Origin of the sequence: Reichenbachiella ulvae (assembly GCF_025833875.1) — a bacterium.
Lineage (GTDB): Bacteria > Bacteroidota > Bacteroidia > Cytophagales > Cyclobacteriaceae > Reichenbachiella > Reichenbachiella ulvae.
In genome coordinates this window covers 4,888,530-4,946,200 of sequence record NZ_JAOYOD010000001.1, presented here as the reverse complement: position 1 = coordinate 4,946,200, position 57,671 = coordinate 4,888,530, and the positions used below count along the sequence as shown (strand labels likewise).

At 40.0% G+C, this 57,671-nt stretch carries 60 protein-coding genes and 4 tRNA genes (2 of these 64 cut by a window edge); 6 read left to right on the top strand and 58 right to left on the bottom strand.

Going from position 1 to position 57,671, the window contains the following annotated elements:
- The 8 genes from N7U62_RS20345 to lepA all read right to left on the bottom strand — a co-directional run.
- A protein-coding gene (locus N7U62_RS20345; protein ID WP_264139939.1) for a SusC/RagA family TonB-linked outer membrane protein crosses the window boundary here: on the bottom strand, positions 1-2,929 show its 5' portion. The gene continues 341 nt to the left of window position 1, outside the view; 2,929 of the gene's 3,270 nt are visible here — the first part of the coding sequence; the start codon lies at positions 2,927-2,929; its stop codon lies beyond the left edge, outside the window.
- Between the two features lie 413 nt (positions 2,930-3,342).
- Positions 3,343-4,221, bottom strand: coding sequence for a hypothetical protein (locus tag N7U62_RS20340; RefSeq protein ID WP_264139938.1), 879 nt, complete (start codon positions 4,219-4,221; stop codon positions 3,343-3,345).
- 13 nt (positions 4,222-4,234) lie between these two features.
- Positions 4,235-5,713: a SusD/RagB family nutrient-binding outer membrane lipoprotein gene (locus N7U62_RS20335; RefSeq protein ID WP_264139936.1), complete on the bottom strand. Its 1,479-nt coding sequence runs from the start codon at positions 5,711-5,713 to the stop codon at positions 4,235-4,237.
- A 17-nt stretch (positions 5,714-5,730) separates the two neighbouring features.
- The gene (locus N7U62_RS20330; protein ID WP_264139934.1) at positions 5,731-8,832 is read right to left on the bottom strand and encodes a SusC/RagA family TonB-linked outer membrane protein; all 3,102 of its coding nucleotides are present in this window, start codon (positions 8,830-8,832) and stop codon (positions 5,731-5,733) included.
- Between the two features lie 257 nt (positions 8,833-9,089).
- Positions 9,090-11,024, bottom strand: coding sequence for an OmpA family protein (locus N7U62_RS20325; RefSeq protein ID WP_264139933.1), 1,935 nt, complete (start codon positions 11,022-11,024; stop codon positions 9,090-9,092).
- Between the two features lie 28 nt (positions 11,025-11,052).
- Positions 11,053-11,634, bottom strand: coding sequence for a 7-carboxy-7-deazaguanine synthase QueE (locus N7U62_RS20320; protein WP_264139932.1), 582 nt, complete (start codon positions 11,632-11,634; stop codon positions 11,053-11,055).
- Between the two features lie 43 nt (positions 11,635-11,677).
- Entirely contained in the window at positions 11,678-12,547 is an 870-nt protein-coding gene (locus N7U62_RS20315; protein WP_264139931.1) for a bifunctional 5,10-methylenetetrahydrofolate dehydrogenase/5,10-methenyltetrahydrofolate cyclohydrolase, read from the bottom strand.
- A gap of 8 nt (positions 12,548-12,555) precedes the next feature.
- Positions 12,556-14,343, bottom strand: coding sequence for a translation elongation factor 4 (gene lepA / locus N7U62_RS20310; protein WP_264140452.1), 1,788 nt, complete (start codon positions 14,341-14,343; stop codon positions 12,556-12,558).
- Between the two features lie 107 nt (positions 14,344-14,450).
- On the opposite strand from lepA, the gene N7U62_RS20305 reads away from it, so the two are divergent.
- A complete protein-coding gene (locus N7U62_RS20305) occupies positions 14,451-14,963 on the top strand; it encodes a DUF4924 family protein (RefSeq protein WP_264139930.1) in 513 nt (170 codons plus the stop codon).
- On the opposite strand, the gene N7U62_RS20300 is transcribed toward N7U62_RS20305, so the two are convergent.
- Positions 14,960-15,337 (bottom strand): CoA-binding protein, encoded by a 378-nt coding sequence (locus N7U62_RS20300; RefSeq protein WP_264139929.1) that lies wholly within the window; start codon positions 15,335-15,337, stop codon positions 14,960-14,962. The genes N7U62_RS20305 and N7U62_RS20300 overlap by 4 nt on opposite strands.
- 263 nt (positions 15,338-15,600) lie before the next feature.
- On the opposite strand from N7U62_RS20300, the gene N7U62_RS20295 reads away from it, so the two are divergent.
- The 4 genes from N7U62_RS20295 to N7U62_RS20280 all read left to right on the top strand — a co-directional run bounded on the left by N7U62_RS20295 (position 15,601) and on the right by N7U62_RS20280 (position 22,106).
- Positions 15,601-17,580 (top strand): sensor histidine kinase, encoded by a 1,980-nt coding sequence (locus tag N7U62_RS20295; protein ID WP_264139928.1) that lies wholly within the window; start codon positions 15,601-15,603, stop codon positions 17,578-17,580.
- Positions 17,581-17,652: 72 nt separating this feature from the next.
- The gene (locus N7U62_RS20290; protein ID WP_264139926.1) at positions 17,653-18,330 is read left to right on the top strand and encodes a response regulator transcription factor; all 678 of its coding nucleotides are present in this window, start codon (positions 17,653-17,655) and stop codon (positions 18,328-18,330) included.
- Positions 18,330-19,592 (top strand): sensor histidine kinase, encoded by a 1,263-nt coding sequence (locus tag N7U62_RS20285; protein WP_264139925.1) that lies wholly within the window; start codon positions 18,330-18,332, stop codon positions 19,590-19,592. The genes N7U62_RS20290 and N7U62_RS20285 overlap by 1 nt, the downstream gene beginning before the upstream one ends.
- A gap of 69 nt (positions 19,593-19,661) precedes the next feature.
- Entirely contained in the window at positions 19,662-22,106 is a 2,445-nt protein-coding gene (locus tag N7U62_RS20280; RefSeq protein WP_264139924.1) for a TonB-dependent receptor, read from the top strand.
- A 65-nt stretch (positions 22,107-22,171) separates the two neighbouring features.
- Here the strand turns inward: N7U62_RS20280 and N7U62_RS20275 are convergent, their stop codons facing one another.
- The 49 genes from N7U62_RS20275 to N7U62_RS20035 form a co-directional block, all read right to left on the bottom strand.
- Positions 22,172-23,359: a DUF5009 domain-containing protein gene (locus tag N7U62_RS20275; RefSeq protein ID WP_264139923.1), complete on the bottom strand. Its 1,188-nt coding sequence runs from the start codon at positions 23,357-23,359 to the stop codon at positions 22,172-22,174.
- A gap of 150 nt (positions 23,360-23,509) precedes the next feature.
- Complete coding sequence (eno, locus tag N7U62_RS20270) at positions 23,510-24,787, bottom strand: phosphopyruvate hydratase (protein ID WP_264139922.1); 1,278 nt, start codon at positions 24,785-24,787, stop codon at positions 23,510-23,512.
- Positions 24,784-25,893 (bottom strand): glutamine-hydrolyzing carbamoyl-phosphate synthase small subunit, encoded by a 1,110-nt coding sequence (gene carA / locus N7U62_RS20265; RefSeq protein WP_264139921.1) that lies wholly within the window; start codon positions 25,891-25,893, stop codon positions 24,784-24,786. The genes eno and carA overlap by 4 nt, the downstream gene beginning before the upstream one ends.
- Positions 25,894-26,007: 114 nt before the next feature.
- Entirely contained in the window at positions 26,008-26,577 is a 570-nt protein-coding gene (rplQ, locus tag N7U62_RS20260; protein WP_264139920.1) for a 50S ribosomal protein L17, read from the bottom strand.
- A gap of 2 nt (positions 26,578-26,579) precedes the next feature.
- A complete protein-coding gene (locus N7U62_RS20255) occupies positions 26,580-27,569 on the bottom strand; it encodes a DNA-directed RNA polymerase subunit alpha (protein WP_264139919.1) in 990 nt (329 codons plus the stop codon).
- A 33-nt stretch (positions 27,570-27,602) separates the two neighbouring features.
- A complete protein-coding gene (gene rpsD, locus N7U62_RS20250; protein WP_264139918.1) occupies positions 27,603-28,208 on the bottom strand; it encodes a 30S ribosomal protein S4 in 606 nt (201 codons plus the stop codon).
- A gap of 24 nt (positions 28,209-28,232) precedes the next feature.
- Positions 28,233-28,625 (bottom strand): 30S ribosomal protein S11, encoded by a 393-nt coding sequence (gene rpsK / locus N7U62_RS20245; RefSeq protein ID WP_099599725.1) that lies wholly within the window; start codon positions 28,623-28,625, stop codon positions 28,233-28,235.
- Between the two features lie 9 nt (positions 28,626-28,634).
- Positions 28,635-29,012 (bottom strand): 30S ribosomal protein S13, encoded by a 378-nt coding sequence (gene rpsM, locus N7U62_RS20240; RefSeq protein ID WP_264139916.1) that lies wholly within the window; start codon positions 29,010-29,012, stop codon positions 28,635-28,637.
- A 2-nt stretch (positions 29,013-29,014) separates the two neighbouring features.
- On the bottom strand, positions 29,015-29,131 hold the full coding sequence (gene ykgO, locus N7U62_RS20235; protein ID WP_073122828.1) for a type B 50S ribosomal protein L36: 117 nt from the start codon (positions 29,129-29,131) through the stop codon (positions 29,015-29,017).
- A 6-nt stretch (positions 29,132-29,137) separates the two neighbouring features.
- Positions 29,138-29,356 carry a translation initiation factor IF-1 gene (infA, locus tag N7U62_RS20230; protein WP_264139915.1) on the bottom strand — a complete coding sequence of 73 codons (219 nt, stop codon included), beginning with the start codon at positions 29,354-29,356 and terminating at the stop codon, positions 29,138-29,140.
- A 15-nt stretch (positions 29,357-29,371) separates the two neighbouring features.
- Positions 29,372-30,691: a preprotein translocase subunit SecY gene (gene secY, locus N7U62_RS20225; protein WP_264139914.1), complete on the bottom strand. Its 1,320-nt coding sequence runs from the start codon at positions 30,689-30,691 to the stop codon at positions 29,372-29,374.
- Between the two features lie 3 nt (positions 30,692-30,694).
- On the bottom strand, positions 30,695-31,141 hold the full coding sequence (rplO, locus tag N7U62_RS20220; protein ID WP_264139913.1) for a 50S ribosomal protein L15: 447 nt from the start codon (positions 31,139-31,141) through the stop codon (positions 30,695-30,697).
- Positions 31,142-31,172: 31 nt separating this feature from the next.
- Entirely contained in the window at positions 31,173-31,352 is a 180-nt protein-coding gene (gene rpmD / locus N7U62_RS20215) for a 50S ribosomal protein L30 (RefSeq protein WP_264139912.1), read from the bottom strand.
- A gap of 4 nt (positions 31,353-31,356) precedes the next feature.
- Positions 31,357-31,875 carry a 30S ribosomal protein S5 gene (rpsE, locus tag N7U62_RS20210; RefSeq protein WP_264139911.1) on the bottom strand — a complete coding sequence of 173 codons (519 nt, stop codon included), beginning with the start codon at positions 31,873-31,875 and terminating at the stop codon, positions 31,357-31,359.
- A 6-nt stretch (positions 31,876-31,881) separates the two neighbouring features.
- Positions 31,882-32,229: a 50S ribosomal protein L18 gene (rplR, locus tag N7U62_RS20205; protein WP_264139910.1), complete on the bottom strand. Its 348-nt coding sequence runs from the start codon at positions 32,227-32,229 to the stop codon at positions 31,882-31,884.
- A 9-nt stretch (positions 32,230-32,238) separates the two neighbouring features.
- Positions 32,239-32,790: a 50S ribosomal protein L6 gene (rplF, locus tag N7U62_RS20200; RefSeq protein ID WP_264139909.1), complete on the bottom strand. Its 552-nt coding sequence runs from the start codon at positions 32,788-32,790 to the stop codon at positions 32,239-32,241.
- Between the two features lie 10 nt (positions 32,791-32,800).
- Positions 32,801-33,196 carry a 30S ribosomal protein S8 gene (gene rpsH, locus N7U62_RS20195; RefSeq protein ID WP_264139908.1) on the bottom strand — a complete coding sequence of 132 codons (396 nt, stop codon included), beginning with the start codon at positions 33,194-33,196 and terminating at the stop codon, positions 32,801-32,803.
- 74 nt (positions 33,197-33,270) lie between these two features.
- Entirely contained in the window at positions 33,271-33,540 is a 270-nt protein-coding gene (gene rpsN / locus N7U62_RS20190) for a 30S ribosomal protein S14 (protein WP_099599734.1), read from the bottom strand.
- A gap of 1 nt (position 33,541) precedes the next feature.
- Complete coding sequence (gene rplE / locus N7U62_RS20185; RefSeq protein ID WP_264139907.1) at positions 33,542-34,099, bottom strand: 50S ribosomal protein L5; 558 nt, start codon at positions 34,097-34,099, stop codon at positions 33,542-33,544.
- Positions 34,092-34,412 carry a 50S ribosomal protein L24 gene (gene rplX, locus N7U62_RS20180; RefSeq protein WP_264139906.1) on the bottom strand — a complete coding sequence of 107 codons (321 nt, stop codon included), beginning with the start codon at positions 34,410-34,412 and terminating at the stop codon, positions 34,092-34,094. The genes rplE and rplX overlap by 8 nt, the downstream gene beginning before the upstream one ends.
- 33 nt (positions 34,413-34,445) lie before the next feature.
- Positions 34,446-34,814, bottom strand: a complete 369-nt coding sequence (gene rplN / locus N7U62_RS20175) for a 50S ribosomal protein L14 (RefSeq protein ID WP_073122840.1) — start codon at positions 34,812-34,814, stop codon at positions 34,446-34,448.
- A gap of 2 nt (positions 34,815-34,816) precedes the next feature.
- On the bottom strand, positions 34,817-35,074 hold the full coding sequence (rpsQ, locus tag N7U62_RS20170; RefSeq protein ID WP_264139905.1) for a 30S ribosomal protein S17: 258 nt from the start codon (positions 35,072-35,074) through the stop codon (positions 34,817-34,819).
- A gap of 7 nt (positions 35,075-35,081) precedes the next feature.
- On the bottom strand, positions 35,082-35,279 hold the full coding sequence (gene rpmC / locus N7U62_RS20165; RefSeq protein WP_264139904.1) for a 50S ribosomal protein L29: 198 nt from the start codon (positions 35,277-35,279) through the stop codon (positions 35,082-35,084).
- A gap of 32 nt (positions 35,280-35,311) precedes the next feature.
- Positions 35,312-35,731 carry a 50S ribosomal protein L16 gene (rplP, locus tag N7U62_RS20160; RefSeq protein WP_264139903.1) on the bottom strand — a complete coding sequence of 140 codons (420 nt, stop codon included), beginning with the start codon at positions 35,729-35,731 and terminating at the stop codon, positions 35,312-35,314.
- A gap of 40 nt (positions 35,732-35,771) precedes the next feature.
- The gene (gene rpsC / locus N7U62_RS20155; RefSeq protein ID WP_264139902.1) at positions 35,772-36,497 is read right to left on the bottom strand and encodes a 30S ribosomal protein S3; all 726 of its coding nucleotides are present in this window, start codon (positions 36,495-36,497) and stop codon (positions 35,772-35,774) included.
- 5 nt (positions 36,498-36,502) lie between these two features.
- Entirely contained in the window at positions 36,503-36,892 is a 390-nt protein-coding gene (rplV, locus tag N7U62_RS20150) for a 50S ribosomal protein L22 (RefSeq protein WP_264139901.1), read from the bottom strand.
- An 11-nt stretch (positions 36,893-36,903) separates the two neighbouring features.
- On the bottom strand, positions 36,904-37,179 hold the full coding sequence (rpsS, locus tag N7U62_RS20145; protein WP_099599743.1) for a 30S ribosomal protein S19: 276 nt from the start codon (positions 37,177-37,179) through the stop codon (positions 36,904-36,906).
- Between the two features lie 3 nt (positions 37,180-37,182).
- Positions 37,183-38,004: a 50S ribosomal protein L2 gene (gene rplB / locus N7U62_RS20140; RefSeq protein WP_264139900.1), complete on the bottom strand. Its 822-nt coding sequence runs from the start codon at positions 38,002-38,004 to the stop codon at positions 37,183-37,185.
- Between the two features lie 11 nt (positions 38,005-38,015).
- Positions 38,016-38,303: a 50S ribosomal protein L23 gene (gene rplW / locus N7U62_RS20135; RefSeq protein ID WP_264139899.1), complete on the bottom strand. Its 288-nt coding sequence runs from the start codon at positions 38,301-38,303 to the stop codon at positions 38,016-38,018.
- A 4-nt stretch (positions 38,304-38,307) separates the two neighbouring features.
- Positions 38,308-38,937: a 50S ribosomal protein L4 gene (rplD, locus tag N7U62_RS20130; protein ID WP_264139898.1), complete on the bottom strand. Its 630-nt coding sequence runs from the start codon at positions 38,935-38,937 to the stop codon at positions 38,308-38,310.
- Between the two features lie 2 nt (positions 38,938-38,939).
- Entirely contained in the window at positions 38,940-39,572 is a 633-nt protein-coding gene (rplC, locus tag N7U62_RS20125) for a 50S ribosomal protein L3 (RefSeq protein WP_264139897.1), read from the bottom strand.
- Between the two features lie 180 nt (positions 39,573-39,752).
- The gene (rpsJ, locus tag N7U62_RS20120) at positions 39,753-40,058 is read right to left on the bottom strand and encodes a 30S ribosomal protein S10 (protein ID WP_089356797.1); all 306 of its coding nucleotides are present in this window, start codon (positions 40,056-40,058) and stop codon (positions 39,753-39,755) included.
- 20 nt (positions 40,059-40,078) lie between these two features.
- A complete protein-coding gene (fusA, locus tag N7U62_RS20115; RefSeq protein WP_264139896.1) occupies positions 40,079-42,178 on the bottom strand; it encodes an elongation factor G in 2,100 nt (699 codons plus the stop codon).
- 12 nt (positions 42,179-42,190) lie between these two features.
- Positions 42,191-42,658 carry a 30S ribosomal protein S7 gene (rpsG, locus tag N7U62_RS20110; protein WP_264139895.1) on the bottom strand — a complete coding sequence of 156 codons (468 nt, stop codon included), beginning with the start codon at positions 42,656-42,658 and terminating at the stop codon, positions 42,191-42,193.
- 16 nt (positions 42,659-42,674) lie between these two features.
- Entirely contained in the window at positions 42,675-43,055 is a 381-nt protein-coding gene (gene rpsL / locus N7U62_RS20105) for a 30S ribosomal protein S12 (protein ID WP_264139894.1), read from the bottom strand.
- Between the two features lie 218 nt (positions 43,056-43,273).
- Complete coding sequence (locus N7U62_RS20100) at positions 43,274-43,606, bottom strand: DUF3467 domain-containing protein (protein WP_264139893.1); 333 nt, start codon at positions 43,604-43,606, stop codon at positions 43,274-43,276.
- Positions 43,599-47,912 carry a DNA-directed RNA polymerase subunit beta' gene (rpoC, locus tag N7U62_RS20095; RefSeq protein WP_264139892.1) on the bottom strand — a complete coding sequence of 1,438 codons (4,314 nt, stop codon included), beginning with the start codon at positions 47,910-47,912 and terminating at the stop codon, positions 43,599-43,601. Before rpoC ends, N7U62_RS20100 begins: the two co-directional genes overlap by 8 nt.
- 54 nt (positions 47,913-47,966) lie before the next feature.
- Positions 47,967-51,839 carry a DNA-directed RNA polymerase subunit beta gene (gene rpoB, locus N7U62_RS20090; protein WP_264139890.1) on the bottom strand — a complete coding sequence of 1,291 codons (3,873 nt, stop codon included), beginning with the start codon at positions 51,837-51,839 and terminating at the stop codon, positions 47,967-47,969.
- A 133-nt stretch (positions 51,840-51,972) separates the two neighbouring features.
- The gene (gene rplL / locus N7U62_RS20085) at positions 51,973-52,350 is read right to left on the bottom strand and encodes a 50S ribosomal protein L7/L12 (RefSeq protein WP_264139889.1); all 378 of its coding nucleotides are present in this window, start codon (positions 52,348-52,350) and stop codon (positions 51,973-51,975) included.
- Between the two features lie 40 nt (positions 52,351-52,390).
- Positions 52,391-52,921, bottom strand: a complete 531-nt coding sequence (gene rplJ / locus N7U62_RS20080; RefSeq protein ID WP_264139888.1) for a 50S ribosomal protein L10 — start codon at positions 52,919-52,921, stop codon at positions 52,391-52,393.
- Between the two features lie 52 nt (positions 52,922-52,973).
- Entirely contained in the window at positions 52,974-53,672 is a 699-nt protein-coding gene (rplA, locus tag N7U62_RS20075; RefSeq protein WP_264139886.1) for a 50S ribosomal protein L1, read from the bottom strand.
- 12 nt (positions 53,673-53,684) lie between these two features.
- Complete coding sequence (gene rplK, locus N7U62_RS20070) at positions 53,685-54,128, bottom strand: 50S ribosomal protein L11 (protein WP_264139885.1); 444 nt, start codon at positions 54,126-54,128, stop codon at positions 53,685-53,687.
- Positions 54,129-54,130: 2 nt separating this feature from the next.
- The gene (gene nusG, locus N7U62_RS20065) at positions 54,131-54,688 is read right to left on the bottom strand and encodes a transcription termination/antitermination protein NusG (protein ID WP_264139884.1); all 558 of its coding nucleotides are present in this window, start codon (positions 54,686-54,688) and stop codon (positions 54,131-54,133) included.
- A 17-nt stretch (positions 54,689-54,705) separates the two neighbouring features.
- Positions 54,706-54,897 carry a preprotein translocase subunit SecE gene (secE, locus tag N7U62_RS20060; RefSeq protein WP_262310264.1) on the bottom strand — a complete coding sequence of 64 codons (192 nt, stop codon included), beginning with the start codon at positions 54,895-54,897 and terminating at the stop codon, positions 54,706-54,708.
- 27 nt (positions 54,898-54,924) lie between these two features.
- Positions 54,925-54,997, bottom strand: a tRNA-Trp gene (locus N7U62_RS20055).
- Positions 54,998-55,114: 117 nt separating this feature from the next.
- Positions 55,115-56,302: an elongation factor Tu gene (tuf, locus tag N7U62_RS20050; protein ID WP_264139883.1), complete on the bottom strand. Its 1,188-nt coding sequence runs from the start codon at positions 56,300-56,302 to the stop codon at positions 55,115-55,117.
- A gap of 154 nt (positions 56,303-56,456) precedes the next feature.
- A tRNA-Thr gene (locus N7U62_RS20045) sits at positions 56,457-56,528 on the bottom strand.
- Between the two features lie 14 nt (positions 56,529-56,542).
- Positions 56,543-56,615 (bottom strand) — tRNA-Gly (locus N7U62_RS20040).
- 38 nt (positions 56,616-56,653) lie between these two features.
- Positions 56,654-56,739 (bottom strand) — tRNA-Tyr (locus N7U62_RS20035).
- Between the two features lie 327 nt (positions 56,740-57,066).
- On the opposite strand from N7U62_RS20035, the gene N7U62_RS20030 reads away from it, so the two are divergent.
- Positions 57,067-57,671: the 5' portion of a M1 family metallopeptidase gene (locus N7U62_RS20030; RefSeq protein WP_264139882.1), read on the top strand. Its footprint extends 1,201 nt past the window's final position; 605 of the gene's 1,806 nt are visible here — the first part of the coding sequence; it begins with the start codon at positions 57,067-57,069; the stop codon falls past the right edge of the window.

Below are 57,671 nucleotides of genomic sequence, written 5' to 3'. Positions count from 1 at the left end.
CTGCCTGTACCCCTTTATTCAAAATACCTCCACTAGTGTTATCACCAGTTACAGGATCTCTTTTTGGATTGCCTAATTCATTGTTTCCAGCTGTGTGAGCTAATACTCCAGTACCTTGACCATAGTGCATATCAAGAGAATAAACATCTCCACCCTGAGAAACATCAATTAAGAATCCTAAGGTTACACCTTTATAAGACAGAGAGTTATTGAAGCCCATAGTATAATCAGGGTTTGGATCCCCAATGATCTGGTCAGCTTCAGCTACATAGTATCCACTAGAGTTAACAATTTTACCACCATTTTCGTGGTAAGAGAATCCAGTACCTCTCAACACACCTAAAGGCTGACCTACAGTTGCGTTAGAAGAAATACCACCTTGGTAACTTTGAATAGTATAATTATCAGTTTCGTTACCATTGTCATCATTCAAATCAAGCACCTTATTTCTGTTTCTAGTGAAGTTAAATGTAAGGTTATATTTGAAATCTTGCGTTCTAACTACATCGCCAGACAACACTAATTCTATACCTTTATTTTGGATAGTACCAACATTGATAAATTTACTAGAGTAACCTGTAGCTCTCGAAACCTCTACTGGCATCAATTGATCAGTAGTCTCTCTGTTGTACCAAGCAAAGTCAACACTTACTCTGTTATCTAAGAATGCACCAGCCACACCAAATTCAACTTCAGTAGTTAACTCTGGTCTAAGGTTTACATTATTTTTTGTATTTCTAAGAGAAGCAGAAGTTGCTAATCCGAAATTATCATTTCTCAAATATGTATCGAATACTCTTAGCGCTCTTGTATCGTTACCTACAGTACCATAACTCGCTCTAACTTTACCGAAATCCATCCAGCTTACGTCAAGTACTTCTGAGAACAAGAAACTCAAACTAGTTCCCCAGTAATCATATTGTCTGTTTTCTCTAGGTAATGCCGAAGAAACATCAATTCTATAATTACCATCCAAATAGAGCATATTCTTGAAACCTAAACTTAAACTACCAAAGTAACCATAGATTTCTTTCTCATACAGCGTCTCAACAGGGAAAGGGTTGTTAGAAACAGAATTACTCAAAGAGTATAAACCTGGCACGGCCAAACCACCACTTGTTGATCCAAATGAACTTTCATAGCTTTCCTTCTGAAGATTAAATCCAACAAGTCCAGCCACGTTCAAATCATCAGTTACATTCTTGTTGAAATTTAACATACCATTGTAATTCCACTCAGACGCCTCGATGTCTGTTCTAGCGTATCCAGAAGATTCATCAGTTAAATTCACACCGAATTCAGCTGCAATACTTCCTACTGCTCTTCTTTCTTCTCTCAATTCTGAATAGTTATCAACAGATGCTCTACCTGAGAAAGACAACCAATCATTGAATTGGTAATTGATACCTACTTTAGATAGAACTCTATCTCTAACCTGAGTATTGTAGTTCTCATATCTCGTCCAATATGGGTTGTCCCAGTAGATTGGAGTTAAAGGCGTGTCATGGCTAGCACCATTCCAAGTATAGTTCAATCCAGTTCTCTTATAAACGTCCTCAAGTTGCTTAACATCAACGTTTACTTGCCACCACTGACGGAATTGAGACATCAAGTTGTCACTGTATCCAGTAGAGAAACCACCAGTCAAATCATGGTTACTATATTGGAACATTACATCAGTTTTCAATTTAGAACCCAAGTTAGCTGTACCGTTGAAGCTAACTGTATTCTTAACCAAATTACTATTTGGAAGAATATCATCTTGATTCAAATTCGTGTAGCTCAGTCTGAAAGTAGCATTTTCGTTTCCTCCAGAAAAAGCAACGTTAGTATTTGAGATCACTTGAGACTCAAAAAAGTCTACTGGAGTTGTTTTTCCAGCCTCGTAAGCATAAGCTTGACCGAAGTTTTCCTCTCCAGGAACAAATGAATCCCACTGGTAACCTACAATACTTCCATCCAATGGATCACCATAAGAAGCATCCTCAGTAGTTGGCACTACCAAGTCATCGGTACCATCACCATTGATATCAATTTCGTACATGGCACCATTAGGAGTAGATGATCCATAATATGGACCATATCCAGCACCATACTCATCTTGGTACTCAGCAAATGTGTTTTTGTTGATATAACCTACAGATACACCTGTAGAAATCTCAACTCCAATACCCTTTCCAGACTTACCTTTTTTAGTAGTGATCAAGATGACACCATTCTGTCCACGAGCACCGTACAACGCAGTTGCAGCAGCACCTTTCAGAATAGACATGGACTCAATGTCCTCAGGGTTAATATCAGAAGCAGGATTACCATAATCATAACCTCTTCTACCTTGCGCCTGAACACCCGTGTTTCTAGTTTTATTTTGAACTGGAATACCGTCAATTACAAATAATGGAGCATTATCAGTAATAGATGAGTTACCTCTGATATTTATTACTGCAGAACCACCCATCGTAGTAGTTTGACGCACATTTACACCAGCAGCTTTACCTGATAATGACCCAATGATGTTGTCTGTCTTTACTCGACTTACATCTTCATTGCTCAATGATTGTTGTGCATAACCAAGAGAAGCCTTCTCTCTAGATACACCCATTGCAGTTACAACTAACTCCTCTAGTTGCTTTGCATCTGCTGCCATGGCCACATCGATAACAGATCGAGATCCAATCTCAACTTCCTGGGCAGCCATACCCACAAATGAAAATATTAAAATCCCACCATCAGATGGAACACTCAATTTCCAGTTACCATCTATATCAGATGTGGTACCTGTAGTACTTCCCTTGAGAATAATGTTAGCTCCAGGGATTGCTTCGCCAGCATCATCTGTTACTTTACCAGATACTGTACGATCTTGTGCCCACGACTCAGTAACTAGCGCAGACAACAACATGAAACAAATAAGTAGAATCCTCCTCATATTGTATGTTTTAATGTTAAAAAATGATTAAAAGTATGTTTTCTATTCTCAAACATAAGATTTTTAAAACACATACACCAATCCTTACTAACAATTATTAGTTGGCATGCATACTGCATTTTGACAGGTTACACTCTGTACGCGAAATAATCTATCGGGTATTTCGACATTATCAAATCAAAACCATCAACGAATATGGAAAATCATCACCTCACAATAAATTATTTCTAAATAAGGGTTGTAATTTATATTATTGTTAGAGTTGATTTATTCAATATTTCAAGGCTCAACAACAATAAAATCTAATTCAAAAGACCAAAATTCGGACATTGTACAATAATTCTAATTTGGTTTAAAACAAAAAGAGGCTCTACTTCATAGTAGAACCTCCTTTTAATTATGTTAATGTTAGCTTATTGCTTAGTAAGTGTTGTTACGCCATTATCACCAAAACCATTAGACCATGAAATGGAAATAGTTCCATTTTCGTTTACCGTACCTGTCGCGTTAAAAACATCGCCACCATAAACAACGTCTGGTTGATCAACCACTGAAATCACATCGCATGCATCAGTAAATTGAACTGGATTATCTGACTCTCCATACACATCTGTATATAATCCAAAAGTAATATCAGAAAGATCATATACTCCATTCACCGAAGTTTCCGTAATAGTAACCGTATAGGCTTGATCTGTTCCAGCACTTCCTGTTGTAACAGAATTCCAAGTACCCGTCAAATCAGATGGACAATCTGCATCCTTTATGGTGATCTCTGAAGAAACTCTAATTGGTCCACGTCCACCATCAAACACCAAATTTGAAGTTTCTGCACCAACAGCTCCATCTAAAGTTACAATCAATGTTTTATCTCCATCTGTATCAAGATCTGTTAAAAATCTAATTCCAAATCCTACCTGGTCTGAAATTAGGTCCTCGCCACCAGCGGGAAGATAAGGCACCTTGATTACTGCTTCAGTGGCATTGGCAGATATTACAGCACCTGCATCATTAGATCCAGGCCCTTCAACCACCTCAAAGTCTATTCCATATTCCGCAGTTCCAGAAAAACTCACTGTTGACAGCAAATCTTCCCCACCACTTACTGGAGCCTGAATAGTAATCACAAAATCACTACCTCCTTCAACAACCTCAATTTCAGAAGGTGTATCTGCAGCAAACTGAACAAAATTATTCACTTCGCTTGCCTCACTAAGGGGGTCTTCCAGTTCTTCACAAGAAAAAACTAAAAACAATAACCCTAGAAGTATATATAAATTATTTTTTTTCATAAGAAGTCAATTATCATTGTTCAAAATAAACTGGTTTATCGATTCTCGGCGACACCTCAGGAGCATTAATATTGCTCTCGATTTCAGAACTTGGCACTTCGATACGACGGATTATCGTATTAATTGGTGCACCTACAGGAACCGTCAATGATGGCACCTTAGTTCTTCTCCAGTTAGACCAAGCCTCTGCACCTTGAAAATTCAATGCCTTATATTGCTGTAATTGAATCGCTTGTACAGGATCTGATGCAGTAGAAAGGTTCAAACTCCCAACATATGCTTGCTTGTCAGCAGTTGAAATTTCGAAAGCAGATCCATCAAAATGATTCATCGATGCTTGAACTCCACTTTCAAGGGCAGTTTGAGCGGCAGCTAAACCTCCAGGAGCCAAACCTCTTGCATATGCCTCAGCTGCCAGTAAGTAATATTCAGATGCTAAAAACCATTCATCTGACTTATCTTGTCTGATATAAAACAAACTCACATATCCTCTTTCTGCTGTAGGAGGTAGAGAACCTGCACCATTAACCGCTCCTGTAATTGGACCAGCAGGGTTGCTTATATCTCTCTGAAAAAAAGACCACATTCTTGGATCATTATCTGCTTCCAAAATATCAACCATCGCTTTACTAGCCAATCTCCAACGTTGATGTACTCGATTTCCATCAGCATCTACTTGAAAAGAGCCAAAACTCACGAAATTGTCAAAAGTAGCATAGTCAAAATTTTGATTGGCTCTATTAGGGTAGTAGGCAAACTCTGCATTTTCAGATCCATCCAGAGCATCTATAAAAGTTCCGCTAGCCAATAACTCAGTAATTTCAGCAGACCTATCCTCTACATAAGAAATTCTCATTAAACATCTTAGTTTCAAAGAATTTGCAAAAGCCAACCATTTATCCATATTACCTCCATAAAGTGGGTCATAATCGGTAATAGTGGTTTCAAAAGTTTGATTTGATGTGTCAATCATATCGATTGCACCATCAAGAATATCAATTATTCCTTGATAAATAACGTCTCCTGAATCAAATTTAGGAAATAATATAGCTGGGTCATTACTCTCCGTAAATGGCATTTCCCCCCATCTATCAACTCCTATTAACCAAGCCATCGCTTGTATAATTCTAATCTGCGCAACACCGTTCATTCTTCCAGATTCTTCCGCCAACGCAGCTGCCAAATTCAAGTCTTTAATGATATCACCATAAAATGTAAACTGCCAGAAATTATTATTTCCAATTGAACTGTAAGAATAAGTATCTGGACCAGTTAATACTACTACTGGTTTATGGTGTTGAATAAATGCTTCCCCATCTGGATTCAGAGTATTTAACAACACCTGAGACAATGCTAATGAAGCATTAGTCATTACTGTGCCTGGTGGAACTTCTGTAGATGCATTAGGGTTAGTATTCACATCTAAAAAATCATCACAAGAAGAAAAAACCAGCACAAAAACTGCCAATATATATTTATTGAAATTCTTCATATTATAAATTCTTTATCTTAAAAAGTAAGCTTAATATTAAATCCATAAGATCTAGTAGTCGGCAAGTTATAAGCCTCAAGACCTTGAGCATTCGTAGGGCCATAAAAACTTACCTCTGGATCTATATGAGGCACCTTAGAGTAGATGATAGCAAGATTTCTTCCCTCAACTCCAAATTCAACTTCTCCAAATGGTGTCTTATCTAACAAAGTTCTAGGTAGAGAGTAAGACAATCTAACTTCTCTTAACTTAACGAATGTACCATCGAATACACCATCTTCATCCACATCATTTTGCTGTCCCCAAAATTGCTCTGCCGTAATAGGAATATCATTTGGTCTGGTTTCTATCACATTTCCGTCTGCATCTTCGCTTACAAGAACAACTCCTTGATCAATATATGACACATCCCTAATTTCAGTTTCTTTGACATGTCCCCCAGCACGCAATTGCTGTACAGTTTGAGAATGTATATCTCCCCCCTGTCTCCAATCAAACAGAATGCTAAGATTAATTCCTTGATAAGAGAAGGAATTCATCAAGCCAGCCGTGAAATCTGGAGTGATATTTCCAATCTTTTGTTCATTCACATCATATCTTAAGCCATTGGCCGGATTAATTAAAATATTACCTTCGTCATCTCTTCTCCAACCAGAGCCAATAATAACTCCTAATGATTCATTTAAATATGCGCGCAGACTAGGATCTGTTCTTGTACCTTCAATATCCAAAAACTCAAAATTCTCAGGCAACTCAACAAGCTCGTTATTATTTTTAGCGAATGTTCCAGTTATCGTCCAATTAAACTTACCAAAATCTAATGGTGCTTGAAGCATTAATTCAACTCCCTTATTTTCAACAGTACCAGCATTCAACCTTTGAGCAAGGTACCCAGTACTAGGAGGTATACTCAATCGAACAATCTGATCTTCCGTTCTATTTGAATAGTAAGTTGCATCAACAATTAATTTACCGTTGAATAGTTGAAGTTCAGTACCAATTTCCCATGAAGTAGTTAACTCAGGTTTTAAATCCTGAGGAGGGATGGTTCCCGAACCTGCATAACCAGGAATACCATTCCAAGGATAAGTATTATCTACACCAAAAAGTTGAAATATATCAGTTTGTGGAAAGTAACTAAAATCAAGAACAAAAGGATCTGTACCATTACCCACTTGCCCCCAAGAACCTCGCAATTTCGCGAAAGATAGAATATTAGAATCAATATTTAATGCATCCGTCAAAATCACACTGGCACTAACACTTGGATAAAAGAAGGAGTTATTCTCCTCAGGCAATGTTGAGTTCCAGTCATTTCGACCTGTTACATTTACAAATGCCCAATCCTTATATGAAAGTCCTAGATCGAAGAAGACTCCTACAATTCTTGTTTGATCTAACACAGCATTCTGAACAGAATTAACTAGAGCATTATCCCCAATATATAATAACGGATCTGTTAACCCTTGTCCTCTGTTGAACGAGGATTCCAAATATCTTTGAAAGATATTATTCCCCAACAGTAGGTTAACATTAAAATCTTCTCCAATATTTCTATTAACAGTAATGAAGAAATCAGAATTTAACTGTGACTCAAATAAGTCATCCCTCCAAAACTCTCCTTCAGGTTTAGACACAGAGCCAACAGCCGTTCTTTGAAGACGTCTTTCGGTATAAATATCCGCACCACCTCTCCATGAAACATCAATCCAATCTGTGGGTTTCCATCCAATCTTTCCGAATGAAATAAAGCGATCAATATTCCCCGTATATAAATTTTCCTGTAAGGACCAATAAGGATTCTGATTTAATCCTAAAAACAATCTTGGGCTTCCATCAGGATTTTTATAATTTTTTAAAGAATCTAAATTATAATTTCTCGGCAAGAAATTAATAACTGATGAAATTGCACCATCATCATTAAAACCTGTAATTGGTCTACCTTCATTTCTAGTCATAATATAGGTAGCCCCATATTCACTATAGAAATTATTATCAAACTTGCGAGATCCCTTTAAGGAAATTGTATACCTATCCAAATTAGTGTTAGGAACAAATCCTTCTTGGTTAAACTGTGTAAAACTTAATCTATAAGTTGAATTTTCATCACCTCCCGCAATGGCCACATTATTAATCATCGTTTGGCCAGTTTCGTAAAAATCCTTTACATTATTTGGTTGTGCAGAATATACATCCTCATAACCATTAGCATTAGTAAAAGTCTGTCCTGCCATTCTTGGTCCCCAGTTAGAAGTCGCAGAACTATCAATTTTGTTAAGATTTCCTTGCCCAAAGGTATTTTGAAAATCAGGCAACTTAAGCGGATCGTCAAACCTTAAAGATGAATTGATTGTAACTGAAACCTTTGAATTCTTAGAACCACTTTTTGTTGTAATAATAATAGCCCCATTAGCAGCTCTTTGACCATAAAGTGCAGTAGCAGCTGCTCCTTTTAGAACTGTCATGGTTTCAACATCATCAGGATTAATATCCTGAATTCTATTTCCATAATCAGGTCCTGTAAATCTATCGACAGAAGCCACGTTGGTATTCGAAATAGGAATACCGTCCACTACATAAAGAGGTTGGTTATTGCTATTAATTGAACTCGCTCCCCGAATAACCACTCTTGATGATGCTCCAACTGAACCTCCAGAAGCCGTCACCTGAACTCCTGCTACTTTACCAGCCAGACCATTAGCAATATTTGCAGATCTTGATTTAGTAAACTCATCTCCGTCAACAGTTGAAACTGCATATCCAATAGTTTTATTCTCCTTAGCAATACCCATGGAGGTAACTACTACTTCTGATAATTGCTTTGCATCGGTGGCCATAGCGACATCTATTACCGATCTTGAGCCTATTTCAACTTCTGATGGAGCCATCCCAACAAAAGTAAAGACTAGCACACCTCCTTCTGATGGAACACTTAGTTTCCAATTTCCGTCAATATCGGAAGTGGTACCAGTTCTGGTTCCCTTTAAAATGACGTTTGCTCCTGGAATAGCTTCTCCAGAATCATCGGTCACTTTTCCTGAAACTGTCCGATCTTGTGCCCACGACTCAGTAACAAGTGCAGACAACAACATGAAACATATAAGTAGAATCCTCTTCATATTGTATGATTTAATTGTTAAAAAATGTTTAAAGTATGTTTTCTATCATCAAACATAATTTTTTTCATTTATTAATAATAAATTAAACTAACAATTATTAGTCGTTACGCATACTGTTTTTTAGCAGGATTAATCTTGCTCACGTTATATTATTTCAGCCGCATATTTATGCACGGAATAAAATTCTGTTACTACACCTATTTTCACTCGTCTAAAAAACAACAATTTGGTAGTAAGGGTTTTTGTCGTAAGAGTTGTTATTCCATAATTTTCTTAACGACGAACTCTATTCTCCTGTTTTTCGCTTGAATTTCAAGGTTCTCCGAAGTGTATTTGGGTTGGGTCTCACCGTACCCCTGGAAGGAAAGCTGTTGGGGACGAATACCCCGTGAGATGAGAAAGTCATGTACAGTTTCTGCTCTTTTAGTAGACAGCTCCATATTGTAAGCCTCACTTCCTTGTGAGTCACTATGACCAGCAATCTCCATCTGGACTTTAGGATTGTTTTTAAGAAAGTACCAAACCACCCGTAACTCGGACATGGACTCCTTCTTCAGCTCATAGCTGTCATGGTCAAAAAAGATATTACCTAACTCACTGGTCACTCCCACTTTGATAGGGTCTAACTCAATATCAAGTAGGTTCCGATCAAAACTTCTCATCTCCTCAATTGTGAAAGAAAAATCCTTGAACATGTACCCATCGCAGGTCACATAGATCCCATATTCCTTTCCTTCAGTGAGCACGAGGGTATAGGAGCCGTTGATGGGGTCTGATTCTAATTGAGAGTAATAGTTTTCATTGTTTAACTGAAAAATCTGAAGCTCTGCGGATAACGGTTTCTTGCTCTCACTATCTATCACCCTTCCCTTTAGATACGCACTTTCATTGGAGACTTGAAAAGAATCAGGTAAATCAAAAGAATACAACTTACTCAAAAAGCCCTGTTTGGTTTGTTTCTCAATCGTGTACACCCCGGATTTACTATCAGAAGCAATGTATAAGGAGACCTGATCATGTTCATCGTTCAAAGGGTATCCTAGATTGATGGGAAATTGCCATAAGGAGTCCTCCTCAATTTCGCTCATATATATGTCTAAACCTCCCAGTCCTTCATGACCATTAGAAGAGAAATATATCGTTTCTCCGTTGGCATGGATGAAAGGGCTTATCTCATCTCCATTGGAGTTGATTCGTTTGCCCATATTCAGAGCGGGCTGCCATTCTCCTTTCTTATTCTTGGTTGAGATCCATATATCCTTTCCGCCATGTCCTCCTCTCCTATTGGACACAAACAAAATCGTGCGACCATCTGCAGACAATGAAGGTTGAGCTTCCCAGCCAGGGGAATTTATGGCCTCTCCTATATTCTTAGGTCTGCTCCATTCATCTCCTTTCTTTTCAGATATGTAGATATCACAGCTACCAAAGCCCCTTCTTCCATCACAGGAAGTAAAAACTAAGGTTCGACCATCAGCAGACAGTGAGGCTGCTCCCTCATTAAACTCCGAGTTGATGTTATCAGATATACTTTTAGGCACAGACCACGCTTGTTCCGTCGAATCATAAACACAGTAATAAATATCTTCATCATCATAATTATTCATACCTACTCGTCGAGTGAAGTAGAGCTCTTGCTTATCAACCGAAAGGGCAGGAAAGTATTGAAGCTGAAATGAATTAGCATGAGCGACAAGCTCCTTGATATTATAGTCAAATGGATTGGCAATGGCCATTTGTGCGAAACGACAATCTTTGATGATGGCCTTAACGGACTTTTCTTTCACCAAATCATTTGGAACTGTGCGGATATAATGTTCCAAATACAATTCAGCGCTATCATAAATAGCCTGTTCGTAGAAATACTGTCCTATGGCATGATAGGCATACTTCGATTTCGGGTAATCAGGATCTATGCGAATGGCCTTTTGAAAATACTCAAATGAAAGGCTATCCCAACCTAAATTAGCGCTAGCACTTCCCAGTGCCAACCATACTTCAATAAAATCAGGATCCCGCTCTACCGCATCCAGCATCGGCTCCATTGCCTCTCTGAACTGTGCGCGCTTCAACAATTGACGAGCTTCTTCATAATCCCGCAAAGCCCTTTTGTCTTCCGAATGATAGGAAGTGTATTGGGCATAGGACGATCCAAAAACGAAAAATAGAAGTAGAATAAACAGGTAGCGCATATGTCGTTTGAATAATCTAACGACAATATTACGGGATATTCAGATATTTATGGGTCTGTAAAGAGATGTTCCAGCGACTATGGTCTTTAGCGTACTCTATGATTTGAGGCGTCATCTTTTCTGCTTTTGACCATTCCGGTTGCAAATAAAGCTTGCAGGTTCGATTTACCTTTTCGGCATGTTCCTCTGCAAAATCAAAATCTGACTTGTTAAAAACAATAGCTTTTAGTTCGTCCGCATGGGCATATATAGATTCATTCGGAGCTTTGAATTTTTTAGGTGAGAAACACACCCAATCCCATTGACCTGTCACTGGGTAGGCTCCTGAAGTCTCGATATTCAATTGATAACCCTTTTCTTTTAATGCAGCCGTTAGCTCTCCCATATCATACATCAGCGGCTCCCCCCCCGTGATGATTATAGTCTTGCATGGGTAATCCTTTATTTGGCTCAGGATTTCTGGTATGGTAAAAAATGGATGATCCTCTTCATTCCAGGATTCCTTCACGTCGCACCAAACACAGCCCACATCGCAACCTCCCAAGCGGATGAATATGGCAGGAGTACCTGAGTAAAACCCTTCCCCCTGAATGGAGTAGAATATCTCCATAATGGGAAGTTTCTCAGATATTTTAGGAACAAAGGTCAAAGAATCAGTATTTCTGTTTAGCCGCTTGTAGGGTATTGATCATCAACGAAGCAATGGTCATCGGACCTACACCTCCTGGTACAGGGGTAATAAAACTCGCTTTTGGTGCTACTTCATCATAAGCCACATCACCAGACAATCTAAAACCAGATTTTTTGCTCTCATCTTTCACTCTAGTGGTACCTACATCGATCACCACAGCTCCCTCTTTGACCATGTCTTTGGTCACAAGCTCCGGTTTTCCGACTGCTACTACCAGGATGTCAGCATTTCTGGTATGACTGGCCAGATCCTCAGTGTATTTGTGACATAACGTAACTGTAGCTCTTGCATCATTAGACATCATCAGGGCTAATGGGGCGCCAACTAAGCGGCTAGCTCCTACGATCACGCAGTTCTTGCCTTCTGTTTCGATTTCGTATCTTTTGATCAGCTCCATGATTCCAAATGGAGTGGCAGGCATCAACAAAGGATTTTTAGAAGTGATACTCCCAAAGTTTTGATTCGTGAATCCATCTACGTCTTTGTCTGGCGAAATGCTTTCTGTTACCTTCTCCACAGAAATATGCTCAGGCAATGGAAGTTGCACGATGAAACCATCAATATCTTCATCTCCATTCAATTGATCGACATGCTTGAGCAGCTTCTCTTCAGATATAGTACTGGCAAACTGCATCAAGGTGTAGTCAAAGCCCACTGCTTTACATGCCTTGATTTTTCCACCCACATAAGTGTGGCTTGCACCATCATCTCCCACTATGATGATCGCGATATGAGGTGCGCGCTTGCCTTCATTCTTCATGGCCTCTACCTGAAGCCTGATTTCTTCCTTGATATCCGTTGATATCTGCTTGCCGTCAATGATTGTGGACATATTCTTAATTAATCCAGTTTAAGTACTGCCATAAATGCATCTTGAGGAATCTCAACATTACCCACCTGACGCATACGTTTTTTACCTTTTTTCTGCTTTTCGAGCAGTTTTCTCTTACGAGAGATATCACCACCGTAACATTTCGCCAATACGTTCTTTCTCATGGCTTTTACTGTTTCTCTAGCAATGATTTTATTTCCAATGGATGCTTGAATTGGAATCTCAAACATCTGCCTTGGTATCAATTCTTTCAGCTTTTCACAAAGTCTTTTACCCCATTCATAGGCCTTGTCCCTGTGTACGATGGCAGACAGTGCATCTACCGCCTCACCATTCAACATGATATCTAATTTCACCAGGTGAGAAGACTTCAGCCCTGTCAGTTCATAATCCAATGATGCATAGCCTCTGGATATGGTTTTTAACTTATCAAAGAAATCGAATACGATCTCTGAAAGAGGGATATCAAACGTTAACTCTACTCTATCTGATGTAAGGTAAACCTGGTTCTGAATGGTACCACGTTTATCCATGCAAAGCGAAATAATCGGCCCTACATAATCCGCCTTACTGATGATTTGTGCTTTGATAAATGGTTCCTCTATCTGCTTGATTCTACTGGCATCTGGCATTTCAGATGGAGCGTTGATTTTCACTTCTGAGCCATCTGTCAACTGAGCGATGAACTGAACCGAAGGCACAGTCGTTATCACTGTCATATCGAATTCACGTTCCAATCTCTCCTGAACGATCTCCATATGTAGCATCCCAAGGAATCCACATCTAAAACCAAACCCTAAGGCTGCTGAAGTCTCTGGCTCCCAAACGAGCGATGCATCATTCAGCTGCAGCTTTTCCATCGAAGCACGCAGGTCCTCATAGTCAGTCGTTTCTACTGGGTATATCCCTGCAAAAACCATCGGTTTCACATCTTCGAAACCTTTGATCATGGCCTGAGTAGGTCGTTCTACATGAGTAATCGTATCCCCTACCTTTACTTCTTTAGCTACTTTGATACCTGAGATCAGGTAACCCACATCTCCAGTTTTTATTTCTTGTTTAGGCACTTGAGCCAAACCCAAAGTCCCGATTTCATCTGCCTCATAGGTTTTACCTGTAGCGACAAACTTTACTTTATCCCCTTTTTTGATTGAACCATTGAAAACCCTGAAAATAACTTCAATTCCTCTAAATGAGTTGAAAACTGAATCGAAAATCATAGCCTGAAGCGGCTCTTCCGGGTCACCACTTGGAGCAGGAATTCTATTAACAATGGCGGCCAGGATATTGTCTACCCCTACGCCCGTCTTACCACTAGCATGGATGATATCCTCATAGTCACAGCCAATCAAATCAATGATCTGATCCGCAACTTCCTCAGGCATAGCACCAGGCAAATCTATTTTGTTCAGAACAGGGATAATCTCAAGATCATGTTCCAGCGCCAAATACAGATTAGAAATGGTCTGAGCTTCGATTCCCTGTGATGCATCCACGATCAGTAGTGCACCTTCACACGCTGCAATCGAACGGGAAACCTCATATGAAAAATCCACGTGACCCGGAGTATCAATGAGATTAAGGGTATAATCTTTCCCCTCGAAAGGAAACAGCATCTGAATCGCATGACTCTTGATGGTAATCCCGCGCTCTCGCTCGAGATCCATGTCATCAAGCAGCTGCTCCTGCATGTCTCTGTCCGCTACCGTACCCGTATGTTGCAACAATCGATCGGCGAGTGTACTCTTGCCGTGATCGATGTGCGCTATGATGCAAAAATTCCTTAAATGATCCATTTTCCTTAAAAAGAAGGCAAAAATAGAGAAATAATATTTCACATTTGCAAAAAGTTTTGGAGGGATTCTGAGGATTGCCGCTTGACTGATCATAGCAGACTAATAACATGGAGCAAAGCAAAAATATAACCGAATACATCATAGAAATTTATCGTAAGGAGGATTTGATGCGAGCCTATAAATTTGATTTAGAGAAGTTTGGAACACAGGTCATCAACTTCTTTCCAATCTCTCCAAAAGAAAAATTGGCTCAAGTCAACTACTATGAAGAGTTGATGAAAAAAATGAAGGATCAAAGCATCGAACAATCCGGACATCTAGCTGAAATCAATGAATTGGTAGATCAACTGGAAGATTTGCATCAGACGCTAAAAAGGGAAGACCATGCATACCTAAAAGTATATGAACAAGCCCAACCTTTCGTAGAAGCCAATCTGGAAGAGGCCAAAGGGAAAGTTTCAAGTGAGGTTCAAATCTGCCTCAACGGAATATATGGCTTTCTCTTGCTCAAAATTGAAGAACGCCCCATCAAACCAGAAGAACAAAAAATGATAGATCAATTTGGTAATCTATTGTCTCTTTTGAGCTTCAAGTATGAAGAGAGGAAGTCTGCCAACTAAAACAAGCCCGCTCGAAGCATCACCAAAGTACAGCCTTCAATAGTTTCAATTCCTTTTGCTCTTGCGGCTTGTGCCAAAGCTTGATTTTCTGTGCCTGGATTGAATATTATTCTCTTGGGTTCAAGATTTAAAATGTAGTCATTCCATTGAGTCAGGTTATGACTCCCAATGTAAAGAGTCACCGTATCCACTTCATTAATTTCTGGTAATTCCTTTAAATCCTTGAATTGTTGTCCAAATAATTGGCCCTTCTTAATAGATACCAACTCCATGGGGTGCCCTGCTTCATGTAATCGATGCGCGGCAAGGTAAGCATATCTGTTTGGGTTGGTGCTTGCACCCAGCACCACGGTCTTCTTAGTTTCCTTGGTCAAAGTCTATCGGATTTAATTCTCACAATCTACAACAATAATATCATTAAAGAGGTTTCAAGAAATTTAAGCAATTCATCTTTAGTCCAAATGAGATTGTTTAAAACCTAAATGTCCCCAAATATTCAACTACTTGTATGGAGCATCTTATTGTTTCAACTTTTCTAATTATATTGAAACAGCATTTGTTAGGTTAAAATTGTTGATCATCAATCTACCGCGAGAAAAATTACATTGAAATAAGATCATTTATTAAACCTACTAGAATGAAATCTTATAAGGCAGGAAAAATACAACTATTCCTACCCCTTCCAGCTATTTTCGGAGGACTCATGGGACTCATGGGGTGGTACTTTAGTATTCCTATTTTCACTTCTTTGATCCCAGATGGACCAACCATGAAGTTCAATACTGCTTTGGTATTCATCATACTGGGATCTTATCTTTCGCTCAATCAATTCTTCGATTCCAAAAGACTGCTAAAAGTACTCTTAATCTTCACACTGGCTTTTAGTCTGATTACTATTTTAGAGTATCTGAATATTTTCGAAATCTCCATTGACAACTTTTTCATCTATGATAGACATAGTTCCATCTACCCTGGCAGAATGTCTCCTGCCACTGCATTCTCCTTCCTAGTTCTTTCTACGGCCGCCCTTTTTTATAAAAGCGAAAACCAACTCGTGGCAGGTAGCATACATGTCATGCTACTAATGATATTGGGGATTGCCCTGTTGTCCCTAATCACATATATTCTCAATATACCCGCACAGAACAAAGTATTCTTTTTAAGTACAATGGCCTTTCCCACTTCCGTTATACTTATTCTTCTTAATGCCTCCATTCTACTTCAAAGACCTGATTTCGGCTTTACCAGTCTAATGACCAGTCAATATCAGGGCAGCAAATTCATACGGTTATTCATGCCGTTTTTATTGGTTTTCCCTATTATCCTGAGCTACTGCCTTATTGCTATGATCAACAATGACAGCCTCAATTTGGACTTTGGCATCATATTGTACACCGTAGTTTTCATTTTTATCAGTCTCTCCTATACAGGAGTGATTGCACTCGCATTCAACACAGCAGATGAAGAAAGAAAAAAACTTTTGGTCGAATTAGAATCTTCAAACATTAATCTTTCACAGTTCAAAGATGCGATGGATCATGTATCCCTTGTAACCATTTCTGATCCTAAGGATATTATTCTGTATGCCAACAAAAATTTCGTCAAAACCTCAGGCTACACATTGGAAGAGTTGCTGGGAAGCACCCACGATCTATTAAAGTCTGGTCACCATAACGAGATGTTCTACAAAAAAATGTGGGACAGATTAAAAGGTGGAAATGTCTGGTCTGGGGACATAAAATACAAGGCAAAAAACGGAACTCCCTATTGGATTCATACGGCTATTATCCCGTTTCAGGACGAAAACCAACACATATACCAATATCTCTCGCTAGGCACAGATATCACAGAACGAAAAAAGGCCGAAGAATTGCTATCTAGCCAATATGTAAAAAAACTAGAACAAAAGAATGTAGAACTGGAACAGTTAACTTCAATAGCCTCGCACGACCTGCAGCAACCTATGCAGACTATTATCAACTACATCGATCTCATGCAACTCGAGTTCGGAGCAGAACTACCCTCAGAAGCGAAAGAGTATCTGGACACTATCAAAGCAGCGTCTAGAAGGAACAAAATGATGATCCAACAGCTACTTGACTATTCTAAGATTGGAAAAAAGGAAAAACCAACCATGGTTAATTGTAAAGCCTTGCTGGAGCAGTTGGAACAAGACTTACAGTATAGTATTCAAGAAACAGAGGCTGAAATCGAACTAGATGAATTACCTACAATTGAAGCTTACGAATCAGGCATAAGGTCTATTTTCCAAAACCTCATTTCGAATGCCATCAAATTTCAGAAAAAAGCAAACAAACCCAAAATCCACATCTCAGCGGAGCGCAAGGAGGATGGTTGGTGTTTTTCGGTTGAGGATAATGGGATCGGGATAGACCCCAAATTCAGTTCGCGGATCTTTAATATTTTCTACAGACTACATAGCGAAGATCAATTCAAAGGAACAGGGATCGGTTTGGCCCATTGTCAGAAAATTGTAGGTCTTCATGGAGGAAGAATCTGGGTGGATTCAGGAAAAAAAGAGGGGAGCAAGTTCAAGTTCATCATCCCCAACCACATCCTGCATAAAATTGACACACTCAATGATATGGTCAAATGAGCGGACTGTAATGCTTTATCACTCTTCAAAGAATATTCAGAATTGAATGTTTAATTTGTATCATCAAGAGCAATGAAAGTATTATTAACAGAGGATAACCTGGATTTACAAAAAAACATTTTGACCTATCTTCAAAATGAAGGGGTCATGTGTGAATGCGCTGAAAACATCAAGCAATGCCAGGATCGTTTGGTCGCCTATGAATACGACATCATCATCCTGGACAGGATGCTCCCAGATGGTGACGGAATTGAAATCATCGAATTCATCAAGTCTAGAAACATCCCAACAGGGATATTAATCGCCTCTGCTAAGAATGAATTAGACGATCGGGTGGAAGGTTTAAATCTTGGGGCTGACGACTATATCACCAAGCCCTATTTTATGACTGAGCTAATGGCACGTCTAAATGCCATCTACAGAAGAAAAAAGCTGGATGGGAACCCTTTTTTACAACTAGGCAATATCCGTATCGACACAGACAAAAGAGAAGTCAATGTAGAAGGATTGCCAATCGCTCTAACCAAAAAAGAGTATGACCTGCTCATATACATCTATGCCAACAAAAATCGAATCCTGACCAAGCTGGCAATAGCAGAGCACCTTTGGGGAGAAGATGCAGACACCTTAGGTTCTTTAGATTTTGTCTATCAGCACATCAAAAACCTGAGGAAAAAGATAATGAATGCTGGGGGGAATGATTTCATCAAAACCGTATATGGATCCGGTTATAAATATTCAGTAGAATAATGAAGCTGTCTCAAAAATTCATTTTAGCCTATTTTATTCTCTGTGTGATTGTCATATCATCAGGAGGCATCTTTTACTACTTCACCTTTACCCAACTGGTGGATCGTGAAACCGATTACGAGCTCAACAATCAAGTACGACAGTTGTCATCCCTGATTCAAAAAGGAATACCCTATGATTCGCTAATTGACGAACACATCAATATCCAGTTGATAAAAGATACAGCAGATATACAGGAAAGTCGAGAATACCTGGATACGATTGCTTACCATCGCCCTTTTCGTGCAGTCACCCATCATCGCAAGATCAAACAAGTCAAACCTATCAACAACAACTGGTACCGATTCGAACTATACGAGTCTATGATCGAGCAAGAAGATACTTTCGACACAACTTTTCAGGCGACTCTCACTTTATTCGTTTTCTTAGCGGTTCTATCATTAATAGCTGGGTTCTTTATATCTCGCTATTTATTGGGCCCATTCAACCAAAGTCTGGTTAAAATCAAAAATTTCAATCTGGAAAAAGGAGTGCCTGTAGAGGCTATTCCCAGTAGCACTTTCGAATTCAAAAAGCTCAATGAATTCCTGACACAGATGTCCAAAAAGGCCATCGCAGATTACAAAAACCTCAAAGAATTCTCAGGGGATATTGCGCATGAAATTCGCACTCCCATGGCCATTGCCTCAGGCAAACTAGATCTACTCATGCAGCACCAGTCTTTGTCAGAAGAACAAATGGAATGGATCGTGGATGCACAAAAAGCGCTAGGAAAAGTTTCGCGTATTCAACAATCCCTAGTCATATTAAGCAGGATAGAAAACAATGAATTTAACAAACTAGAGCGGTTACGGATAGACACCTTGATTGAAAGAATCTGTGAGGAAAAGGAAGACTTGTTCGAAATGAGAGGTATATCAATCGAAAAATCTCTAGAACCGACGGAGACCGAAAATGACCCAACGCTAGTTGAAATCATGCTGAACAACCTCATCCAGAATGCCATCAAACACAACCTGAAAGAAGGTGGTTCGATAAGCATCCAACTATCCCATAATCAACTGAAAATAACCAATCCGGGATTGGCACCTAAAGGTAAAACAGAAGAGCTGCTCCAACGCTTCAGAAAAGAAAGTACGACTAATGACTCCATCGGACTTGGTCTTTCGATAGTTCAAAAAATATGTGAAGTATCGGATTATACCATCAACTATCGTTTCGACGACAAAAACTCCCTGCACCAAATCTCTATTTCCCTTTAAACTTCAAATTCTCAATAGAATTGCTTTCAACCTTTGTAAGGTCAAAAACTAAAAAGCAAAAACTGAAATATGAGATTTATTATCACAGGAATTTTATTGGTACTTTCATCATTAACTTTTTTAGCCAAGGCTGAGGATGCAAGAAAATTCACCGTGTCTGGCAAAGTGGTAGATGCCTCCAATCAGCAAGCTCTTGGTTATGCCACAGTCTCCATTCATAACAAGTCCACGGACGAGCTCATATCAGGAACCATCACACAAGAAAGCGGGACCTTTAATTTTGAAGTTAAACCTGGGAGTTACTATCTGGAAGTAAAATTCATTTCATATCAAAGTAAGAAAATAGAAGTTGTAGTTAACAATTCGGATGTCCGTGTGGGTAGCATACCTCTATCTGAGGATAGCAAGCAGCTCAAAGAAGTGGTTGTCGAAGGAAGAAAAGAACAGGTTGAATTCTCCCTAGACAAAAAGACATTCAATGTCGGAGAGAATGTAAGCAACGTCGGTAAAAATGCTTCAGACATTCTGGACAACCTCCCTTCAGTTCAAGTTGATGTAGAGGGCAATGTTTCTCTACGAGGCAATGATAATGTAAATATCCTGATAGACGGGAAACCATCTGGCATGGCGGGCATGAGCAATCAAGATGCCCTTCGTATGCTTCAGGGCAACATGATCGAAAGGGTTGAAGTTATCACTAACCCATCTGCACAATACGATGCAGAGGGTACGGGTGGTATCATTAATATCGTACTGAAAAAAGATGCTAAGAGGGGCTTGAATGGTACGTTTGGACTAGACCTAGGATATCCAAACCTCATTAGGCCCAACGCCAGTATCAACTACCGATCAGGTAAATTCAACTTCTTCGCCGGGGCAGGTCTGAGCTACCGCCGCTATAACGGCTATGGAGAATCCTTTTCTAAATACTTTGAATTGGACTCGATAACCTCTCAAATTGACTCTACATACTCTACCGATAGAGACAGACGACACGACCGAGGTGGGATTTCTCAAAACTACCGTATAGGTGCTGACTATTTCATCAATGATAATAACAAGTTGACACTAACAGGGATTTACAATATCGGGGATGAAACCAACAACACTGCAATAGTCTATGAAGACTATGACATTAACGATTCGTTAAATTACGTCACCAATCGGAAAGATAAAGAGACGGAAGACGAAAGTCTCACAGAGATTTCACTCAACTATGAGAAAACCTTCTCCCAAGAAGAACACAAGTTAACGGCCTACTTTCAATACAGAGACAATAGTGAACTTGAACAGTCTGACATCATTGAAACAACCACTAATCCAAAAAAAGAAGATCTCAATCAGAAGGTAAGAAACGATGAAGGTGAAAACACCCAGCTATTTCAACTCGATTACATACATCCCCTATCAGAAAACAGCAAATTCGAAATCGGTACGCGTACCTCAATCCGAAATATTCGAAACAACTATCAACTCGACTCCTTGAACGGAACTGTTTGGGAACGAGACGAAAGATTTTCCAATGACTTTGAGTATCAAGAAAACATTTATGCTGGATACATCATTTATGGTAATAAATGGAATCAATTTTCCTATCAGCTAGGCTTACGAGTTGAAGCCACTGATATTGAGACCAAATTGCAATCAGAAAATCTTGTTGATAGAAATGAGAAAAATTATGTCAATTATTTCCCTTCACTTCACCTAACCTACGAGATCAATGAAGACCAAAATTTCCAACTAAGTTATTCACGCCGATTACGAAGACCTAGTTTCAGAAACCTCAACCCAATTAGCAGTTTCAGTGATAATAGAAATTTCCGTATTGGCAATCCTGATTTGGATCCAGAATTGACAGACTCTTACGAGGTTGGCTACTTACAAAACTGGCAAACAGGTTCTTTTTATGGAGGCATATATTACAATCATACCACGGATGAAATCGATCGTTTGAGTTTTCCAAGTACTGACCCAGATGAATCTGGAGTGATCTATTCCCAGCTATTCAATCTAGCAACGGAAGATGCGTATGGATTCGAACTCAATGTATCTCAAGATCTTACCGATTGGTGGGTTGTAAATGGTGATTTCAATATATATCGTAGAATCACATCAGGAGAGGCCGAAGATAAAGATTTCTATGCTGATGCCCGGTCGTATAGTGCCAGAGTTAATTCAAAAATCAAGCTTCCTCAAGACATAGATTTTCAAACCAATTTGAACTATCGAGGACCCCAAAACACAACCCAAGGAAAAAGACTAGCTTATTACACTGTAGATATAGGAGCTACCCGTGACTTTTTTGATGGGAATGCTACTCTAACCGCTAGTGTGCAAGATTTATTTAACACCAGAAAATGGAGAAATGAATCAGCCGATGCTGAGTTCGAATCTAAATCCGTATTTCAATGGAGGTCCAGACAATTCACCCTCAGCTTTACCTACCGACTCAACCGCCAAAAAGAGCGGAAAGAGGGTCGAGGGGGATTTGATGGAGGCGATGAAGACATGTAATACCCATAATGATTATAATTTAGTTTAACCGATCGCCGGAATGAATCTAATTTGTTCCGGCTTTCTTATATATGCAGTCTTATGTTCATCCTATTGAACAGTTTCATCAGATAAAGCATGATCACAGAAAACACCGCACTCCAAAGAATGCCTGGCACTCCACTTGCGAAATATTCAGGAATCACATGAAAGCCAAGTGAGGCATTGAAATAAATAATAATACCTGGGAGGATATAAATAAGAAGAGGATTGGCTGCTGCGGGCATAAAAAACTCACTCCACGAAACGCGTTTCTTTTCCTCCATCAGCCAATAAAGAAAATAATAGACAATCGTGCAGATACCTGCTGAATACAAGCACCAAGAGGGAGTCGCACGTATTTTCGAAACTTCAAAATAAGGCCTTAGTAATAATCCAGCACCAAATAATAGAGCAGCGAATGCAATAACGGCCCAATTTATTTTTTCCCATTTGCGTTCAAAAAACAATAGTGAAACCAGTACCCCTGCACTGACTATTGAAGCATGTGTCATGTGTCCCGAAACAAAACTAAAAACAGGATTTTCATTAATGGACAATCCATCCATAGAAGCTATGCAGTTGACACTAACACAAAGAAGGAAAAATGCAAAAACGGCTAATATCCTACCTTTCACCATCCAGTAACTCACAACTGTAAAAAGATAGGCCCAACCAATCAATCCTAAAATCCCCCACCATTTAGGTGTAAGGCCAATACCTCCATCCTCCCTAACATACAAGAAGTATAAAGCGACTAGCCCCAATACTCCTCCATATTGTAGCGCGTACTTCCACGTTTTGGAGAAGTTTTTACTGTACTTGTTCCAGATGGGTATGGGTAAACTATAGGCTAAAAAAGCCCAAAGTGAAGGAGTGATAAGCATCTGACTAGCATCATAGCCATACTCTGCATTGACCATATACAGCCCCATCACAATAAGTGCAAAACTACGGATGAGCGTATGTTTCCAAATTTCTAAGTTACTATCCCCTTTCCTCAGTCTTGCATTGAAAGCAAAGGGAACAGACATCCCTACAATGAATAAGAAAGCGGGAAAGACTAGATCAACAAAAGTCATCGCATCTGCCTCAGCTGGCATATGCTTCATCCATTGCGGGACATTTGACACTCCAGCCAATTCATTGACAAATATCATTACCAAAATAGTAATGCCGCGAAAAGCATCAATCGAAGTGATGCGCCCTTGATACAATTGCTCTTTAACCTTCATAAAACTTAATCGGTCAATTCTAATCTCTTCAAATTAAAGTCAGCTATGTCTTGTGCGAAATTTATTAGCTAAAGAACAAACTTTGGTTTCTAAACAACAAAAAAGGGCTCCTGAATCAGGAGCCCTTTCTAATATTATTCACTCAATAAATTAAGCCTTAGGGAACTTAGCTACTTCGCCAAGCTCTTCTTCAATTCTTAACAATTGGTTGTATTTCGCCATTCTATCAGATCTAGACAATGAACCAGTCTTGATTTGACCTGCATTGGTAGCCACTGCGATATCTGCAATAGTAGCATCTTCAGTTTCACCTGATCTGTGTGAGATTACAGCAGTGAATCCCGCTTTGTGAGCCAATTCGATAGCGTCCAAAGTTTCAGATAAAGTACCGATTTGGTTTACCTTGATCAAGATAGAGTTCGCAGATTTCTCTTCGATACCTCTTTGCAAGAACTTCACGTTGGTCACAAACAAATCATCACCAACTAGCTGACACTTGTCACCGATTTTCTCAGTCAAAAGCGCCCAAGTAGACCAATCTTCTTCAGCACATCCATCCTCAATAGAATCGATTGGATATTTCTCTACTAGTTCAGCCAAATAAGCTACTTGCTCTTCAGCATTTCTCTTCTGACCATTTGGCCCTTCGAATTTAGAGTAGTCATATTTGCCATCCACGAAGAATTCAGAAGAAGCACAATCCAATCCAATAGTAATATCCTTACCTGGCTCGTATCCTGCCGCTTTGATCGCGCTCAATACGCTTTCTAGCGCTTCTTCAGTACCACCTGTAAATGCAGGAGCAAATCCTCCCTCATCACCTACTGCAGTACTCAAACCTTTGTCATGTAAAATTTTCTTCAACGCGTGGAAGGTCTCAGCTCCCATTTGCATTGCCTGAGAAAAAGTCTCAGCTCCAACTGGACGGATCATAAACTCCTGGAATGCGATAGTCGCATCAGAGTGAGATCCACCATTGATGATGTTCATCATTGGTACTGGCAATGTGTGTGCATTAGTACCCCCGATGTATCTGAAAAGAGGAAGACCTAATTCTTCAGCTGCTGCTTTAGCTACTGCCAAAGAAACACCCAAGATAGCATTGGCTCCTAACTTGCTCTTAGTTTCAGTACCATCCAAATCAATCATCAATTGATCGATATAGCGTTGATCAAAAACAGATAGACCAATTACCTCTGGCTGGATTACGTCATTTACATTCTCTACCGCTTTCAAAACACCCTTACCTAAGTAAGTGCCCTTATCACCGTCTCTTAATTCAACAGCCTCGTTAACGCCAGTAGATGCTCCAGATGGAACAGCCGCTCGTCCTAACACACCGCTTTCAGTTACTACATCTACTTCGATGGTTGGATTTCCTCTTGAATCCAGTATTTGTCTTGCAAATACACTTTCGATCAAACTCATGATTCTTTTTGTTTTTTAATTAGTTGAATAAAATCGTCAAATAAATACCTGGAATCGTGAGGTCCCGGAGAAGCCTCCGGGTGATGCTGTACTGAAAATACAGGCTTGCCCTTAACTCTAATTCCAGCTACGGTATTATCATTGAGATTAATGTGTGTTAATTCTAATTTATCAGAAGCTTCCACTTCCTTTTTATCCACTGCAAAACCGTGATTTTGAGAAGTAACTTCACTTCTACCAGTCACCAGGTTCTTCACTGGATGATTTAGTCCTCTATGACCATGGTGCATCTTGTAAGTACTCACACCATTTGCCAAAGCGATGATTTGATGTCCCAAACAAATCCCGAACATAGGTTTATCCTCATCCATGATTTGTTTTACAGTCTCGATTGCATAAGGCATGGCTGCAGGATCACCCGGTCCATTAGAGATAAAATAGCCATCTGGGTTATAAGCCTTCAAATCTGCAAATGAAGTCTCCGCCGGAAAAACCTTTAACTCACAACCTCTATTGGTCATATTAGTCAAAATGGACTTCTTACACCCAATATCCAGCACTGCTACCTTATATTCACCACCTTCGTTTAGTAGGTACGGTTCCTTTGTCGTCACTTTAGAAGACAACTCCAAATGATCCATACTTGGCACCTTCCCGAGCTCTTCTCTCAGTTTAGCCAAATCATCAATCTCAGAAGTAATGATGGCATTCATAGCACCTTGACTTCTGATTTGCTTTACGATCTTTCTAGTATCCAAGTCCGCTATCCCAACGATACCGTTTTTCTCTAAATACTCGTCCAAAGTAGACTCACCATCGTGGCGGCTATGAATCTCGGAATATTCATTCACCACCAGGCCATTAATTTTAGGTCTGTCTGATTCTATTTCAAAATCAACCGAACCATAGTTACCAATATGTGAGTTGGTATTCACGATAATCTGTCCAAAGTAGGACGGGTCAGTATATACCTCTTGATAACCAGTCATCCCAGTATTAAAGCAGATCTCTCCACCACTGGTGCCTTTACTTCCTATCGAAGTACCTTCAAAATAACTCCCATCTGCCAGGAGTAAAAAAGCTTTGTCGCGTTGTTTTAGTTTCATATGAGCCTCAGAAGACGGTGATTAATTCACCGCAAATCTTACTATTTTTTAGACATAAAAAAAGCCATCCCGACACTTATCGAGATGGCTTTTATATGATAATAATCTTTTCAATTATTGCTTATCCTCTTTTTGAGAATCATCAGAAGACTCTTCCTTCTCAGGAGCTTCTTCTGTAGTAGCTTCAGGTGCTTCAGGAGCAGTTTCTACTACTTCTTCAGTAGCAGCTACTTCCACTGCTGGAGTTTCTCCTGCAGATGTTCCTTTACCTCTTCTACTTCTTCTTGTCTTAGCTTTAGCCGGAGCAGATTCCTTGAGCATCAATTCGTTGTAATCAACCAACTCCATAATACACATATCTGCATTATCCCCTAATCTGTTACCAGTTTTAAGGATACGAGTATAACCACCCGGTCTGTTAGCAACTTTATCAGCTACACTGCCGAAAAGCTCAGTTACAGATTCCTTATTTTGCAAGTAAGAGAACACTACTCTTCTAGAGTGAGTGGTATCATCCTTTGCTCTGGTGATGATAGGCTCTACGTACTTTCTTAAAGCTTTTGCTTTTGCAACAGTAGTTGTAATTCTCTTGTGCAAAATCAAAGAAGAAGCCATGTTAGATAACATCGCGCCTCTGTGCGATGCAGTTCTACCTAAATGATTAAATTTCTTCCCGTGTCTCATTTTTACTCCTCGTCTAATTTATATTTTGACAAATCCATGCCAAAAGTTAAGTTCTTATCAGCAACAAGCTGCTCTAGCTCTGCCAACGATTTCTTACCAAAGTTTCTGAACTTCATCATATCAGAAATTTCCAGTCTTACCAAATCTCCCAATGTTCTCACATCAGCAGCTTTCAGACAGTTATAAGCTCTAACCGAAAGATCGAGATCATTCAAGCCAGTCTTCAACAGTTTTCTCATGTGAAGCATCTCTTCATCCACTGCCTCAGGCTCACCTGCGTCATGCGTATCCAGGATCATCGTCTGATCAGAGAACAACATGAAGTGTTGGATTAAGATATTAGCTGCACCTTTCAATGCATTCTCAGGGTGAATAGATCCGTCAGTCTCGATATCAAGAATCAACTGCTCGTAATCTGTTTTTTGCTCTACACGAGTGTTTTCAACAGAAAACTTCACATTCTTGATTGGAGTGAAAACTGCATCGATTGGAATAAAACCAAATACTTGTTCAGCAGGTTTATTTTCCTCAGCAGCTACATAACCACGACCTTTTTCGATTGTCAATTCAATTTCGAATTTAACACTCTCATCCATGTGACAAATCACGTGATCCGGATTCAAGATTTCGAATGCTTCTGTAGAACCATTTATATCACCTGCTTTGAATTCCTTCTTACCAGATAAACTTACTACAATTTTGCTATCCGCTACATCTGCAATCTTCTTGAAACGAACCATTTTCAGGTTCAAGATGATTTCAGACACATCTTCTACTACACCCTCAATTGTAGAAAATTCATGCAATACTCCAGGGATTTTAATTCCAGTGATGGCATAACCTTCTAGTGAAGACAATAGAATTCTTCTCAACGCATTGCCCACAGTTACACCATAGCCCTGCTCAAGCGGTTTAAAGGTAAACAAGCCGTGAAAGTCATCAGCCTTCTCCATCACCACCTTCTCAGGCATTTGAAATGCTAGTATTGACATAATTATTTCTTGCTTAAAAAATTAATGAATAGATTATTTAGAGTACAATTCTACTATGAGTTGCTCCTTGATGTTCTCAGGAATCTCCTCTCTAGTAGGAAGAACTGTCAGTTTACCGGCTAGTTCAGTTGAATCCCACTCCAACCAAGGGTATTTGCTAACAGCCCCTCTTGAAAGACTATAAGTAATGGCTTCCAAAGATTTAGATTTCTCTCTTACCGCTACGATATCTCCCAATTTCACACTAAATGAAGGAACATTTACAATTTCGCCATTGACGGTGATATGCTTGTGAAGAACCAATTGTCTAGCAGCGTTTCTTGTAGGAGCGATTCCTAATCTGAATACGATGTTGTCCAATCTTGATTCCAACAATTGCAATAGAATCTCACCAGTAATACCGCTTTTTCTAGAAGCATGGTCAAAAAGATTAGAGAACTGCTTCTCTAACAAACCATAGGTATATTTAGCTTTCTGCTTTTCAGCAAGCTGAATCGCATATTCTGACTGCTTTTTTCTTCTACCTCTTCCGTGTTGTCCAGGAGGATAGTTCTTTTTAGCTAAAGTCTTATCTGGGCCATAGATTGGATCATTGAATTTTCTCGCAATCTTAGTTTTTGGTCCTCTATATCTTGCCATTTCCTATTTCTTCTAAAAATGATATTAAACTCTTCTTCTTTTTGGAGGTCTACATCCGTTGTGAGGCAGTGGAGTAACATCTTTAATCATAGTTACTTCGATACCTGCATTTTGGATAGTTCTGATCGCTGACTCACGTCCAGCTCCAGGACCTTTCACAAAAACCTCAACTTTTCTAAGTCCAAGCTCATATGCAGCTTGTGCACAGTCCTGAGCAGCTACTTGCGCAGCATAAGGAGTGTTTTTCTTAGAACCTTTGAAGCCCATTTTACCAGCAGAAGCCCAAGAAATCACCTGACCTGTTTGATTGGTCAATGAAATGATGATATTGTTGAATGAAGCTTTGATGTGCGCTTGGCCAATCGGCTCAACAACAACGACTCTTTTTCTACCTTTATCTTTTCTTTTTTGTGCCATTGTCAATTATTATTTAGTAGCCTTCTTCTTATTGGCAACAGTTTTTCTTTTACCTTTTCTGGTTCTAGCATTGTTCTTAGTATGCTGACCTCTTACTGGAAGACCCTTTCTATGTCTCAATCCTCGGTAACATCCGATATCAAGAAGACGCTTAATATTTAACTGTACTTCTGATTTTAGAACACCTTCAACCTTGAAGTTTTCGCTGATGTAAGATCTGATCTTACCTGCTTCATCTTCAGTCCAATCCTGAACTTTTTTGTTCCAGTCAACACCAGCTTCAGTCAATACCTTTTGAGCTGAACTACGACCCAGTCCGAAAATATAGGTAAGAGCAATCTCACCTCTTTTATTATCTGGAATATCTACTCCTGCAATCCTAGCCATAATTATCCTTGTCTTTGCTTGAACCTAGGGTTCTTTTTGTTAATAACGTAAACTTTTCCGTTTCTACGAATGACCTTGCAGTCAGCGCTTCTCTTCTTTACGGATGCTTTAACCTTCATAATTTTTTATTTATAGCGGTAAACTATTCTTCCTTTAGTTAAGTCATATGGAGACATCTCCATTTTCACTTTATCACCTGGCAAGATTTTAATGTAATGCATTCTCATCTTTCCAGAAATATGAGCTATTACCTCATGTCCATTTTCAAGTTCAACTCGAAACATTGCGTTTGACAATGCTTCTTTAATTGTACCATCTTGTTCTATTGATGCCTGTTTAGCCATAGTAAATCTTAATAATTAAGCGACAGCTATATTTTCCGATCTACCCTTCAGCTTACCAGACTTCATCATTCCTTCATAATGTCTCATCAACAAGTATGATTCGATTTGCTGTAGCGTATCTAAAATCACACCTACCATGATCAACAAAGAGGTACCTCCAAAGAACTGAGCAAAGTTAGTACTCACACCAGCCATCTGAGCAAATGCTGGCATCACAGCCACAATCGCTAAGAACAATGAACCTGGCAGAGTCACTCTGGTCAGTACAGTATCTATAAATTCTGAAGTAGCGCTTCCAGGTTTCACACCAGGAATAAAACCACCGTTTCTTTTCATATCATCTGCAATCTGATTCGGATTCACCGAGATAGCAGTATAAAAGAAAGTAAACAAAACAATCATAATTCCGAATGTCAAGTTATACTGCCAAGACTGGAAGTTAGAGAAAGTAGCACCTATATACTGCGCCACATCACTAGAGTCTGCAAAATAACTTGCAATCATAGCAGGCAAAAACATCAATGACTGAGCAAAGATGATCGGCATCACACCAGCCGAATTCACTTTTAGAGGAATGTATTGACGCTGACCGCCATATACTTTATTTCCTACTACCTGCTTGGCATATTGAACAGGAATTCTTCTTACCGCCTGAGTCAACAACACTACCGCCATCACTACGAAGAACAAACCAATCAATTCAAGAAGGAAGAACAAAGCTTCGCTCATACCTCTAGTGATTGCTTCCTGCAACAAACTACCCGGGAAACGAGAGATAATACCAATCATGATCAGCATCGATATACCGTTTCCAATTCCTTTATCTGTAATTCTCTCACCTAACCACATGCAGAAAATAGTTCCTGCTGTTAAGATTACAATAGATGAGAAGGTAAACATGACCTTGTTTTCTAGTACGATAGCCTCAGCTGGAATAGCTCCTGCCAAGTAGGCACTACCTTGTGCAAAGGTGATCGCAATAGTCAGTACCCTTGTAATCTGATTAATTTTCTTTCGCCCACTGTCTCCTTCTTTCTGCAACTTCTGGAAATATGGCACTGCCATAGTCAAAAGCTGGATTACAATAGAGGCAGAGATATATGGCATAATCCCCAGACCAAAAATGGAGGCATTGTTAAATGCACCTCCTAAGAATGTGTCTAAAAGACCGAATATACCTTCTGCTTTATCAGCAAGTTTAGAAGGATCTATACCAGGCAAAACTACGAAGGTTCCTAATCTAAAAATGATCAAGAAGCCAACCGTGTTTAAGATCCTAACGCGTAGATCTTCAATCGAGAAAATATTCCTTATCGTACTGAAAAACTTTTTCATAAATTAAACTGTAGTTGCTTTTCCTCCTGCTTTCTCGATAGCCTCGATCGCAGATTTTGAAAAAGCGTGAGCAGAAACCTCTACTTTAGCAGACAATTCTCCTCTACCCAAAACTTTTACCACATCACCTTTAGCTGCTAGTCCATTATCTACCAATACTTCAACAGTAATAGCAGTTATTTTCTTCTCATCAGCTAATTTCTGAAGTGCGTCAAGATTAATTGGCTTAGCCTCTACTCTGTTAGGAGATTTGAAACCAAATTTAGGTACTCGTCTATAAAGAGGCATTTGTCCCCCTTCGAAACCTAACTTTCTAGAATAACCTGATCTAGATTTGGCTCCTTTGTGACCTCTTGTAGAAGTTCCCCCTCTACCAGATCCCTGGCCTCTACCGATCCTTTTGTCGGACTTAATCGATCCTTCTGCCGGCTTTAAACTATTTAATTTCATCGTTATGTGATTTCAGAAATTAGTTCTAAAATTATTTCTTCTCTACAGACACTAAGTGTGCCACCTTGTTGATCATTCCCTCGATTTGAGGAGTCAAATCTTTCTCAACAGACTTATTAATTCTACCTAATCCCAAAGCCTGAATTGTCAGTTTTTGATCCTTAGGTCTCTTAATAATACTTCTCTTTTGTGTAATTACTACCTTCGCCATCTTCTTAGCCGTTAAAAACTTTAGACAATTCTACACCTCTTTGCTGAGCTACCGTATAAGGATCTCTCATTTTATTTAGCGCATCAAAAGTAGCCTTTACCACGTTGTGCGGGTTAGATGAACCTTTAGATTTAGCCAGTACATCATGTACACCTGCACTCTCTAATACTGCTCTCATCGCACCACCAGCAATAACCCCGGTACCTTGAGCAGCTGGCTTCAATAGAACCAATCCACCACCGAACTTACCAATCGCATCGTGAGGTACAGTACCTTTAAAAACAGGTACTCTTACCAAATTCTTCTTAGCGTCATCTATGCCTTTAGTGATAGAATCAGTTACCTCGTTGGCTTTACCCAAACCGTAACCTACTACACCGTTTCCATCACCGACAACTACGATAGCAGAAAAACTAAATCTTCTACCACCCTTCACCACTTTAGCAACTCTTTTAATCGCCACTACTTTTTCTTGTAGTTCGATTTCACTTGCTTTTATAGCTTTTACGTTATTCTTAGACATAATCAATTAAAATTTAAGGCCTCCTTCTCTAGCCCCGTCTGCTAAGGCCTTGATTCTTCCGTGATATGGGTATCCCCCTCTATCAAATACTACTGCACTGATTCCGCTTCCTGAAGCTTTTTCCGCTAATTTCTTACCTACTTCTTTTGCAGATTCGATGTTCACAGTAGCGGTACCTAGTTCAGCTGAAGATGTAGCCAACAGAGTAGCTCCGTTTACATCATCGATCAACTGTACATAGATTGCTTTATTGCTTTTATAAACAGATAATCTAGGGCGTTCAGCAGTTCCGCTAATCTTATTGCGGATGCCTCTTCTTATTCTAAGTCTTCTTTGCTCTTTAGTAATTGCCATGTCTATTTATTATTTAGCAGCAGTTTTACCAGCTTTTCTTCTAATAATCTCACCAACAAATCTGATACCTTTTCCTTTGTAAGGCTCGATTTTTCTAAGTGATCTAATTTTAGCAGCAACCTCTCCTACCAATTCTTTATCAGTAGATTCCAAAGTTACGATTGGGTTTTTACCCTTTTGAGTCTCTGCACTAACCGATACTTCAGATGGGATCTGCATAAATATATTGTGAGAATAACCCAGGTTCATCTCAAGAATTTGACCTTGAGTAGTTGCTTTATAACCCACACCTACCAATTCCAATTCTTTCTTATATCCTTCAGATACACCAATAACCATGTTATTGATCAATGATCTATATAGACCATGAAGGGCTTTATGTCTTTTTTGATCAGTTGGTCTCTTAACTGTAATCTGACCATCCTCAACAGCAAGATCAAAATCACTATCGACTTCTCTCGCTAAGCTTCCTTTGGCACCTTTCACGTTTACCGTGCTTCCGTCAATTTTGACTTCCACTCCTTGAGGTAATGCTATTGGCTTATTTCCTACTCGTGACATTTTGCTCTAATTAATAAACGTAACACAATACTTCACCGCCAACTTTTTGCTCCTTGGCTTCCTTATCGGAAATTACACCTTTGGAAGTTGACAAAATTGCAATACCAAGTCCATTTAATACTCTAGGTAATGCGTCAGCCTGCGCATACTTTCTCAATCCTGGCTTTGACACTCTTTCTAAGTGCTCAATTGCCGACTTTTTAGATTGAGGGTTGTATTTCAGCGCAATTCTGATTTTCCCCTGAACACCATCGTCTTCGAACTTATAGTTTCGAATGAACCCCTTGTCCATCAACACTTTAGTCATCTCCTTCTTTATATTAGAAGCAGGGATCTCTACGATTCTATGATTCGCTCTTATGGCGTTTCTTAATCTTGTTAAATAATCTGCTATTGGATCAGTCATTACAGTACACTTTTAACCCCTATTTTTTAACAGGGGTGCAAAGTTAGTTAATATTTTATATTTTAAAAACTCTTTTACCAGCTAGCTTTAGTTACACCAGGTATTTTTCCAGCACTTGCCATCTCTCTGAAGGTAACTCTGCTAATACCGAACTTTCTCATGTAACCTTTTGGCCTACCAGTAAGCTTACATCTGTTGTGTAATCTTACCTTTGAAGAGTTTCTTGGTAACTTGTCCAATCCTTCGTAATCGCCAGCAGCTTTTAACTCTGCTCTTTTGGCTGCATACTTAGCAACAAGTTTTTCTCTTTTTCTTTCTCTGGCTTTTATCGATTCTCTTGCCATATCAATTATTATTTTTTCCGGCGAATGGCATTCCAAACGCTTTCAACAATTCAAAACTTTCTTCATCAGTCTTGGCAGTAGTCACAAAAGTGATATCCATACCAGAAATTCTGTTGATTTTATCGATCGAAATCTCTGGGAAGATGATTTGTTCCTTCACACCAAGTGTGTAGTTACCTCTACCATCAAAACCTTTGTCTTTGATTCCTTTGAAGTCACGTACACGAGGAAGAGCTACAGTCATCAAACGATCGATGAACTCGTACATCTTATCTCCTCTCAAAGTCACGCGAGCACCGATAGGCATGTTTTCTCTCAACTTAAAGTTAGAGATCGCTTTCTTAGACAATGTAGGAACGGCTTTCTGACCAGTGATCTGAGTCAACTCCTCAACACCAGCATCTACCAATTTCTTATCAGATACAGCATCTCCAATACCACGGTTGATTGAGATCTTTTCGATCTTTGGTACCTCCATGATAGATTTGTACTGAAATTTCTCTTTCAAAGCAGGGATAATTTCCTCTGCGTATTTGGTTCTTAATCTAGGATTAGCCATTGATCACCTCCCCTGTTTTCTTTGATACTCTTATCAATTTCCCATTATCACCTGCTTTTCTAGCTACTTTAGTAGCTTCTCCAGATGCAGGGTCTACTAGCATCAAGTTGCTCAAGTGAATAGGAGCTTCTACTTTTTTGATGCCACCTTCTGGATTTTCTGCTGAAGGCTTGGTGTGCTTAGTCACCATATTCAGACCTTCAACGATAGCTTTATACTTTGCTGGGAATACCTCTAGTACAGCACCAGTTTTCCCTCTGGAATTACCAGCTAGAACCTTAACAGTGTCCCCTTTTTTTACGTGAAATTTCATTGTCTAATATTTTTTCAAATTAGAATCCTAACCTTAAAGCACTTCAGGTGCCAATGAAACAATCTTCATGAATTGCTTCTCTCTTAACTCTCTAGCCACTGGCCCGAAAATCCTGGTACCTCTAGGCTCATCGTTACCACCAAGAAGAACAGCTGCATTATCTTCGAAACGGATGTATGAACCATCCTTTCTTCTCACTTCCTTCTTAGTTCTTACAACTACTGCTTTAGATACTGTGCCTTTCTTTAGGTTACTCGAAGAAATTGCCGACTTAACAGTAACAACAATTTTATCACCTACTGAGGCGTACCTTTTACCAGTACCTCCCAATACGCGGATACAAAGTACTTCTTTAGCACCACTATTATCCGCTACACTAAGTCTTGACTCTTGCTGTACCATCGTTATTTAGCTCTTTCAATAATTTCTACTAATCTCCACCTTTTGTTTTTAGACAAAGGTCGTGTTTCCATGATTTTCACAGTATCACCTTCACCACATTCATTGTTCTCGTCGTGTACAGCGAATCTCTTCGTGCTGCTCACAAACTTACCATATATAGGGTGCTTCATTTTTCGGAGTACTTGCACAGTGATGGTTTTATCCATTTTAGTGCTTACTACTTTCCCGATACGTTCTTTTCTTAAATTTCTGGTTTCCATCTTGAACTTATTGTTGAGCCAATTCCTTAGCTCTGATTTCAGTGTTTAACCTTGCAATTAACTTCTTAGAGTCTTTCAATCTCATAGGGTTTTCTATGGGAGTGATGGCATGAGCAAACTTTAGCTTTGACAAGCTTTCTCTCTCAGCTGCGACTTTCGTCTTCAACTCTTCTAATGACAATCCTTTTATTTCAGAATTTTTCATAGTGCTATAATTTAATCAGGTAGGTTAAACCCTTATCCTTGATAATCTCTTCTAACAATAAACTTGGTTCTAAGAGGCAACTTTTGTTGAGCCAGTCTCAATGCTTCCTGAGCCAATTCTCTACTAACTCCGGCCGCTTCGAACAAAATGGTTCCAGGCTTAACACATGCTACCCAGTATTCTGGAGCACCCTTACCTTTACCCATCCTTACCTCTGCAGGCTTCTTAGTCACAGGCTTGTCTGGAAAAATTCTAATCCAAACTTGACCTTCCCTTTTCATCGCTCTAGTCATTGCAATCCTAGAAGCTTCTATTTGTCTACTGGTGATCCATCCTGGCTCCAAAGACTTGATACCAAAAGTACCGAAAGCCAGCGTATGCCCTCTCTGAGCCATCCCTTTGATTCTGCCTTTCTGTTTCTTTCTGAACTTGGTTCTTTTTGGTTGTAACATTTCCTTAATTCTTTATTCCAACAAATGGAAGTTTCAAAAATTATTTTCTATTCCTTCTAGGACCTCCTGGTCTTCCACCAGATCTACGGTTTCCACCGCTGCTTTGGCTAGCTGCACCTACGTTAGGAGACAAATCTCTTTTTCCGTAAATCTCACCTTTGAAGATCCAGACTTTAATACCAATCTTACCGTAGATTGTATCAGCTTCAGAGATCGCATAATCGATATCTGCTCTTAGCGTATGAAGAGGAATTCTTCCCTCTTTGTACTGCTCAGATCTTGCCATCTCAGCTCCACCTAAACGTCCAGAACATTTGATCTTGATACCTTCAGCACCTACTCTCATAGTTGCAGCGATTGCTTGCTTCATCGCTCTTCTGAACGAGATTCTTGCTTTCAACTGCTGAGCAATAGATTGTCCAACTAATACAGCGTCCAATTCAGGTCTTTTGATCTCAAAGATGTTGATCTGTAGATCCTTTCCAGTAAGTTTTTTCAACTCCTCCTTGATACGATCTACTTCAGAACCTCCTTTACCGATTACTACACCTGGACGAGCCGTGTGGATAGTAAGGGTAATTCTCTTGATAGTTCTTTCGATAACAACTTTAGCAATTCCACCTTTTGGAATACGTGCGTTGATATAATTTCTGATTTTGGTGTCTTCGACTAATTTATCTGGAAACGTCTTACCACCATACCAGTTAGAATCCCAACCTTTAACGATTCCTAATCTCAGTCCTACAGGGTTTACTTTCTGTCCCATTTGTATTAGTTTTCTGAATTTTCAGTGTTACTTCCTTCTTTTGACGCTGAAGCGTTCATGCTATCTACCACCACAGTTACGTGGTTAGATCTTTTTCTGATTCTATGAGCTCTACCCTGTGGAGCAGGTCTCAAACGCTTCAAGATTCGGCCGCTATCTACGTAGATCTCTTTTACAAAAAGATCTGCTTCTTCTAGCTTAGCCTCTTCATTTTTAGCTTCCCAGTTGGAAATAGCAGAAAGTAATAATTTTTCTATTCTACCAGCACCTTGCTTTGCTTCGAACTTCAAAATGTTCAAGGCATTACTTACTCTTTGGCCTCTTACCAAATCAGCTACTACCCTCATTTTACGAGGAGAAGTTGGTACGTTTTTTAATTTTGCTACAGCTTCCATAGTTCAGCTAATTATCTCTTTTTATCCTTCTTATTGATATGGCCTCTAAAGTTTCTTGTCGGAGCAAATTCTCCCAACTTGTGCCCTACCATGTTCTCAGTAACAAATACTGGAATAAATTTATTTCCATTGTGGACCGCAAATGTATGTCCCACGAAATCTGGAGATATCATAGATCTTCTAGACCAGGTCTTGATCACGGCTTTCTTACCGGAATCATTCATCGTGTCAACCTTGTTTTCTAGTCTGAAATCTATATAAGGTCCTTTTTTTAATGATCTTCCCATTGCTTACTTGTTTTTACCGATGATCAATCTGTTAGAATATTTCTTAGGTGTTCTAGTCTTCTGACCTTTCGCCATGATACCAGTTCTAGATCTTGGGTGACCTCCTGAAGATTTACCTTCACCACCGCCCATTGGGTGATCTACTGGGTTCATTGCTACACCTCTTACTCTTGGTCTTCTACCTAACCATCTGTTTCTACCAGCTTTACCTAGTCTCACGTTCATGTGATCGCCGTTAGAAACTGTACCAACAGTAGCTAAACAAACAGCAAGTACCATTCTCATTTCACCAGAAGGAAGCTTTACAGTTGCATACTTTCCTTCTCTAGCCAAAAGCTGAACATATGATCCAGCACTTCTAGCCATAGCTCCACCTTTACCAGGCTTCAACTCTACGTTGTGAACAATAGTACCTAATGGAATCTCTGCTAGTGGAAGGGTATTCCCTACCTCTGGAGCTACACCAGATCCAGACACGATAGTCTGATCTACTTTTAGCCCTTGAGGAGCGATGATATATCTCTTCTCACCATCAGCATAGTACAACAAGGCAATTCTTGCCGTTCTCATTGGATCATACTCAATTGACTTAACAGTCGCAGGCACACCGTGCTTGTTTCTCTTGAAGTCAATTACTCTATATTTCTTCTTGTGACCACCACCGATATTTCTAACAGTCATTTTACCACTGTTGTTTCTACCACCTGAACGGTGAGTGGATTTGGTCAACGATTTTTCCGGAGTAGATTTAGTTATCTCCTCGAAAACGGGAGCGACTCTGTATCTTGTACCCGGAGTTATCGGTTTTAATTTTCTTACAGCCATTTTTTAACTATTTATACTCCTCCGTAAAAATCTATTATATCTCCTTCAGCCACCTTCACAATCGCTTTCTTGAAAGAAGAAGTTCTTCCAGTAACCACTTTTGATTTAGTGTACTTTGTTTTTGACTTTCCAGCATAAACCATTGTGTTTACGCTCTCTACAGTTACCCCGTAAGCCTTTTCTACTGCCTTTTTGATTTCAACCTTGTTGGCGTTTTTATCTACCACAAAGCCATATCTTCCTCCCTCATTCAAGGCAGAAACTTTCTCAGTAACTATTGGTTTCTTTAGTATACTCATCTTCTTATTTCGTTAATAAGTTCTGAATCTTCTCAATTGAACCTTCCAAAAGGATCAAGTTATCAGCTTTCAACAAATCATAAGTGTTGATTTGATCAGCTACTACTACTTGAGCTTTTTTCAAGTTTTTAGATGACAACAATACATTCTTATCATCTTCTTTAAGAACCAACAAGGTTTTCTTGTCAGCGAAAGAAAGGCTATTCAACAATGCTGCATAGTCCTTAGTCTTAGGTGCATCGAAAGAGAAGTCTTCCAAAACAGAAATGCTCTTTTCAGTTGCCTTATAAGACAAAGCCGATTTTCTAGCAAGCACTTTCAATTTTTTATTAAGGTCGATATCGTAGTTTCTTGGCTTAGGACCAAAAACTCTACCCCCACCTCTGAAAACAGGCGACTTGATACTACCCGCACGAGCTGTACCAGTACCCTTTTGTTTCTTAATCTTTTTAGTAGAACCAGCAATCTCGGCTCTCTCCTTAGATTTGTGCGTACCTTGTCTTTGGTTCGCCAAATATTGTTTCACGTCTAGATAGATAGCATGATCATTTGGCTCGATTCCAAAAACATCCTTAGACAAATCTACCTTTCTCCCGGTATCTTCACCAGTCTTAGTTAATACGGATACTTTCATGACTATTTCTCTAGAATTACTGTACCATTTTTAGGACCAGGAACTGATCCACTTACTAAAATAAGGTTCTTCTCAGGTATGATTTTCAACACCTGTAGGTTGGTCACCTTTACTCTATCGTTACCTGTACGCCCGGCCATTCTCATGCCTTTGAATACACGTGCTGGATATGAAGCACCACCAATAGATCCTGGCGCTCTCAATCTGTTGTGCTGACCGTGAGTAGCTTGTCCAACACCACCGAAGTTGTGTCTCTTAACAACCCCCTGGAAACCTTTACCCTTAGAGTTAGCTACCACATCTACAAAGTCTTCAACCTGGAAAACATCTGCAACACTGATGGATTGTCCTAACTGTACACCTCCTTCAAACTCAACTCGGAAGTCTCTAAACTCAACCACGTGTTGCTTAGGAGTAGTTTTCGCTTTCGCGAAGTGACCTTTCAAGGCTTTAGTCGTACGCTTTTCTTTACGCTCACCGTAACCAAGCTGTACCGATGTGTAGCCGTCAGTCTCGTCGTTCTTAACTTGCGTTACCACGCAAGGACCAGCTTCTATTAGCGTGCATGCAACGTTTCGTCCATCGGCACTGTAGATGCTAGTCATCCCAATTTTTTTTCCTATTATACCTGACATTACAGTATTAAATTTTCAATAATTTATTGTCGCCTTTTACTCTTTTCGGCAAAAGGACTGCAAAGATAGTAATAATCTACTCTCTCTCAAATTTTTAGCTATAAATATTGGATACTTATAACAACAAAAAAGAACCAACATGCGTATGCTGGTTCTTTTGACTTATACCAGTCTAAATAATTAGACCTTAATTTCTACATCCACACCGCTTGGCAATTCTAACTTCATCAATGCGTCAACTGTTTTCGCACTGTTAGAGTAGATATCTACCAATCTTTTGTAAGTACAAAGCTGAAATTGCTCTCTAGCTTTTTTGTTTACGTGTGGCGACTTCAAGACTGTGAATTTCTCTTTTACAGTAGGAAGTGGAATAGGCCCGCTTACTACTGCACCAGTAGTTTTCACCGCTCTTACGATTTTCTCAGATGACTTGTCAACCAAGTTATGATCGTAAGACTTTAGTTTGATTCTAATTTTCTGATTCATATCAATAATTATTTAGCGGACTACTCGCCTTTTTCTTTCTTAATTACTTCATCTGCGATGTTCTTCGGAACTGGATCGTAGTGAGAGAATGTCAATGAAGCTGTTGCTCTACCAGATGTCATCGTTCTAAGATCGGTCACATAACCGAACAATTCAGATAACGGCACATCAGCTTTCACCAATTGTGAATTCCCTTTTACGTCCATTCCTTTCATGATACCACGACGTCTGTTCAAGTCACCTGTCACAGAACCCGTGTACTCATCAGGAGTCACAATTTCTACAGCCATAATCGGCTCTAGCAATACTGGACTTGCCTTCTTAGCAGCCTCTTTGAAACCTAGTCTAGCTGCCAATTCGAAAGACAATGCATCCGAATCCACATCATGGAATGATCCATGATACAATTTCACCTTCATCGAATCCAATGGGAAACCTGCCAATGGACCATTCAACATAGCCGACTGGAATCCTTTTTCGATCGCTGGGATGAATTCTTTTGGAATCACACCACCTACGATTTTGTTTTCGAATTGTAGTCCTACTTTGTCGAAATCTTCATCTACTGGAGAAAGCTCGAATACGATATCGGCAAATTTACCTTTACCACCAGACTGCTTCTTGTAAACCTCTTTGTGGTCTACTAGAGACTGGATAGCTTCTTTGTAAGCCACCTGTGGAGCACCCTGGTTGATCTCAACCTTGAATTCTCTCTTCAGACGATCAATGATGATATCCAGGTGAAGCTCACCCATACCTCTCAAGATAGTCTGACCAGTGTCATGATCTGTTTCTACTACCAATGTTGGATCTTCTTCTACCAACTTAGCAATAGCCATACCCAGCTTATCAGAATCTGCCTGAGTCTTAGGCTCAATCGCATATCCGATTACTGGCTCAGGGAACACCATTGATTCTAGCACTATCTTGTGCTTTTCATCACATAATGTATCACCTGTCTTGATATCTTTAAATCCAACTACAGCAGCAATATCACCAGCATGAAACTGATCAATCTGATTTTGCTTATTCGCATGCATTTGGAATATTCTTGATATTCTTTCCTTCTTGTCAGTTCTAGTGTTCCAAACATAAGATCCAGAATCAAGTGTTCCAGAATATGCTCTAGCGAAACATAGACGTCCAACGAATGGGTCTGTAGCGATTTTGAAGGCCAAAGCTGCGAAAGGCTCGCTAGCAGAAGGCTTTCTCAACACCTTTTCTTCAGTAGTCGGATCTATACCTTCAATACCTTCTCTATCCATAGGTGAAGGAAGCAACTCCATCACATAGTTAAGCATGGTCTGAACACCTTTGTTCTTGAAAGCAGAACCACAGAACATAGGTACGAAAGCCAAATCAATAGTTGCTTTTCTAGAAGCAGCAATAATTTCATCCTTTGAGATAGACTCAGGGTCTTCGAAATATTTTTCCATCAAAGTTTCATCGTATTCAGCTACTGCCTCTAACAATTCTTCTCTGTATTGATCTACTTCTTCTTGCATGTCGGCAGGAATTTCGATTTCCTCGAAAGTCATACCTTGATCTTCTTCATTCCATACCATAGCTTTTCTCTCTACGAGATCAACTACACCACGAAATCCTTCTTCTGCTCCGATTGGTAACTGAAAAGGAACGGCTTTAGTCGCTAATCTTTCTTTGACTTGCTTACACACCATCAAGAAGTCAGCACCAGCACGGTCCATTTTATTAACGAATCCCAGACGAGCTACTTTATAGTTGTCGGCTAGTCTCCAGTTAGTCTCCGACTGTGGCTCTACACCATCAACGGCACTAAACAAGAACACCAAACCATCCAATACTCTCAAGGAACGGTTTACCTCTACGGTAAAATCCACGTGACCTGGAGTGTCAATGATATTGATATGGTATTGTTTTTCTTTATAATTCCAAAATACGGTTGTAGCAGCTGAAGTAATAGTGATACCTCTTTCTTGTTCCTGCTCCATCCAGTCCATAGTGGCTGCACCGTCGTGCACCTCACCAATCTTGTGGCTGACACCTGTGTAATATAAGATACGCTCAGTAGTGGTAGTCTTACCAGCATCGATGTGAGCAGCGATACCAATATTACGTGTCAAGCTTAGATCTCTTGCCATTATTTCTTCTGATTAAAATCTAAAATGTGAAAATGCTTTATTCGCCTCGGCCATTCTGTGCGTATCATCTTTTTTCTTCACAGCAGCTCCTTCGCCTTTTGCTGCAGCGATGATCTCACCAGCCAAACGCTCTTTCATTGTTTTTTCGCCTCTTGATCGAGAGTATGAAATCATCCACTTGATTCCTAATGACGTTTTCCTCGAAGGTCTCACCTCAATAGGAACCTGGAATGTAGCACCGCCTACTCTTCTGCTTTTCACCTCTACAGATGGCATAATGTTGTTGAGCGCTTTTTTCCAAGTTTCAAGACCATTCTCACTTGTCTTTTCTTCTACAATGTCAATCGCATCATAAAAGATCGAATAAGCAATACTCTTCTTTCCGTCCACCATCAGGTAGTTCACAAACTTTGATACCAAAGTGTCCTGGAACTTCGGATCGGGAAGAATATATCTCTTCTTTGGTTTCGATTTTCTCATCTTATTTTATCAGTTTTTACTTTTTATCTTTTGGCTTTTTCGCACCATATTTAGATCTACGCTGTAAACGGCCGCTTACACCTGCAGTATCGAGTGCACCTCTAATAATATGGTATCTAACCCCTGGCAAATCCTTTACTCTACCGCCTCTGATCAATACGATCGAGTGCTCTTGTAGATTGTGACCCTCACCTGGTATGTAAGCGTTCACTTCTTTACCGTTGGTTAATCTTACCCTTGCTACCTTTCTCATCGCTGAGTTAGGCTTCTTTGGAGTGGTAGTATAAACCCTGGTACAAACCCCGCGTCTCTGTGGACATGCGTCCAAAGCCGGAGACTTGGATTTAGAAACCATAGATTTTCTACCCTTTCTAACTAATTGTTGTATAGTAGGCATTTATCTATATTTTAAAATAATTATTCTCTACCGTAAATTTTTTCGGAACGCAAAGATAGAGACTATTATCTCTAATAAAAACATTGAAATAAAAAAATGTATTGATTATCAGTAATTTTCGGGCCGCAACTTGCTAGTTTCCAGCCATCTTTTTGTTCCCTCACAAAAAAAGGAGTCCCCATTTGAGAACTCCTTTCTATTTATTTTTCAAGCTGACCTTAAGCCTCTCCTACAGCTCCTCCAAAATTCATTGGGAATTTCGGTGAATCTTCTACCTGTTTGATAGGGCCAAAAGTCTGTTCGTATTTCACAATATTTTCCTGAAGTGCCGCCTGCAATCTTTTGGCGTGCTCTGGAGTGATCACCACTCTAGATTTCACCTTAGCTTTAGGTACTCCTGGCATCAAACGAATAAAATCTACAACAAACTCAGAATTCGAATGTGCAATCATTGCCAGGTTCGCATATACGCCCTCTGCAATTTCTTCAGACAATTCAATATTAATCTGGTTGCCCTTTTTCTGTTCTTGTTTGTTGTCGTCCTTATTCATTTTCCTGATACTCTTTAGATCTAGATGCAAACTCTTCTTTAGAGCTTACCAACGAATCGTACTCTTCTTGAGAACCCACGATCAATTTATTGAAAGTTCTCTGTCCTGTACCCGCTGGGATCAAGTGTCCAACGATTACATTTTCTTTCAATCCTTGTAGTGAGTCACGCTTACCTCTGATCGATGCTTCACTCAATACCTTAGTAGTTTCCTGGAAGGAAGCTGCTGAGATAAAGCTTTCAGTACCCAAAGATGCTTGCGTAATACCCTGAAGCGTAGGTTTAGATACCGCTGGCTCTGCACTTCTTACAGTTGCCAACTTCATGTCCTTACGTCTCAAGCTTGAGTTCTCATCTCTCAGTTGTCTCGAAGTGATGATCTGTCCTGGTTTCAAGTTCGGAGAATCACCCGCATCAGATACTACTTTCATATCCAAAATCGAATCGTTCTCTTCCATGAACTTCACTTTGTCTACTACCTGATTTGGTAGGAAACTCGTATCACCAGCATCCAGGATGATTACCTTCTGCATCATCTGACGAACGATCGTCTCGATGTGCTTATCGTTAATCTTCACCCCTTGTAGTCGGTATACTTCCTGAATCTCGTTCACCAAGTACTCCTGAACAGCAGTAGGTCCTTTGATAGCCAAAATATCAGCTGGAGTAGTAGCACCATCAGATAGTGCATAACCTGCTCTTACAAAGTCATTGTCCTGCACAAGAATGTGCTTAGAAAGAGATACCAGGTATCTTTTCTTCACGCCATCTCTAGACTCGATAAAGATCTCTCTGTTACCACGCTTGATACCGCCATAAGTAACCACACCATCGATTTCAGAAACAACAGCTGGGTTAGATGGGTTTCTAGCCTCGAACAACTCAGTTACTCTTGGTAGACCCCCGGTAATATCTCTTGATTTACCCATCGAACGAGGAATCTTAGCCAAAATCTGACCACCTTTCACCTCGTCTCCTAAGTCTACTGACAAGTGAGCTCCTACTGGGATGTTGTAAGCTTTCTCATCATCACCACTGATCACAACAATCGCAGGGTTCTTAGTTTTATCTTTGGTATCGATAATTACTTTCTCTCTGTGACCTGTCTGCTCATCAGACTCTTCTTTATAAGTAATACCTTCTTCGATCGCTTCGAACTCAATCTTACCATCAAATTCTGAAAGAATTACCGCGTTATATGGATCCCAGCTACAAAGCTGATCTCCTTTTTTCACCTTTTTCTTATTCTTAACGTTCAAGAATGCACCGTAAGGAACGTGGTTGCTGATCAATGTTTTTCCAGTTTCAGGATCTACAATTTTGATCTCACCTGCACGAGCCATTACTACATTCACCTCGTCACCGTCACCGTTCGTAGTTTTGATAGATTTCAATTCTTCGAATTCGGTCACACCGTCAAACTTGGCAGTGATAGTAGCTTCTACCGCGATGTTAGATGCCGTACCCCCAACGTGGAAGGTTCTCAATGTAAGCTGAGTACCAGGCTCACCAATCGACTGAGCGGCAATTACCCCTACAGCTTCACCGATGTTTGCCATTTGTCCAGTTGCCAGGTTTCTACCATAACATTTAGAACAAACACCCTGCTTAGATTCACAAGTCAATACTGAACGTATTTCAACTTCCTCTATCGCTCTTTCGTCCGCTTTGTTAGCCAACTCCTCAGTGATTTCAATTCCAGAAGGAATCAAAAGCTCGTCAGTGATAGGATCGTAAACATCATGTACAGATACTCTACCCAGGATTCTTTCAGACAATGGCTCAACCACATCTTCGTTGTCCTTCAATGCAGAAACAACCAATCCTCTCAAAGTACCACAGTCATCTTCGTTTACAACCACATCCTGTGCTACGTCTACCAAACGTCTAGTCAAGTAACCCGCATCCGCAGTTTTCAAGGCTGTATCCGCAAGACCTTTACGAGCACCGTGTGTAGAAATAAAGTACTCAATTACATCCAGTCCTTCTTTAAAGTTCGACAGAATTGGGTTTTCGATGATTTCCCCAACAGACCCTTGAAGGTTTTTCTGTGGTTTCGCCATCAAACCTCTCATACCACCAAGCTGTCTGATCTGCTCTCTAGATCCCCTCGCACCTGAGTGCATCATCATGTAGATCGAGTTGAATCCTTGATCTTCTTCTTCCAGTTGCTTCATCAAGGTACCCGTCAACATAGAGTTGATACGAGTCCAGATATCAATTACCTGGTTATATCTTTCGTTATCAGTAATCAGACCCATTTGATAATTGGCCCATACTGCATCTACTTCTTCTTTCGCTTGAGCTACCAAACTATCTTTCTCATCAGGAATGTTGATATCACCCAGTCCCATTGACAATCCACCTTTGTATGCAGATTGGAATCCTAAGTGCTTGATATCATCCAGGAATTGAGCAGTTCTTGCCATTCCCGTGATTTTAAACACATGAGAAATAATTTGCTGAAGCTTCTTCTTAGAAAGTAATTCGTCTACGAAACCTACCTCTTCTGGTACGTATTGGTTGAACAATACACGTCCAGCTACAGTTTCGATGATTTTATTTTCTAGCTCACCATTTTCATTTCGAACCGAGGTTCTTACTTTGATATAAGCGTGCTTAGAAATTTTATCTTCGTTGATCGCGATGATTACCTCTTCAGAACTGTAGAAAGTCATTCCTTCTCCAGCTACTTTCTCTTTCTTAGTACTTCTTCTACCCTTAGTCACGTAGTAAAGACCCAATACCATGTCCTGAGAAGGTACAGTAATAGGAGCTCCGTTAGCCGGGTTCAGAATATTGTGAGAAGCCAACATTAAAAGAGAAGCTTCCAGGATCGCCTCGTGTCCTAATGGAACGTGAACCGCCATCTGGTCACCATCAAAATCGGCATTGAATGCCGTACATGCCAATGGGTGAAGTTGAATAGCCTTACCTTCGATCAATTTTGGTTGGAAAGCCTGGATACCCAATCTGTGAAGCGTAGGAGCACGGTTGAGAAGCACTGGATGGCCTTTCAACACATTTTCCAAAATATCCCAGATCACAGGATCCTTTCTGTCCACTATTTTCTTTGCAGATTTTACTGTCTTAACAATTCCTCTTTCGATCAGTTTTCTGATGATAAAAGGCTTGAAAAGCTCAGCTGCCATCCCCTTAGGAAGACCACATTCGTGCATCTTCAATTCAGGACCTACTACGATAACCGAACGACCAGAGTAGTCTACACGCTTACCTAGCAAGTTTTGACGGAAACGACCTTGCTTACCTTTAAGCATATCACTCAAAGACTTCAGCGCACGGTTTCCATCCGATCTTACTGCATTTACTTTTCTTGAGTTATCGAACAATGAATCGACTGCTTCCTGAAGCATCCTTTTCTCATTTCTAAGGATTACCTCTGGAGCTTTGATATCGATCAAACGCTTCAAACGGTTGTTTCTGATGATTACACGTCTGTAAAGATCGTTTAAATCAGAGGTAGCGAATCTACCACCATCCAATGGCACCAATGGTCTCAATTCCGGTGGAATTACTGGAACCATCTTGATGATCATCCATTCTGGCCGATTCTCGATTCTGGTTCTGGCATCTCTGAATGCCTCAACAACTTTCAGACGCTTCAGAGCCTCTGCTTTTCTTTGCTGAGAAGTATCAGTAGCAGCCTGATGTCTCAAATCGTAAGAAAGCGTGTCAAGTTCAATTCTTGACAAAGACATTTCTAATGCCTCAGCACCCATCTTAGCGATGAATTTGTTCGGATCATCATCATCCAGCATTTGGTTCTCTCTTGGCAACTTGTCCATGATGTCCAAATACTCGTCTTCAGTCAAGAAGTCGTGTCTGCTGATACCATCTTCTTCCTTCACGCCTGGCTGGATCACCAAGTAACGCTCGTAATAGATGATTTGATCCAATTTCTTAGTTGGGATACCTAAAAGGTAACCGATTTTATTTGGTAGAGATTTGAAGTACCAGATGTGAGCCACAGGAACTACCAATTCGATATGTCCCATACGCTCTCTACGTACTTTCTTCTCAGTTACTTCCACACCACATCTATCACAGATGATGCCTTTGTATCTGATTCTCTTGTATTTTCCACAATGACATTCCCAATCCTTTACTGGTCCAAAGATTCGCTCACAGAACAAACCACCCATTTCTGGTTTGTATGTTCTATAATTGATGGTTTCCGGCTGTGTAACCTCACCGTGTGAGCTTTCCAGAATAGATTCGGGAGAAGCCAAGCTGACGGTTACTCTAGAGAAGTCGCTGCTTAGCTTTTTGCTTTTTCTGAATGCCATAATTCAATATATAAGTTAGTGGCCCTAAAAAAGGGCCGAGTTATCAATAATAAATTAGTCCAAAGTGATTTCAAGTGCAAGTCCTCTCAATTCGTGAACCAATACGTTGAATGATTCTGGAATATTTGGCTTGTTCATGTTTTCACCTTTAACAATCGCCTCGTAAGCTTTTGCTCTACCAATGACATCATCAGATTTGATAGTAAGGATTTCCTGAAGCACGTTGGCTGCACCGAATGCCTCCAGAGCCCAAACCTCCATCTCACCAAAACGCTGACCACCAAACTGGGCTTTACCACCCAATGGCTGTTGCGTAATCAACGAGTATGGTCCGATAGATCTCGCGTGCATCTTATCGTCTACCAAGTGACCCAGTTTCAGCATGTAAGCAATACCTACAGTAACTGGCTGGTCAAATCGCTGACCTGTCAATCCATCGTACAAGTAAGAACGTCCATATTCTGGCAATCCAGCTTCTTTCAATTCAGCCGCTACTTCTTCCATAGTTGCTCCATCGAAGATAGGAGTCGCGTACTTTCTACCCAACTTGTATCCAGCCCATGCCAATACAGTCTCGTAGATCTGACCGATGTTCATCCTTGAAGGTACACCAAGTGGGTTCAAACAGATATCTACCGGAGTTCCATCTTCCAGGAATGGCATATCCTCTTCTCTTACCACTTTTGCAACCACACCTTTGTTACCGTGACGACCCGCCATCTTATCACCTACTTTCAGCTTACGCTTCTTAGCGATATACACTTTGGCCAATTGTACGATACCTGCTGGCAACTCATCTCCAACTTCCAGAGTAAATCTCTCTCTCTTAAAGATACCACCGATATCATTTCTTTTCTTGTTATAGTTCTTAACAAGATCGTAAATCATACCATTGATCTCCTCATCTGTCGTCCAGTTGTCTAAAACCAGATCAGAAATCAAGTTTACTTCTTCAGCTACGTGGTAGCTACTCTCATCTCTATATATATTCCTCTCTGGGAAGATATTCTCTTGAATATTCTTGGCATTGAATTTCACACCTTTCGACATGATCTCCTCACCAAACTTATGTCTGATACCCTGACAAGTTTTTCCAGAAAGCAAAGTCACCAATTTCTCGACGATAAGGTTTCTCAAATCCTTCAACTCTTTCGAGTAATTTGCTTTTAGGATTTCTACCTCTTTCTTAGCTCTTGCTCTTAGATCCTTGTCCTTTTTAGGTCTTGAAAAAAGTTTAGTATCAATAACAACCCCTCTCAATGATGGTGAAGCTTTCAAAGAAGCATCCTTAACATCACCCGCTTTATCTCCAAAGATCGCTCTCAATAGTTTCTCCTCAGGAGTTGGATCAGTTTCTCCCTTAGGAGTGATTTTACCGATCAGGATATCACCTTCTTTGATTTCAGCACCCACGCGGATGATACCATGCTCATCCAGGTTCTTCACTGCTTCCTCACTTACGTTCGGAATCTCAGAAGTCAATTCTTCCTCCCCTCTCTTAGTATCTCTTACTTCAAGTTCGTACTCATCGATGTGGATAGATGTAAACACATCGTCTCTAACCACTCTCTCAGAAATAACAATCGCATCCTCGAAGTTGTATCCTTGCCAAGGCATGTAAGCCACTTTCAGGTTTCTACCCAAAGCCAACTCACCATTCTCAGTAGCAAAACCTTCACACAATGGCTGCCCCGCTTCTACCTTATCGCCTTTGTAAACAATCGGCTTCAGGTTGATACAAGTATCCTGGTTCGTTCTACGGAACTTGATCAGATCATAAGTAGTCTCATCCTCATTGAAAGAAATCAACCTTTCCTCATCAGTTCGGTCGTATTTCACTACGATTTTCTTAGCATCAACAAAGGTTACTACCCCTGATTTTTCTGCCAGAATCAAAGAACGTGAATCAAGCGCTACTCTCTTCTCAAGACCCGTTCCTACGATAGGAGCCTGTGGTCTCAACAATGGTACCGCCTGGCGCTGCATGTTCGATCCCATCAAAGCACGGTTCGCATCATCATGCTCAAGGAATGGAATCATAGATGCCGCTACAGATACAATTTGGTTAGGCGCTACGTCCATGTATCTAAGCTCATGTGGCTCTACTACCGGGAAGTCACCTTCGTATCTTGCTTTTACTCTCTCGTTCAGGAATTCACCCTTGTCATTCAATGGTGCGTTTGCCTGAGCGATGTTGTATGTATCTTCTTCTTCTGCAGTCAAATATTTAACGTCAGAAGACATGTTAACAATTCCCTTATCAACTTCTCTATATGGAGTCTCGATGAATCCCATATTGTTCACTTTGGCGTGAACACAAAGTGAAGAAATCAGACCAATGTTCGGACCTTCAGGTGTCTCAATAGTACAAAGACGACCGTAGTGGGTGTAGTGAACGTCACGAACCTCGAAACCAGCTCTCTCTCTCGAAAGACCACCTGGTCCCAATGCTGACATTCTACGTTTGTGAGTCACCTCAGCCAATGGATTCGTTTGATCCATGAACTGTGACAGCTGGTTAGTACCAAAGAAGGAGTTGATCACAGAAGAAAGCGTTCTTGCATTAATCAAATCTATCGGCTTGAACTCTTCATTGTCACGAACGTTCATTCTTTCTTTGATGGTTCTAGCCATTCTAGAAAGACCTACGCCGAACTGAGAATACAACTGCTCACCTACAGTTCTAACACGTCTGTTACTCAAGTGATCAATATCATCAACTACTGCTTTAGAGTTGATCAAACCTATCAAATACTTAACGATCAAGATAATATCAACTTTCGTTAATACTCTTGATTCATTTGTTTCATCTAGTTGAAGTTTGCGGTTGATTCTATATCTACCTACTTCTCCTAAATCATATCTCTTATCACTGAAGAACAAGTTGTTGATGATATCCCTTGCAGTCTGCTCATCTGGTGCTTCAGTGTTTCTAAGCTGTCTATAGATTTGCTCTACCGCTTCTTTCTCTGAGTTAGAGTTATCCTTTTGAAGCGTATTGTAAATGATAGAGTAATCTGTAATGTTTACATCCTTCTTGTGTAGGATGATGGATTTAGATCCAGAATCTACGATGATGTCGATATCTTCTTCATTGATCATAGAATCTCTTTCCAGAATCACTTCGTTTCTATCGATAGATACTACCTCTCCAGTATCCTCATCCACGAAATCTTCTGTCCATGTTCTCAACACTCTCGCAGCAAGCTTACGTCCTACTACCTTAGAAAGTGCTTTTTTGGTTGCTTCTACCTCTTCAGATAGACCAAACAAATCTAAAATGTCTTTATCCGAACCGTAACCGATCGATCTTAGAAGCGTGGTTACAGGGAATTTCTTTTTACGGTCGATGTACGCATACATCACGTTGTTCACGTCAGTAGCAAACTCTATCCAAGACCCTTTAAATGGGATAATTCTTGCTGAATAAAGTTTAGTACCATTGGTATGTTTACTTTGGGCAAAGAACACACCTGGAGATCTATGCAGCTGAGAAACGATAACTCGCTCGGCTCCATTGATAATGAACGAACCTTTAGCTGTCATGTATGGGATGTTGCCCAAGAACACTTCCTGCTCTATAGTTTCAAAATCATCGTTGTCCTCATCATTACAAGACAAACGCAATTTCGCTTTCAAGGGAACGGAGTAAGTCAAACCTCTGTCGATAGACTCATCTACGTTGTACTTTGGCGGATCAACCAAGTAGTCGATAAACTCCAGTACAAAATTCTCTCGGGAATCCGATATTGGGAAGTTTTCTGAAAATACTTTGAACAATCCTTCTTGAACTCTTTTTTCAGCAGGAGTTTCCAGCTGGAAAAAATCCTCAAAAGACTGCAATTGAACCTTCAAGAAATCAGGATAGTCGATCACTGATTTTATCGAAGAGAAACTTATTCTTTCAGATTTATTGTTACTAGCCAAGGCCGTATAATTTAATGTGATAACAAATATGGAAATGTTTCTGCATAAGCAGAAACAGGAAAAGACCTGATCCCGAGGTTAGTCGGGAGCAGGTCTAAAATATTAGACGTTTTTAAAGAAAAACTGTCAACTCTTACTTAAGCTCTACTTCAGCGCCAGCTTCTTCTAGTTGCTTTTTCAGGCCTTCAGCTTCTTCTTTAGCCATTCCTTCTTTAACTGCTTTTGGAGCGCCATCTACTAATTCCTTAGCTTCTTTCAATCCAAGACCAGTCAATTCTTTAACTAATTTAACGATAGCCAACTTAGCACCTCCTGGTGATTTCAAGATTACGTCGAAAGAGCTTTTCTCTTCAGCAGCAGCTTCTCCACCAGCAGCACCAGCTACCATTACAGGAGCAGCAGCAGCAGCTGGCTCAATTCCGTACTCATCTTTCAATATTTCAGCTAATTCATTTACTTCCTTAACAGTCAAGTTTACCAACTGCTCAGCGAATTCTTTTAAATCTGCCATTTTTTTACCTAATTAAAATTTTAATAATTTGAAACCTAAATTAACGTTCAGACAAAGTTTGTAACAATCCTGAAAGTGTTTGTCCTCCACTCTGAAGCGAAGAAATAACATTCTTGGCTGGAGACTGTAGCAATCCAATAACCTCTCCAATAAGCTCGTCTTTCGACTTAAGCTCAGAAAGAGTGTTCAAGTGTTGCTCACCAATAAAGAGATCGTATTCGATGGAAGCCCCTTTAAGTGTTGGTCTCTGCTCTTTGTCTTCTTTTTTAAATTTTTTGATCACCTTCGCTGGTGCGCTTGCTGCATCTTGTTGAGCAAACAACACACCTGAGAAGCCTTTCAAAACTTCATCGTTCAATGAAGAGAGATCAGCATCGACTGTTTCCAATGCTTTTTTGATCAGAGTATTCTTAATAACTCTGTATTCTACGCCGTTTTCGAAGCACATTCTTCTGAAATTGTTAACTTCCGCTACAGTCAATCCTGACGCGTCAGTAACGTAGAAGTTCGAAGTAGTCTTGAACTTTTCCGAAAGTTCTTCGATCACCTTGGCCTTTTCTTCTCTTGTCATTTTATTTCTTTTAAATCTTACCTCTGCAGGTAGAGAATTATTTAAAGATCATTTACAATCCAGCAATCGAACCACTGTCAACTGAAATGCCTGGGCTCATAGTACTAGACAAGCTAATACCTTTCATGTAAGTACCTTTGGCACTTGCAGGCTTCAATTTTGACACAGTGCTAATCAATTCCATCGCATTTTCTTTGATTTGCTCAGGAGTAAAGGATACTTTTCCAATACTTGCGTGAACAATACCAAATTTATCTACTTTGAAATCGATTTTACCAGACTTCACTTCTTGAACCGCCTTGGCGACATCAAGAGTAACCGTTCCAGACTTAGGATTTGGCATGAGTCCTCTTGGTCCTAGTACGCGACCGATACGACCTACTTTGGCCATTACAGTCGGCATAGTGATAATCACGTCTATATCAGTCCAACCACCTTCGATTTTCTTGATATAATCATCCAAACCTACGTGATCCGCACCGGCAGCTTTTGCTTCCTCCTCTTTATCAGGAGTACAAAGTACCAATACTCTCACCTCTTTACCAGTTCCATGAGGAAGCGCTACGACTCCTCTTACCATTTGGTCAGCCTTTCTTGGATCGACTCCTAACCTAATATCGAGATCAACTGATGCATCGAATTTAGTTGTAGTAATTTCCTTCACTAGCTTAGAAGCATCTGTTAGAGAATACTTCTGAGTTTTGTCATACTTCTCTGCAGCTAGCTTTTGATTTTTCGTCAATTTTGCCATTTTAATTTCTAATTAATTGGCCCAAGGGGCTTGTCCACTTACTTTGATTCCCATACTTCTAGCCGTACCAGCTACCATCTTCATAGCAGACTCTACAGTAAATGCGTTCAAATCCGGCATTTTTGTTTCTGCGATCTCCTTCACTTGATCCCAAGACACAGATCCTACTTTGTCCCTGTTAGGCTCAGAAGAACCTTTCTTCAGGTTAGCTGCATTCATAAGCAATACAGCAGCTGGAGGAGTCTTGATTACAAAATCAAAAGTTTTGTCTGTATAGATAGTAACAAGAACAGGAAGAACCTGACCCGCTTTTTCCTGGGTTCTGGCATTAAATTGCTTACAGAAATCCATAATGTTAAGACCCTTACTACCTAGCGCAGGTCCTACAGGAGGAGAAGGGTTGGCTGCACCACCCTTGATCTGTAACTTTAAGTAACCACTAATTTCCTTAGCCATTTCTACTCTGTTTTTTCTACTTGTATATAATTAAGCTCTACAGGCGTGTTTCTTCCGAAAATCTTAACCATTACGTTAAGCTTCTTTCTCTCTTCAAAAACCTCTTCAACATTTCCCGTAAATCCACTAAATGGGCCGTCCATTACTTTGACTGTCTCACCTACGATAAACGGAGTATCAAGCTGTTCTTCTTGCTCTTCAGCCTCGTCTACTTTACCCAAAATTCGATTTACCTCATTTTGACGTAGTGGAACAGGAGTTTTGGAAGGACCCCCATCATTGGCACCTAAAAAACCAATCACACCTGGAATGTTCGTGATAGTATGTTGTACTTCACCATGATTGATGTCTGCAGAAATCAAAATGTATCCAGGAAAGAAGTTTCTCTCACGGACACGTTTCTTTCCATTTCTCATTTCATAAACCTTTTCAGCAGGTATCATGACTTGAGGAATGAAATCTTCTAGACCCATTCTGGTAATTTCAGTTTCAAGATAAGATTTAACTTTCTTCTCTTGTCCACTGACAGCACGAACGACGTACCATTTCAGATCACTCATTGTATCAGGGTTTAGGTTTATAGATTATGATAATACCAATCCAATAGATTCTCAAAGCTGAGATCTATCAAACCGATGAACAACGCAAAGATCAGGGAAGCGACAAGTACTAAGACGGAACTACTTTGCAGTTCTGAATATTTGGACCATGTAACTTTGTGGACCATTTCGTCATATGATTCTTTGAAAAAATTAATCAGTTTAGTCATTGTACAAACCTTTGCTATTTAACATCGCACGGGTGGAGAGACTCGAACTCCCAGCCGCTGGTTTTGGAGACCAGTGCTCTACCAATTGAGCTACACCCGTTTACTCAATTCCTTCGAAAAGGACTGCAAAATTAGAGTAATTAATTTATATAAACAAATGCGCTTCATTGAAAAATGAAACGCATTTTGTTTTTTCTTTTATGAAGTTACCTTAGACTTAGTCTAAGATCTCAGTTACCTGTCCAGAACCAACTGTTCTACCACCTTCTCTGATCGCAAATCTTAGTCCTTTTTCAAGAGCTACAGGGTTGATCAAAGTTACTTCGATAGTTACGTTATCACCTGGCATTACCATTTCAACTCCTTCTGGAAGCATGATCTCACCAGTTACGTCAGTTGTTCTCAAATAGAACTGTGGACGATATTTGTTAAAGAATGGAGTATGACGTCCACCTTCTTCTTTAGACAATACGTAAACCTCAGCTTTGAAGTGTTTGTGAGGATTCACAGAACCTGGCTTACAGATAATCATACCTCTTTTGATTTGAGTTCTTTCGATACCTCTCAAAAGTAGACCTACGTTATCACCAGCTTCACCTCTGTCAAGAATCTTACGGAACATTTCAACACCAGTGATAGTAGAAGACATGTTTTCAGCTCCCATACCAATGATATCAACAGCTTCGCCAGAGTTGATTACACCTCTTTCGATTCTACCTGTAGCAACTGTACCACGACCTGTGATCGAGAATACGTCCTCTACTGGCATCAAGAAATCTTTATCAACAGCTCTTTCTGGAAGTGGAATGTAGTTATCAACTGCATCCATCAACTCCTCTACTTTAGCAACCCACTCAGCTTCACCGTTCAATGCTCCAAGAGCAGAACCAGCGATTACTGGAATGTCATCACCTGGGAAGTCGTACTCAGAAAGCAACTCTCTTACTTCCATTTCAACTAGTTCAAGAAGCTCAGCATCATCTACCAAGTCAACTTTGTTCATGAACACAACCAAAGCAGGAACACCAACCTGTCTAGAAAGAAGGATGTGCTCTCTAGTTTGAGGCATAGGACCATCAGTAGCAGCAACCACGATGATAGCACCGTCCATTTGAGCAGCACCAGTAATCATGTTCTTCACATAATCGGCGTGACCTGGACAGTCAACGTGAGCATAGTGTCTTGTGTCTGTTTGGTATTCAATGTGAGAAGTATTAATTGTAATACCTCTTTCTGCTTCTTCCGGTGCGTTATCAATAGAACCGAAATCTCTTTGCTCAGCAAGACCTTTTCCTGCAAGTACCGAAGAAATAGCAGCAGTCAATGTAGTCTTACCGTGATCCACGTGACCAATAGTACCAATATTCACGTGAGGTTTCGAACGGTCAAAGGTTTCTTTAGCCATGTCTGAAAATTCCTATTTTAGTTAAAACTTTATTTTAAATATTAAAAAACCACACCTCAGTGATGTGGACTATGTATTCTGCCAATATATATCCTCTTTTAACAAGGAATCTCAAAACCAGAGCCAGCCATTTTACATAACTCAAATTTCAATGAGCCAATGACGGGATTTGAACCCGTGACCTCTTCCTTACCAAGGAAGCACTCTACCCCTGAGCTACATCGGCTTAAAATTAATAAGAGCGGGAGACGAGGCTCGAACCCGCGACCTACAGCTTGGAAGGCTGTCGCTCTACCAACTGAGCTACTCCCGCTTATTAATATCATACCATGCGCTGCACGGCACGGCCAATGGTGGGGGGAGCAGGATTCGAACCTGCGAAGACATAAGTCAACGGAGTTACAGTCCGTCCCAGTTGGCCGCTTTGGTATCCCCCCTGGTCATAAAATTTAAGAACCTATCCTAGCAAACCGTCGGTTTTAAACCCGCTCTCGTTTTTTAGGAAGTGCAAAATTATATGCTTTTGATTCTTATTCAAATTTTCAGAAAAATATTTTGATACTTTTTAAAACTTTTTCTGAAACCGGCTTTCAATCCCATTTAAAGGCTGATTTTTGACGAAATTAATTTGATTAAAAAATCAAAATCAATTCATCTTTTTAACCCAAGATCAAATGAGAATTAATCCGTTTGCAAAACTAGTTTTTTTATTGGTTTTATCAGGCCTTTTCTGCCAATGTAATCCAACAAAACAAGAGAAAAATATGACAAAGCCCGTAGTGTCTTCTGACACACATAGTTATGCCCAACCTTCTGAGTCGGCCATCACCCATCTGGACTGGATGGCTTCTGTAGATTTTGATAATAAAGTGATCCATGCGACTGCCACTTACGCGCTGGAGAACAGTAGTTCCGCCTCTAAGCTCACTTTGGACACCAAGGACCTGGATATAAAGTCCGTTCAAGATTTGTCAGGCAAAGAACTTACTTTCCAATTAGGAGAGACTAAGGAACATCTGGGCAAACCACTGACCATAGATATAAATCCGGAAACTAAGGGAGTAATTATCTCCTATAGTACTTCCCCAAAAGCAGAAGCCCTACAGTGGCTGAACCCAGATCAGACAGCAGACAAAAAAGAACCTTTTCTATTTACCCAATCTCAGGCCATTCTGGCAAGAACATGGATTCCAATACAGGATTCTCCTGGGATTCGCTTCACCTACAGTGCGGAAGTAACGGTGCCTGGCCAGCTCATTGCACTGATGAGTGCAACCAATCCACAAGTAAAAAATGATTCTGGTGTCTATCAATTCGAGATGAAACAGCCCATCCCTGCCTATTTGATGGCCCTGACGGTCGGAGATAT

Bases quoted from the DNA above. Each gene is read 5' to 3' on its own strand.
- rplJ (WP_264139888.1), bottom strand. From the start codon at position 52,921: ATGACAAGAGAAGAAAAGGCCAAGGTGATCGAAGAACTTTCGGAAAAG.
- rplW (WP_264139899.1), bottom strand. From the start codon at position 38,303: ATGAGTATACTAAAGAAACCAATAGTTACTGAGAAAGTTTCTGCCTTG.
- rpsJ (WP_089356797.1), bottom strand. From the start codon at position 40,058: ATGAATCAGAAAATTAGAATCAAACTAAAGTCTTACGATCATAACTTG.
- eno (WP_264139922.1), bottom strand. From the start codon at position 24,787: ATGAGTTTGATCGAAAGTGTATTTGCAAGACAAATACTGGATTCAAGA.
- rplK (WP_264139885.1), bottom strand. From the start codon at position 54,128: ATGGCTAAGGAAATTAGTGGTTACTTAAAGTTACAGATCAAGGGTGGT.
- N7U62_RS20335 (WP_264139936.1), bottom strand. From the start codon at position 5,713: ATGAAGAATTTCAATAAATATATATTGGCAGTTTTTGTGCTGGTTTTT.
- rplB (WP_264139900.1), bottom strand. From the start codon at position 38,004: ATGGCTGTAAGAAAATTAAAACCGATAACTCCGGGTACAAGATACAGA.
- N7U62_RS20305 (WP_264139930.1), top strand. From the start codon at position 14,451: ATGGAGCAAAGCAAAAATATAACCGAATACATCATAGAAATTTATCGT.
- rpsN (WP_099599734.1), bottom strand. From the start codon at position 33,540: ATGGCAAGAGAATCGATAAAAGCCAGAGAAAGAAAAAGAGAAAAACTT.
- rpsE (WP_264139911.1), bottom strand. From the start codon at position 31,875: ATGTCTAAGAATAACGTAAAAGCTATAAAAGCAAGTGAAATCGAACTA.
- lepA (WP_264140452.1), bottom strand. From the start codon at position 14,343: ATGGATCATTTAAGGAATTTTTGCATCATAGCGCACATCGATCACGGC.
- rplQ (WP_264139920.1), bottom strand. From the start codon at position 26,577: ATGAGACACGGGAAGAAATTTAATCATTTAGGTAGAACTGCATCGCAC.
- infA (WP_264139915.1), bottom strand. From the start codon at position 29,356: ATGGCTAAACAGGCATCAATAGAACAAGATGGTACAATTAAAGAAGCA.
- rplV (WP_264139901.1), bottom strand. From the start codon at position 36,892: ATGGAAGCTGTAGCAAAATTAAAAAACGTACCAACTTCTCCTCGTAAA.
- rplE (WP_264139907.1), bottom strand. From the start codon at position 34,099: ATGGCTAATCCTAGATTAAGAACCAAATACGCAGAGGAAATTATCCCT.
- rplL (WP_264139889.1), bottom strand. From the start codon at position 52,350: ATGGCAGATTTAAAAGAATTCGCTGAGCAGTTGGTAAACTTGACTGTT.
- rpsQ (WP_264139905.1), bottom strand. From the start codon at position 35,074: ATGGAAACCAGAAATTTAAGAAAAGAACGTATCGGGAAAGTAGTAAGC.
- rplA (WP_264139886.1), bottom strand. From the start codon at position 53,672: ATGGCAAAATTGACGAAAAATCAAAAGCTAGCTGCAGAGAAGTATGAC.
- rplX (WP_264139906.1), bottom strand. From the start codon at position 34,412: ATGAAATTTCACGTAAAAAAAGGGGACACTGTTAAGGTTCTAGCTGGT.
- rpsS (WP_099599743.1), bottom strand. From the start codon at position 37,179: ATGGGAAGATCATTAAAAAAAGGACCTTATATAGATTTCAGACTAGAA.
- N7U62_RS20325 (WP_264139933.1), bottom strand. From the start codon at position 11,024: ATGCGCTACCTGTTTATTCTACTTCTATTTTTCGTTTTTGGATCGTCC.
- rpsL (WP_264139894.1), bottom strand. From the start codon at position 43,055: ATGCCTACTATACAACAATTAGTTAGAAAGGGTAGAAAATCTATGGTT.
- rpsG (WP_264139895.1), bottom strand. From the start codon at position 42,658: ATGAGAAAATCGAAACCAAAGAAGAGATATATTCTTCCCGATCCGAAG.
- N7U62_RS20280 (WP_264139924.1), top strand. From the start codon at position 19,662: ATGAGATTTATTATCACAGGAATTTTATTGGTACTTTCATCATTAACT.
- N7U62_RS20340 (WP_264139938.1), bottom strand. From the start codon at position 4,221: ATGAAAAAAAATAATTTATATATACTTCTAGGGTTATTGTTTTTAGTT.
- N7U62_RS20295 (WP_264139928.1), top strand. From the start codon at position 15,601: ATGAAATCTTATAAGGCAGGAAAAATACAACTATTCCTACCCCTTCCA.
- rpsD (WP_264139918.1), bottom strand. From the start codon at position 28,208: ATGGCAAGATATAGAGGACCAAAAACTAAGATTGCGAGAAAATTCAAT.
- N7U62_RS20290 (WP_264139926.1), top strand. From the start codon at position 17,653: ATGAAAGTATTATTAACAGAGGATAACCTGGATTTACAAAAAAACATT.
- N7U62_RS20100 (WP_264139893.1), bottom strand. From the start codon at position 43,606: ATGAATAAGGACGACAACAAACAAGAACAGAAAAAGGGCAACCAGATT.
- rplR (WP_264139910.1), bottom strand. From the start codon at position 32,229: ATGGCAATTACTAAAGAGCAAAGAAGACTTAGAATAAGAAGAGGCATC.
- rplN (WP_073122840.1), bottom strand. From the start codon at position 34,814: ATGGTACAGCAAGAGTCAAGACTTAGTGTAGCGGATAATAGTGGTGCT.
- rpsH (WP_264139908.1), bottom strand. From the start codon at position 33,196: ATGACTGATCCAATAGCAGATTATTTAACAAGATTAAGAAACGCCATA.
- rplC (WP_264139897.1), bottom strand. From the start codon at position 39,572: ATGTCAGGTATAATAGGAAAAAAAATTGGGATGACTAGCATCTACAGT.
- carA (WP_264139921.1), bottom strand. From the start codon at position 25,893: ATGAAACTAAAACAACGCGACAAAGCTTTTTTACTCCTGGCAGATGGG.
- rpmC (WP_264139904.1), bottom strand. From the start codon at position 35,279: ATGAAAAATTCTGAAATAAAAGGATTGTCATTAGAAGAGTTGAAGACG.
- tuf (WP_264139883.1), bottom strand. From the start codon at position 56,302: ATGGCTAAAGAAACCTTTGACCGTTCGAAACCTCACGTGAATATTGGT.
- secE (WP_262310264.1), bottom strand. From the start codon at position 54,897: ATGACTAAACTGATTAATTTTTTCAAAGAATCATATGACGAAATGGTC.
- secY (WP_264139914.1), bottom strand. From the start codon at position 30,691: ATGAAAAAGTTTTTCAGTACGATAAGGAATATTTTCTCGATTGAAGAT.
- rplO (WP_264139913.1), bottom strand. From the start codon at position 31,141: ATGAAATTAAATAGTTTAAAGCCGGCAGAAGGATCGATTAAGTCCGAC.
- nusG (WP_264139884.1), bottom strand. From the start codon at position 54,688: ATGAGTGATCTGAAATGGTACGTCGTTCGTGCTGTCAGTGGACAAGAG.
- ykgO (WP_073122828.1), bottom strand. From the start codon at position 29,131: ATGAAGGTTAAAGCATCCGTAAAGAAGAGAAGCGCTGACTGCAAGGTC.
- fusA (WP_264139896.1), bottom strand. From the start codon at position 42,178: ATGGCAAGAGATCTAAGCTTGACACGTAATATTGGTATCGCTGCTCAC.
- rpoC (WP_264139892.1), bottom strand. From the start codon at position 47,912: ATGGCATTCAGAAAAAGCAAAAAGCTAAGCAGCGACTTCTCTAGAGTA.
- N7U62_RS20320 (WP_264139932.1), bottom strand. From the start codon at position 11,634: ATGGAGATATTCTACTCCATTCAGGGGGAAGGGTTTTACTCAGGTACT.
- rplF (WP_264139909.1), bottom strand. From the start codon at position 32,790: ATGTCACGAGTAGGAAATAAGCCAATAGCATTACCTCAAGGAGTGGAA.
- rplD (WP_264139898.1), bottom strand. From the start codon at position 38,937: ATGAAAGTATCCGTATTAACTAAGACTGGTGAAGATACCGGGAGAAAG.
- rplP (WP_264139903.1), bottom strand. From the start codon at position 35,731: ATGTTACAACCAAAAAGAACCAAGTTCAGAAAGAAACAGAAAGGCAGA.
- N7U62_RS20330 (WP_264139934.1), bottom strand. From the start codon at position 8,832: ATGAAGAGGATTCTACTTATATGTTTCATGTTGTTGTCTGCACTTGTT.
- rpsK (WP_099599725.1), bottom strand. From the start codon at position 28,625: ATGGCACAAAAAAGAAAAGATAAAGGTAGAAAAAGAGTCGTTGTTGTT.
- N7U62_RS20285 (WP_264139925.1), top strand. From the start codon at position 18,330: ATGAAGCTGTCTCAAAAATTCATTTTAGCCTATTTTATTCTCTGTGTG.
- rpsC (WP_264139902.1), bottom strand. From the start codon at position 36,497: ATGGGACAGAAAGTAAACCCTGTAGGACTGAGATTAGGAATCGTTAAA.
- N7U62_RS20315 (WP_264139931.1), bottom strand. From the start codon at position 12,547: ATGTCCACAATCATTGACGGCAAGCAGATATCAACGGATATCAAGGAA.
- N7U62_RS20255 (WP_264139919.1), bottom strand. From the start codon at position 27,569: ATGTCAATACTAGCATTTCAAATGCCTGAGAAGGTGGTGATGGAGAAG.
- N7U62_RS20275 (WP_264139923.1), bottom strand. From the start codon at position 23,359: ATGAAGGTTAAAGAGCAATTGTATCAAGGGCGCATCACTTCGATTGAT.
- rpmD (WP_264139912.1), bottom strand. From the start codon at position 31,352: ATGGCGAAGGTAGTAATTACACAAAAGAGAAGTATTATTAAGAGACCT.
- rpsM (WP_264139916.1), bottom strand. From the start codon at position 29,012: ATGGCTAGGATTGCAGGAGTAGATATTCCAGATAATAAAAGAGGTGAG.